Origin of the sequence: Sphingomonas hankookensis, from assembly GCF_022664465.1 — a bacterium.
Lineage (GTDB): Bacteria > Pseudomonadota > Alphaproteobacteria > Sphingomonadales > Sphingomonadaceae > Sphingomonas > Sphingomonas hankookensis.
Genome location: NZ_JAKREV010000010.1, coordinates 1 through 53,963, shown reverse-complemented (window position 1 = coordinate 53,963; position 53,963 = coordinate 1). Strand labels below are relative to the sequence as shown.

The 53,963-nt window shown below is 63.9% G+C and carries 47 protein-coding genes and 7 pseudogenes; 23 read left to right on the top strand and 31 right to left on the bottom strand.

Translation table 11 applies throughout. The features are described from left to right. From MF610_RS17820 to MF610_RS17800, 5 genes and pseudogenes are all read right to left on the bottom strand, one after another. A pseudogene (locus MF610_RS17820) lies at positions 1 to 128 on the bottom strand (IS481 family transposase); the annotation flags it as partial. A gap of 44 nt (positions 129 to 172) precedes the next feature. Further along, a complete protein-coding gene (locus MF610_RS17815) occupies positions 173 to 2,806 on the bottom strand; it encodes an AAA family ATPase (RefSeq protein WP_242201610.1) in 2,634 nt (877 codons plus the stop codon). Continuing rightward, positions 2,803 to 3,918: a metallophosphoesterase family protein gene (locus tag MF610_RS17810; protein ID WP_242201608.1), complete on the bottom strand. Its 1,116-nt coding sequence runs from the start codon at positions 3,916 to 3,918 to the stop codon at positions 2,803 to 2,805. Before MF610_RS17810 ends, MF610_RS17815 begins: the two co-directional genes overlap by 4 nt. 74 nt (positions 3,919 to 3,992) lie before the next feature. Continuing rightward, positions 3,993 to 4,379, bottom strand: a complete 387-nt coding sequence (locus MF610_RS17805; RefSeq protein ID WP_230772694.1) for a type II toxin-antitoxin system VapC family toxin — start codon at positions 4,377 to 4,379, stop codon at positions 3,993 to 3,995. After that, positions 4,376 to 4,621 carry an AbrB/MazE/SpoVT family DNA-binding domain-containing protein gene (locus tag MF610_RS17800; protein WP_242201606.1) on the bottom strand — a complete coding sequence of 82 codons (246 nt, stop codon included), beginning with the start codon at positions 4,619 to 4,621 and terminating at the stop codon, positions 4,376 to 4,378. The genes MF610_RS17805 and MF610_RS17800 overlap by 4 nt, the downstream gene beginning before the upstream one ends. A 680-nt stretch (positions 4,622 to 5,301) precedes the next feature. Here MF610_RS17800 and MF610_RS17795 point away from each other — a divergent pair. Next, a pseudogene (locus MF610_RS17795) lies at positions 5,302 to 5,871 on the top strand (LysR family transcriptional regulator); the annotation flags it as partial. Positions 5,872 to 5,973: 102 nt separating this feature from the next. Here MF610_RS17795 and MF610_RS17790 read toward each other — a convergent pair. Then, a complete protein-coding gene (locus tag MF610_RS17790; RefSeq protein ID WP_037528231.1) occupies positions 5,974 to 6,594 on the bottom strand; it encodes a TetR/AcrR family transcriptional regulator in 621 nt (206 codons plus the stop codon). Between the two features lie 96 nt (positions 6,595 to 6,690). Between MF610_RS17790 and MF610_RS17785 the strand changes: the two genes are divergently transcribed. The 4 genes and pseudogenes from MF610_RS17785 to MF610_RS17770 form a co-directional block, all read left to right on the top strand. Next, entirely contained in the window at positions 6,691 to 7,680 is a 990-nt protein-coding gene (locus MF610_RS17785) for a zinc-dependent alcohol dehydrogenase family protein (protein ID WP_242201604.1), read from the top strand. 284 nt (positions 7,681 to 7,964) lie between these two features. Further along, the gene (locus MF610_RS17780; RefSeq protein WP_084215022.1) at positions 7,965 to 8,255 is read left to right on the top strand and encodes a metal/formaldehyde-sensitive transcriptional repressor; all 291 of its coding nucleotides are present in this window, start codon (positions 7,965 to 7,967) and stop codon (positions 8,253 to 8,255) included. 415 nt (positions 8,256 to 8,670) lie between these two features. Next, positions 8,671 to 9,780: an S-(hydroxymethyl)glutathione dehydrogenase/class III alcohol dehydrogenase gene (locus tag MF610_RS17775; RefSeq protein WP_037528303.1), complete on the top strand. Its 1,110-nt coding sequence runs from the start codon at positions 8,671 to 8,673 to the stop codon at positions 9,778 to 9,780. A gap of 5 nt (positions 9,781 to 9,785) precedes the next feature. Next, positions 9,786 to 10,031, top strand: a pseudogene (locus MF610_RS17770) (integrase core domain-containing protein); the annotation flags it as partial. Between the two features lie 215 nt (positions 10,032 to 10,246). Here MF610_RS17770 and MF610_RS17765 read toward each other — a convergent pair. The 6 genes from MF610_RS17765 to MF610_RS17745 all read right to left on the bottom strand — a co-directional run bounded on the left by MF610_RS17765 (position 10,247) and on the right by MF610_RS17745 (position 13,394). After that, positions 10,247 to 10,540, bottom strand: a complete 294-nt coding sequence (locus MF610_RS17765) for a putative quinol monooxygenase (RefSeq protein ID WP_242201603.1) — start codon at positions 10,538 to 10,540, stop codon at positions 10,247 to 10,249. 10 nt (positions 10,541 to 10,550) lie between these two features. After that, complete coding sequence (locus tag MF610_RS19225; RefSeq protein ID WP_380870679.1) at positions 10,551 to 11,111, bottom strand: cupin domain-containing protein; 561 nt, start codon at positions 11,109 to 11,111, stop codon at positions 10,551 to 10,553. A gap of 171 nt (positions 11,112 to 11,282) precedes the next feature. Continuing rightward, positions 11,283 to 12,023 carry an SDR family oxidoreductase gene (locus tag MF610_RS17760; protein ID WP_242201601.1) on the bottom strand — a complete coding sequence of 247 codons (741 nt, stop codon included), beginning with the start codon at positions 12,021 to 12,023 and terminating at the stop codon, positions 11,283 to 11,285. An 18-nt stretch (positions 12,024 to 12,041) separates the two neighbouring features. Next, the gene (locus MF610_RS17755) at positions 12,042 to 12,221 is read right to left on the bottom strand and encodes a hypothetical protein (RefSeq protein WP_242201600.1); all 180 of its coding nucleotides are present in this window, start codon (positions 12,219 to 12,221) and stop codon (positions 12,042 to 12,044) included. 10 nt (positions 12,222 to 12,231) lie between these two features. Next, positions 12,232 to 12,528: a putative quinol monooxygenase gene (locus tag MF610_RS17750; protein WP_037528217.1), complete on the bottom strand. Its 297-nt coding sequence runs from the start codon at positions 12,526 to 12,528 to the stop codon at positions 12,232 to 12,234. Positions 12,529 to 12,599: 71 nt separating this feature from the next. After that, positions 12,600 to 13,394: a type 1 glutamine amidotransferase domain-containing protein gene (locus MF610_RS17745; RefSeq protein WP_242201598.1), complete on the bottom strand. Its 795-nt coding sequence runs from the start codon at positions 13,392 to 13,394 to the stop codon at positions 12,600 to 12,602. Positions 13,395 to 13,507: 113 nt separating this feature from the next. On the opposite strand from MF610_RS17745, the gene MF610_RS17740 reads away from it, so the two are divergent. Then, entirely contained in the window at positions 13,508 to 14,443 is a 936-nt protein-coding gene (locus MF610_RS17740) for a LysR family transcriptional regulator (RefSeq protein WP_037528216.1), read from the top strand. Positions 14,444 to 14,527: 84 nt separating this feature from the next. Beyond that, on the top strand, positions 14,528 to 15,544 hold the full coding sequence (locus MF610_RS17735) for a zinc-binding alcohol dehydrogenase family protein (RefSeq protein WP_242201596.1): 1,017 nt from the start codon (positions 14,528 to 14,530) through the stop codon (positions 15,542 to 15,544). 218 nt (positions 15,545 to 15,762) lie between these two features. Here the strand turns inward: MF610_RS17735 and MF610_RS17730 are convergent, their stop codons facing one another. After that, a complete protein-coding gene (locus MF610_RS17730; protein ID WP_037528212.1) occupies positions 15,763 to 16,671 on the bottom strand; it encodes a LysR family transcriptional regulator in 909 nt (302 codons plus the stop codon). A 126-nt stretch (positions 16,672 to 16,797) separates the two neighbouring features. Here MF610_RS17730 and MF610_RS17725 point away from each other — a divergent pair, with 126 nt between their 5' ends. The 3 genes and pseudogenes from MF610_RS17725 to MF610_RS17715 form a co-directional block, all read left to right on the top strand. Then, positions 16,798 to 17,598, top strand: a complete 801-nt coding sequence (locus MF610_RS17725) for a DODA-type extradiol aromatic ring-opening family dioxygenase (RefSeq protein ID WP_242201594.1) — start codon at positions 16,798 to 16,800, stop codon at positions 17,596 to 17,598. 29 nt (positions 17,599 to 17,627) lie between these two features. Next, positions 17,628 to 18,482 carry an SDR family oxidoreductase gene (locus MF610_RS17720; RefSeq protein ID WP_037528209.1) on the top strand — a complete coding sequence of 285 codons (855 nt, stop codon included), beginning with the start codon at positions 17,628 to 17,630 and terminating at the stop codon, positions 18,480 to 18,482. Positions 18,483 to 19,106: 624 nt separating this feature from the next. Beyond that, positions 19,107 to 19,389: pseudogene (locus tag MF610_RS17715) on the top strand (IS3 family transposase); the annotation flags it as partial. A gap of 86 nt (positions 19,390 to 19,475) precedes the next feature. On the opposite strand, the gene MF610_RS17710 reads toward MF610_RS17715, so the two are convergent. Then, entirely contained in the window at positions 19,476 to 21,002 is a 1,527-nt protein-coding gene (locus MF610_RS17710) for an alginate export family protein (RefSeq protein ID WP_242201592.1), read from the bottom strand. 282 nt (positions 21,003 to 21,284) lie between these two features. Here MF610_RS17710 and MF610_RS17705 point away from each other — a divergent pair, with 282 nt between their 5' ends. The 7 genes from MF610_RS17705 to MF610_RS17675 are packed head-to-tail and all read left to right on the top strand — an operon-like array spanning position 21,285 to position 29,793. Further along, positions 21,285 to 22,625 carry an MFS transporter gene (locus MF610_RS17705; protein ID WP_242201590.1) on the top strand — a complete coding sequence of 447 codons (1,341 nt, stop codon included), beginning with the start codon at positions 21,285 to 21,287 and terminating at the stop codon, positions 22,623 to 22,625. Continuing rightward, on the top strand, positions 22,622 to 25,606 hold the full coding sequence (locus tag MF610_RS17700) for a xanthine dehydrogenase family protein molybdopterin-binding subunit (protein WP_242201588.1): 2,985 nt from the start codon (positions 22,622 to 22,624) through the stop codon (positions 25,604 to 25,606). Before MF610_RS17705 ends, MF610_RS17700 begins: the two co-directional genes overlap by 4 nt. After that, positions 25,603 to 26,430, top strand: a complete 828-nt coding sequence (locus tag MF610_RS17695; protein WP_242201586.1) for an FAD binding domain-containing protein — start codon at positions 25,603 to 25,605, stop codon at positions 26,428 to 26,430. The genes MF610_RS17700 and MF610_RS17695 overlap by 4 nt, the downstream gene beginning before the upstream one ends. Further along, positions 26,418 to 26,969 carry a (2Fe-2S)-binding protein gene (locus MF610_RS17690; RefSeq protein WP_242201585.1) on the top strand — a complete coding sequence of 184 codons (552 nt, stop codon included), beginning with the start codon at positions 26,418 to 26,420 and terminating at the stop codon, positions 26,967 to 26,969. Before MF610_RS17695 ends, MF610_RS17690 begins: the two co-directional genes overlap by 13 nt. Next, entirely contained in the window at positions 26,962 to 28,509 is a 1,548-nt protein-coding gene (locus MF610_RS17685; RefSeq protein ID WP_242201584.1) for an AMP-binding protein, read from the top strand. Before MF610_RS17690 ends, MF610_RS17685 begins: the two co-directional genes overlap by 8 nt. After that, the gene (locus MF610_RS17680) at positions 28,506 to 29,291 is read left to right on the top strand and encodes an enoyl-CoA hydratase/isomerase family protein (protein ID WP_242201583.1); all 786 of its coding nucleotides are present in this window, start codon (positions 28,506 to 28,508) and stop codon (positions 29,289 to 29,291) included. Before MF610_RS17685 ends, MF610_RS17680 begins: the two co-directional genes overlap by 4 nt. 49 nt (positions 29,292 to 29,340) lie before the next feature. Next, entirely contained in the window at positions 29,341 to 29,793 is a 453-nt protein-coding gene (locus tag MF610_RS17675; protein WP_242201582.1) for a MaoC/PaaZ C-terminal domain-containing protein, read from the top strand. Here the strand turns inward: MF610_RS17675 and MF610_RS17670 are convergent. The 4 genes from MF610_RS17670 to MF610_RS17655 all read right to left on the bottom strand — a co-directional run bounded on the left by MF610_RS17670 (position 29,790) and on the right by MF610_RS17655 (position 33,589). After that, a complete protein-coding gene (locus MF610_RS17670; RefSeq protein ID WP_242201581.1) occupies positions 29,790 to 30,359 on the bottom strand; it encodes a UbiX family flavin prenyltransferase in 570 nt (189 codons plus the stop codon). The two genes, MF610_RS17675 and MF610_RS17670, sit on opposite strands and share 4 nt — an antisense overlap. After that, entirely contained in the window at positions 30,356 to 31,807 is a 1,452-nt protein-coding gene (locus tag MF610_RS17665) for an aldehyde dehydrogenase family protein (RefSeq protein ID WP_242201580.1), read from the bottom strand. The genes MF610_RS17670 and MF610_RS17665 overlap by 4 nt, the downstream gene beginning before the upstream one ends. 11 nt (positions 31,808 to 31,818) lie before the next feature. Beyond that, complete coding sequence (locus MF610_RS17660) at positions 31,819 to 32,577, bottom strand: SDR family NAD(P)-dependent oxidoreductase (RefSeq protein ID WP_242201579.1); 759 nt, start codon at positions 32,575 to 32,577, stop codon at positions 31,819 to 31,821. Positions 32,578 to 32,668: 91 nt separating this feature from the next. Beyond that, a complete protein-coding gene (locus MF610_RS17655) occupies positions 32,669 to 33,589 on the bottom strand; it encodes a LysR family transcriptional regulator (protein ID WP_277924193.1) in 921 nt (306 codons plus the stop codon). Positions 33,590 to 33,718: 129 nt separating this feature from the next. Here MF610_RS17655 and MF610_RS17650 point away from each other — a divergent pair, with 129 nt between their 5' ends. Continuing rightward, entirely contained in the window at positions 33,719 to 35,107 is a 1,389-nt protein-coding gene (locus tag MF610_RS17650) for a UbiD family decarboxylase (protein WP_242201577.1), read from the top strand. Positions 35,108 to 35,184: 77 nt separating this feature from the next. Here MF610_RS17650 and MF610_RS17645 read toward each other — a convergent pair whose 3' ends face one another. Further along, complete coding sequence (locus MF610_RS17645) at positions 35,185 to 36,600, bottom strand: sodium:solute symporter family protein (RefSeq protein ID WP_242201576.1); 1,416 nt, start codon at positions 36,598 to 36,600, stop codon at positions 35,185 to 35,187. A gap of 114 nt (positions 36,601 to 36,714) precedes the next feature. Beyond that, entirely contained in the window at positions 36,715 to 37,554 is an 840-nt protein-coding gene (locus MF610_RS17640; protein WP_242201575.1) for a sterol desaturase family protein, read from the bottom strand. A gap of 202 nt (positions 37,555 to 37,756) precedes the next feature. On the opposite strand from MF610_RS17640, the gene MF610_RS17635 reads away from it, so the two are divergent. The 3 genes and pseudogenes from MF610_RS17635 to MF610_RS17625 form a co-directional block, all read left to right on the top strand. After that, complete coding sequence (locus MF610_RS17635; RefSeq protein ID WP_056397223.1) at positions 37,757 to 38,623, top strand: AraC family transcriptional regulator; 867 nt, start codon at positions 37,757 to 37,759, stop codon at positions 38,621 to 38,623. 149 nt (positions 38,624 to 38,772) lie between these two features. After that, positions 38,773 to 39,257: pseudogene (locus MF610_RS17630) on the top strand (transposase family protein); the annotation flags it as partial. Positions 39,258 to 39,267: 10 nt separating this feature from the next. After that, positions 39,268 to 39,438 (top strand): annotated as a pseudogene (locus MF610_RS17625) (ATPase); the annotation flags it as partial. Here the strand turns inward: MF610_RS17625 and MF610_RS17620 are convergent. The 9 genes and pseudogenes from MF610_RS17620 to MF610_RS17580 all read right to left on the bottom strand — a co-directional run. Beyond that, positions 39,424 to 40,139 (bottom strand): annotated as a pseudogene (locus MF610_RS17620) (IS5 family transposase); the annotation flags it as partial. The pseudogenes MF610_RS17625 and MF610_RS17620 sit on opposite strands and share 15 nt — an antisense overlap. A gap of 118 nt (positions 40,140 to 40,257) precedes the next feature. Beyond that, the gene (locus MF610_RS17615; RefSeq protein ID WP_056397228.1) at positions 40,258 to 41,061 is read right to left on the bottom strand and encodes an SDR family NAD(P)-dependent oxidoreductase; all 804 of its coding nucleotides are present in this window, start codon (positions 41,059 to 41,061) and stop codon (positions 40,258 to 40,260) included. A gap of 11 nt (positions 41,062 to 41,072) precedes the next feature. Further along, the gene (locus tag MF610_RS17610; protein WP_242201574.1) at positions 41,073 to 42,599 is read right to left on the bottom strand and encodes a GMC family oxidoreductase; all 1,527 of its coding nucleotides are present in this window, start codon (positions 42,597 to 42,599) and stop codon (positions 41,073 to 41,075) included. Then, a complete protein-coding gene (locus MF610_RS17605; RefSeq protein ID WP_242201573.1) occupies positions 42,596 to 43,963 on the bottom strand; it encodes an alpha/beta hydrolase in 1,368 nt (455 codons plus the stop codon). The genes MF610_RS17610 and MF610_RS17605 overlap by 4 nt, the downstream gene beginning before the upstream one ends. A 27-nt stretch (positions 43,964 to 43,990) precedes the next feature. Then, the gene (locus MF610_RS17600) at positions 43,991 to 44,884 is read right to left on the bottom strand and encodes an SDR family oxidoreductase (RefSeq protein ID WP_056504435.1); all 894 of its coding nucleotides are present in this window, start codon (positions 44,882 to 44,884) and stop codon (positions 43,991 to 43,993) included. Between the two features lie 49 nt (positions 44,885 to 44,933). Then, the gene (locus tag MF610_RS17595) at positions 44,934 to 46,760 is read right to left on the bottom strand and encodes a glycoside hydrolase family 15 protein (protein ID WP_056625998.1); all 1,827 of its coding nucleotides are present in this window, start codon (positions 46,758 to 46,760) and stop codon (positions 44,934 to 44,936) included. Then, positions 46,757 to 47,764 carry an SDR family oxidoreductase gene (locus tag MF610_RS17590; protein WP_056504458.1) on the bottom strand — a complete coding sequence of 336 codons (1,008 nt, stop codon included), beginning with the start codon at positions 47,762 to 47,764 and terminating at the stop codon, positions 46,757 to 46,759. The genes MF610_RS17595 and MF610_RS17590 overlap by 4 nt, the downstream gene beginning before the upstream one ends. Before the next feature lie 560 nt (positions 47,765 to 48,324). Further along, positions 48,325 to 49,434, bottom strand: a complete 1,110-nt coding sequence (locus MF610_RS17585) for an alkene reductase (protein WP_056397233.1) — start codon at positions 49,432 to 49,434, stop codon at positions 48,325 to 48,327. Between the two features lie 270 nt (positions 49,435 to 49,704). Next, the gene (locus MF610_RS17580) at positions 49,705 to 50,430 is read right to left on the bottom strand and encodes an SDR family oxidoreductase (RefSeq protein WP_056397236.1); all 726 of its coding nucleotides are present in this window, start codon (positions 50,428 to 50,430) and stop codon (positions 49,705 to 49,707) included. A gap of 148 nt (positions 50,431 to 50,578) precedes the next feature. On the opposite strand from MF610_RS17580, the gene MF610_RS17575 reads away from it, so the two are divergent. Continuing rightward, the gene (locus tag MF610_RS17575) at positions 50,579 to 51,475 is read left to right on the top strand and encodes an AraC family transcriptional regulator (RefSeq protein ID WP_056397243.1); all 897 of its coding nucleotides are present in this window, start codon (positions 50,579 to 50,581) and stop codon (positions 51,473 to 51,475) included. A 133-nt stretch (positions 51,476 to 51,608) separates the two neighbouring features. Here the strand turns inward: MF610_RS17575 and MF610_RS17570 are convergent, their stop codons facing one another. After that, the gene (locus MF610_RS17570) at positions 51,609 to 52,475 is read right to left on the bottom strand and encodes an NAD(P)H-binding protein (RefSeq protein WP_242201572.1); all 867 of its coding nucleotides are present in this window, start codon (positions 52,473 to 52,475) and stop codon (positions 51,609 to 51,611) included. An 86-nt stretch (positions 52,476 to 52,561) separates the two neighbouring features. Between MF610_RS17570 and MF610_RS17565 the strand changes: the two genes are divergently transcribed. Then, positions 52,562 to 53,473, top strand: coding sequence for a LysR family transcriptional regulator (locus tag MF610_RS17565; protein WP_242201571.1), 912 nt, complete (start codon positions 52,562 to 52,564; stop codon positions 53,471 to 53,473). A 131-nt stretch (positions 53,474 to 53,604) separates the two neighbouring features. Here MF610_RS17565 and MF610_RS17560 read toward each other — a convergent pair. After that, on the bottom strand, positions 53,605 to 53,963 hold a 359-nt coding region (locus tag MF610_RS17560), incomplete at its 5' end, for an integrase core domain-containing protein (RefSeq protein ID WP_422635948.1).

The following is a 53,963-nucleotide window of genomic DNA, read 5'->3' as shown; positions in this document are numbered from 1 at the left end:
TGACGCTTTGGCTTGCTCCCCTCAATATCCGGCAGGCGGGAGATGCCGTGCCGTTGCAGGCAGCGGTGCAGCGCTGACCGGGTCAGGTGCGGGATCGACGGCTGCAAGGTGTAGAGGCAATCGTCGATCAAACACCTAGATAGGTGACTGTCCTCCAAAATATGAAGTTCCGCTACTTGGCTCCCGTCAGGCTGATCCGGTTGCCAAGGTGACGGAAAGCGCGATCACGACAGGTGAGCAGGATGACCTGCATCCGCGTTGCAGCCTCTGTCAGGATCTCGGTCATGAGATCGAGGCGGGTATCGTCCGAGTAGACGAGCGGATCGTCCAGGATCAAAGAGACCGGCAATCCTTGCTCAAGCAGCATGTCGGCAAAGGCGAGCCGGGTGAGGATCGCCAGCTGCTCCTGTGTGCCCCTGGAGAGATCGCCGCAACTTTCGCCCAATCCGCCCCGCGCGATCGACGCAAGGCCAAGGTCGTCACCAAAGCCGGGATCAGCGCCCGGTAGCAGCCGCTCGATGTGCCGGCGTGCTCGCCGCGCCACTGGCCCAACGAACGTCCGTGATGTCTCGACGCGTGCGTTCTCCAAGGTGTCGCGAAGCAGCTTCAGCGTGTCGGCTTCCTGTATCACACGCGCCAGGTTGGCAGCTGCGGCATCAGCCTCCTCGCGCGCGACTGCGGCGCGGTCGGCCAATCCCTTGCCGCCTTCCGCCTCGATCCGCGCCTCGAGTCCGGCAATCACCTTCTCCAGCTCGGTACGCTGGGCCCGGGCAACCTCAACCCGCTTGTCCAGTAGACCGATCTGCCGCTCGATCGTCGCGACGTCATGCGCGGTCGCCGCGCGCTCGGCATCCTGCAGATTGACGAGCGCTGCAGCTTCCTGCTGACGTGCGTCGCGCAACCCGCCCTCAAGCGAGGCCACTTCAGGCTTAGCTTCCAAGGCAGCGAGCTGTGCTGCGGCATTAAGCGCATCGCGCTCGGCCCCAGCCTCCTGCACCATCAGCGGAGCATTCCGGGCCTCCAGTTCGCGCAACTGATCTGACGCAACCGCATCGACACCTTCCGCCCTTGCCAGCGCCGTGTCAGCCTCACCCGCCGTAATCGTCAACGCCTCAACGTCTGGTTCTTCGCTACTCCCCTCTCCTTCCGCGCCTTCTTGCAATCCGACGATGAAGAGCTTCAGGGCCGGTGCACCCGCCTCGATCCCGAGCACTGCTAATGCAGGCGTGACACCGGCGATCCGCGCCTCGATCGTGCGGAGATTGGCGACCGCCTCTCGGGCCGCCTCGTTGCGAGCGCGAGCCGCAGCGACACTCGCCACCCCGTGCTCAGCCAATCCAGCGTTCAGATCATTAATCACGTTGGTGAGCACCGTCTCTGCACTTTGCAGCCCGACTGGCGGTCGGATGATCAGCTCGGCAGCGCCAAGACGGATGCGCGTCTCGCGAGACAGCATCCGGTCACCAAGCTCGGCCGCAGATCCATCGATCGTCAGGCCGCTGACATCACCGGCAAACTCGATCCGCGTTGCACCGGCATCAATGGCTGCCTGTGCCTTGTCGACGGCTCGTTCGCGTTCTTCCAAGGTCTTGATGACGGTGGCGGGGATCACTGCCGTCGCGAGCTGCCGCGTCGCTTCGTATTCGGCCTCCAAGGCAACCAGTTCGGTATGTCGCCGTCGCGCCTCGCCGATCGCAGCCCGGCGTTCGCGCTCAGCCGCCCGTGCCCGGGCAGCGCCAAGCGCCACATGCGCGGTCCGCCGATTGTCACGGGCATAGGCCAGCAGGTCACGGGCCGTCGTCGCCCGTTCCTGCGCAGCAGCCAACTCACCAACCAGGCTGGATCGACTGTCCCGTGCCTTACTGAGTGCCGTAACCGTGTCGCCGGCAGCTTTACGGGCGGTTGTGAGGCGCGATGCGAGATCCTCGAGTGACCTAACGCGGTCGACAAGGCGACCCTGCTCGGCGCGGCGGGTGTCGAGCAGCTGCGCTGCGGAACGCGCCACGTCGAGTTGAACGACCAGCGCCCGCCGCTGCTCGGCATCGGTGGTGTCGGCAAGATCGCGGTCGAGGATCTTCAGCCTTGCCCGTGCGGCTTCGAGGTCGGAGAAAACTTGCTCCAGTGCGGCAAGCTTGGCCGCCGCCTCGCTCGCGGCGCGCTGCGCGGTGTCATGCTCGTCGCGTGCTGCGGTCTGGCGGCCGGTCGGTCGACCGCTGTTGGTCCAGTATTCGGCGAATTGGCTGTCGATGCGAGGGCGAACCCGCTGGTAGGCGGCGCCGCCCATGATCGTACCGACCTCGGCTTCAAGGGTCGCACGCACGCTGTCACGCACGATCTCACCCGGCGGCGCCACCTCGAGCGCTTGCGCCTGCCCGACCCACAGCAGGCCGAGTGCGCCATGCGCAGCCGCGTCGCCGCCCTGGCTGGTATCGCGTCGCGCACCTAGCAGCGCTTGCAACTGCGCCTCAGCGTCCTCCCCCTGCGCGCGCCCATTCGGTCCGCGGACTTCAACCGAAGCGCTTTTCAAGAAGCGCTTGCTGACCGCCCATTCCTCGCCTTTCGCTTCGAAGCCTATCTCGATCTGCGGGGCGACAGCTTCACCGTAAGGCGCATAGCTGCGCGCAAGCCGGTTCGCGGTGTTGTGTCGGACGAAGAACGCGGCGCGCATTGCTTCCAGCAGCGTAGACTTACCGGTTTCGTTGGGCTCGATGATGACGTTGAGTCCATCGGTCAGCCCGTCTAGCACGAAGGGATCGCGGTATTTGCGGAAGTTGGAAAGCGCGATGCGCCGGATCTTGAGGCTCATGCGGCGTCCTGCCCACGCTGATATTCCACGAACAGACGCTCAAGCGCCCGCCTCGCGATAGGGCCGCCGCTGCCCCCCGCCTCGATCATGCCCATCAGCTTGACTGCGGCCGTGCCGATCATGCCCTCGACCCGCAGGTCTGCGAAATCCTGTTCGCTCGGCCGACCGGCGAGATCGTCGGCGGTGACCGCCAGATGACGGAGGCGATGGCGCAGGTCGTTATCGAGACGGGCGAGGATCGAGATGCGGTCGGACAGGCTGACAATACCGAAGAGCGAAAGCTGCAGGAGGGTCGCCGATGGTTCGACCTGCGCGATCAGCCGGTCACATTCGGCGGCAAAGCCCTCCGCGTCGGCTATCGTCCATTCGCGCATCAGCCACTGGAACCTGCCAGTGCGGATCGGCAACACTGTCGGCTCCGCCCCCGCCTCAAGCGCCACGAGCAACGCATAGCCCGGCTCGTCGCGTTGGAAGCGATCGGTTTCCGGCGTGCCCGAGTACCAGGTGCGCGCGTCGACCCGTAGGCTCCCGTGCCAGTCGCCAAGCGCAAGATAGTCCAGTTCAGAGCGCTGCGCACGATCGGGAGCGATCTGGTTCTGTGCCTCACCACGCGACGAGAAGTCCCGGATCGAGCCGTGCGCCAAGCCGACACGCAAGGTCGCGCCCGGCGTCTCCATCGTGTCGAACAGCGCGGTCGGATCGTCGAGATTATGCCGGTGGGTTAGCGGCGCTGGCAGCAGCCACTGCCTCGGCGCCAGCTCGCACGGCACTGGCTCAGCAAGGATGCGGATATTGTTGGCGCCCTTGGCACGCACGCGATCCCACAAACCGCTGTTGCGGGCGAAGTCGTGGTTGCCGGGCAGCAGCCACCAGGTACAGGCATAGCGCTGCATCCGCGACACCGCTTGCACGATGACGCGGTCTTCGGGTCCTTCGGTATCGAACACATCGCCGGCGACAAGTACGTGCGCGACGTCATGCTCGGCTGCCGCCTTGCCGATCGCGTCGATTGCATCGAACCGTGCTTCGCTAAGGGCAGCACGCACGTCGCTGTCAAAGCGGCCGTATGGCTTGCCGAGTTGCCAGTCGGCGGTGTGGATCAGACGTAGCATGGAGACCTTCTGGCGGTGTGGGCCATGACTGTCGAGCCGGGCTTCCTGCCCCCCTACCCCGCGACAAGGCGAGATCAGCGGATTGCGACAACCTTGACCTGGACGACATCGGCGATCTTCTTCCAGTTCTGATCACTCGTCCACGCAGGCAGCCCATCCCGTCGGGCAAGCGCCAGGCAAAAGCGATCGCCCAGACTGAGCCCCGCTTCGGCTGTTGCCGCCCGCATACGCCCTGCGATTTGTGCGAGCGCCTTGTCGGCCGGCACCACGGTCAGCGGCAATGGATCGAGCATGGCATCGACTTCGCGCTCGGGCATACCGGCATAGACGAAGTGACTGACGACCTCGGCATAGTTGACGCTGCTTACCCGCGCGCCGCCGATTTCTGCTGCGACCTTCGCCGCTCCGCGTTCGCCTTTGAGCATGGCAATAATCGCAGACGCGTCCAGCACCACACTCATTCGCCGCTATCCTCCCGACGCCGGGCGAGGAATGCGTCAACGGATGCGTCGGGGTTACCGGCCGTGTATTGCTTAGCTAGAGCCTGAGCGCGTGCCACGGCTTGGCTTGCGGTCCGCAACACAACACCATCCTCGGTTTCGTCCAGGTACACCGCACCACCACCACTCAGACCAAGTCGCTTCCGGACGTCCGCCGGTAGGCTCATGCGCCCATTAGGCGTGATGTTGATTTGCAAGGTCATACTGGCACAGCTGCCTCTGTTGCATACAATGTCGTAACATAGCCGAACCAGTCACCTACAACAACAGATGAGCTGTCGTGGCACCGTTCCATCTCTATGTCTCAAATGGCACCATGTGGCATACGGCTACGATCGTAGCCAATCGCCTGTTTTAGTAGGTGCCTTTTGGGTATGCTCTAAGTGCACCAGCTCCAGGATGGTCTGTTTAACGTAAGAGAACGACGTTTAGATTTCTGGTCGATTTGCTCGCCTGGTCCGGCTGAGGTCTTAACCAACGAGGACCATACGGAACCCAATCAAACGGCACCGATGAGCCTCCGTGCGGGGTAACGAGGAACGTCTCTGTCTCTGCCTCGAGAACGTCCTGCGAGGCGGTGTCGCGGCGAGAAAAGTCTCCGTGCTGAACCCGGATCTCAACGGCTACGATTGGGGACTTTTCTGCCCGGCAGCTATCGGACACGTGGGGGTCTATAGCTGCCGCTCGCTTTTCCGCCTTTGTCCTGAAAACCATGTTCATTTGGGAGAGCCGAAACGTACGCTGGACGGGCAGGATGCGCGCAACGCGTAGATTGGATCGTTCGCATTCTGCCGCGCTGGCATGAACTCACCCGCTTATCGAATTCTCGAAAAGCACCGGGAATCGAGGTATCGCGGTACCCACCGACGACGGACAGGCGAGCATGACAGATCATTTCAACGGCATCGCCGTCTTTGTCGAGGTCGCCAACGCCGCCAGCTTCACTCGAGCAGACGAACGGCTCGGCCTCACCAAATCCGCCGTAAGCAAGGCCATCACGCGTCTCGAGGAACGGCTTGGCGAAACCCTGTTCACCCGATCAACGCGCAACCTGACGCTCACCGTCAGCGGAGAGGCGTACTTGGCGAGCTGCGTCGCCGCGATCGACATCCTGCGCGACACGGAAGACGCGCTGGGTGGGCATGGCGAAGCCCCTCGCGGCCGCTTGCGGATCGACATGCCTGCCGCGTTCGGGCGCCGTGTGCTGGTTCCCTTGCTAACTGAGATCTGCAAGGCCAACCCCGACCTGCAACTGTCCCTCAGCTTCACCGACCGGGTAATCGACCCGATCGAAGAGGGGGTGGATCTTGTCGTCCGCTTCGGGCGGAGCAGGGATGCGGCCGGGCTGATGGCGAAGACGCTGGTGGAGCAGCCGCAGCATATCTGCGCATCGCCGGCGTATCTGGCGCGGCATGGGACGCCAGCCAGCCTCGACGATCTGGCGCAGCATGTGTGCCTGGTCGGCTTCAGGTCAGTTCGGGCATACGGACTGGATTCGGCTGTAAGTGGACAGATGTTTGTTGCAAGAACACCGAGGACGATCTCGCCTGGACGATCAAACCGCAGCCGGCCATCGATCGAGTGCCATTTCAGCGATGGAGAAAAGTTCGTTGATCGTAGCGCCGTCGCGCGCTTGAACGGACATGCCTTCCATGACCGTATTGATGAATTTGCCTAGGACGGCCGGATCAGTATCGGCCGCAAGCTCGCCCTGCGCGGCGCCCCGATGTAAACGCTCGATCAGGAGGGCCTCCGCCGCGATACGCTTGTCGCGCAGCAGGCATTCGATGGCGGCGGACGCGGGCGACACGGCTGCCGCTGCCGAATACATGAAGCAGCCGGCCGGCGTTTCAGGTTCCGAGAACGATGACGCCGCTCGTTCCAGCAGGCCTTTGACGGCCTCGAAGGTGGACAACGCCGGATCGTTGATGGGTTCATAGAGGTGGACGCTGAACGTCGCGGCGTAGCGCTCGATCACCGCCGCGAACAGCCCCGCCTTGTTGTCAAACGCCGCATAGAGACTGGCGGCGGCGACGCCAGTCTCCGCCACCAGATCGGCCATCGACGTCGCCTCGTAGCCGCGCTGCCAGAACAGCCGTACCGCCTTGTCGAGCGCAGCGTCAGTGTTGAACTCTCGAGGGCGGCCTGCGCCACGACGGGCTTTCGTGTCTGTCATGTCTCGTGCCCGATATGGAATGATCGATAAATAATAGCTTGAACCTTGTCACTGACACCGATACAGAACGGTCGTTCAATAATCAAGGAATGGTCCATGAGCCGCATCGTTCGGATCCACGAATATGGCGACGCCAGCGTCCTCAAGATTGAAGATGTGGCAGTGCGCGCGCCCGCGGCCGACGAGGTGCAGATCGCTGTCAAGGCGATAGGCATAAACCGCGCCGAAGTGATGTTCCGCAACCATGCCTACCTTCAGGAAGCCGAGTTCCCGAGCCGCCTCGGCTACGAGGCTGCCGGTATTGTCGGCACGGTCGGCGCGGACGTGACCGGGTTTGCGGAAGGCGAAGCCGTCAGCCTCATCCCCCCGCTCGATATCGCGCGCTGGGGCACCTATGGCGAGGTCGCCAACGTGCCTGCCCGCCTCGTCGTCAAGCATCCGGCGGCGCTTTCGTTCGAGGAAGCGGCGGCCGTGTGGATGCAGTATGTCACCGCTTGGGGTGCGCTGGTGGAGCAGGCGAAGCTCGGCGAGGGCGATTTCGTCATCGTCACCGCTGCTTCCAGCAGCGTCGGTCTTGCTGCCTTCCAGATTGCGCGGATGGTCGGCGCGACGGTGATCGCGACGACGCGTACCGGCGCCAAGCGCCAGGCCCTGCTTGATGCCGGTGCACATCATGTCGTCGCGACCGGGGAAGAGGATCTGGTAGCAAAGGTGATGGAGATAACCGATGGTGCAGGTGCGCGCGTGGTGCTCGACCCGGTCGGAGGCCCGTCGTTCGAGCCGCTGACCGCGAGCATGGCGCGCGGCGGCATTCTGCTTGAATATGGCGCGCTCAGCGGCGAGCCGACGCCGTTCCCGTTGTTCTCCGTGCTGGGCAAGAGCCTCACGCTCAAGGGTTATCTCTACAGCGAGATCGTCTCGGACGACGCCGCGCTCGATCGCGCCAAGGCGTTCATTGTGGCGGGACTGGAATCGGGCGCGCTCAAGCCGCGGATCGCGCGCACCTTCTCGCTCGACGCCATCCAAGACGCACACCGCTTCCTCGAATCGAATGACCAGATCGGCAAGGTAGTCGTTACGGTCTGACCGGCAAACCTGGGGGAGCGAGCGATGGCTCCCCCTCCCGGACACAGGATCGGACCCTCAGCGCCTATGCCGTCGCTGTGGCGCAGGCTTGAAAGCATGACCGCTCCTCCTCCGCGTACCAGACCTGTCTCAGGGTAACGTGGCGGCTATGCCTGCCCGATCGGAGAGGGCGCATTTTGAAAATGGCCGGGGAACCTCGCTTGATTAAAGAAGCGCCAGTCTCTGGACAGGATTGAAACTCCCCCCCTGTATAGTATGCTGAAGCGATTTCTTGAGAAAGCGCGATGCCACATTCACCAGAGGACAAGAAACGAGCCATCACACGCTTGCGGCGTATCAAGGGCCAGGCGGACGCTTTGGAACGCGCGATCGAAGCCGGGGCCGATTGCACCCCCCTGCTGCAGCAAATTGTAGCCATGCGAGGCGCGACAAATGGACTGATGGCAGAAGTTATGGAGAGTCACCTTAGGGAAACATTCGGTGCCGGTGCAGATCCGGCCGTCAAAAGCGAGAACGGCAATCACGATGACAAGGTGGAGGGCGTAATGAAGATTCTGCGTACATATCTTAAGTAACGACATCAGCGATCTTCTTGCCCCTGCTCTTCCGCAGTTAGAGCGAAAGCCTCGTGTCTTGCTACCCGGTGCCGTTCACCAGAGTGCAGCCTTTTGGCGTTCCGTCCCTCGACTTTGTTGTCGGCGTAGCGAGCGCGAGCGTCTTCTCCGGCGTTTTTCCAGGGCGTCAGGATCGATGGACCCTTCAAGATCGATGGGCGGGTCGCAGGCTGTGGCGACACAGAGGTGGAGGCCTGCGAAGCGAAGCTACCCCTACATGCCTTCTCTGGTTTGACATCCTTACTCGGATACCCCTTGCATACTGGCAGGGAGTATGAAAAATATACTCCCTGCCAGTATGAGAGCGTCGACGAATTTCCAATGGCGCAACGGCCTCGCACCGGCAATCGGTTTCAATCAACGAGGGTATCCCAACATGAAATCTCGCGCCGCTGTAGCCTTCGAGGCGGGCAAGCCACTCGAAATCGTCGAGATTGATGTCGCCCCACCCCGGAAGGGCGAAGTGCTCATCCGGGTGACGCACACCGGCGTGTGCCACACCGATGCGTACACGCTGGCGGGTAATGATCCGGAGGGCGTTTTCCCTGTGGTTCTAGGCCACGAGGGTGCGGGTATCGTTGTCGAGGTCGGTGAGGGCGTCACGAGCGTCAGGCCGGGCGATCACGTGATTCCGCTCTACACCGCCGAATGCGGCAAGTGCGATTTCTGCGTGTCGGGCAAGACCAACCTGTGCGTCGCTGTCCGCGAAACGCAGGGCAAGGGCTTGATGCCCGATGGCACCACCCGCTTTTCGTACAATGGCCAGCCCCTCTATCATTACATGGGCTGTTCAACCTTCAGTGAATATACTGTCGTCGCCGAAGTCTCGCTCGCCAAGATCAATCCTGAGGCAAACCCCGAACATGTCTGCCTGCTCGGCTGCGGCGTCACGACCGGCATCGGCGCAGTCCACAATACCGCCAAGGTCCAGCCCGGAGACTCGGTCGCAGTGTTCGGCCTGGGCGGCATCGGCCTCGCGGCAATTCAGGGTGCGCGCCAGGCGAAGGCGGGACGCATCATCGCCATCGACACTAATCCGTCCAAGTTCGAGCTGGCACGCCAATTCGGTGCGACCGAGTGCATCAACCCCAAGGACCATGACAAGCCCATCCAGCAAGTGCTGATCGAGATGACGGGCTGGGGCATTGATCATACCTTCGAGTGCATCGGCAACGTTCACGTTATGCGCGCCGCGCTTGAATCAGCGCACCGTGGCTGGGGTCAGTCAATCGTGATTGGCGTTGCCGGCGCGGGCGAAGAAATCTCCACCCGTCCGTTCCAGCTCGTTACGGGCCGCGTCTGGAAGGGGTCCGCTTTCGGCGGCGTCAAGGGACGTACACAGCTCCCCGGCATGGTCGAGGACGCCATGAGAGGCGATATCGATCTGGCCCCGTTCGTTACCCACACCATGGGTTTAGAGGAGATCAACGAGGCGTTCGAACTGATGCTCGAAGGAAAGTCGATCCGCACGGTCATCCACTACTGACCCGCCGATCCAAGCCGACCCAGAACGCTTTCGTCGAGAGCTTCAACGGCCGCCTGCGCGACGAATGCCTCGACGATACGCTGTTCACCTCGCTGGCTCACGGCAAAGCCGCGCTGGCTGCCTGGCGGCAGGACTACAACACCGTCAGGTCGGCCTCACAACTCGGCGGGCGTACCCACACCCAGATCGCCGGCCAACTTGGTCCGGCATGTCCCGGACCAAGTTGGTATGTCCTCAACCACCAGCCATGAACCATGTGGACTCTATGTCTGAACGGTAACAACGGTGAGCACGTCATCAGCAGCAGCATCAAACGCAGGATAAAACGCTAGAGACAGGCCATCCACTACAGCGGATGGCCTGTCGTGGTCCTTCTGATTGAGGTCCAAATCCGGCCCGTTCATCCCGAATGGCAGGCGTATCTCACCGTTCAGCCAAGCCCGACGAAACGGTGTCCAGCACTTTGCTATATAGCTGCCAGTAGGGTGAACTTATGGATCTGCGGCGGTTCGGAGAACAGCTCATCGGCCTTGTCCATCAGTGCGGCGGCAACCTTGCCGTCAAGATGCGCCTGCCGATCTTGCTCTGTGTCGAACGTATCGAAGATCGCGTACGCACCGGGGCCTTCCTGGATCGCATACCAAGTCAGGGTACCGGGTTCGGCTTGAACGAGCGGTAGCGCCGAGGTCAAGAAATCCGCGACTTCGCTCTCCTTTCCGGGCTTGGCCTTCAGTGGCACGTACAGCGCAAGTTTGGGCATGACCAACTCCTCAAGATAAATGACTAGGTATTAGTTGTCTGCATAACGAACGAGAGGGTCCAAACGTTGCCCAGCGGGCACGCGCGAAGATCATGTCTCCCTTCGTGGCCTCAAATGGACCGTCTTGCGCCGAGTTCGGCCCCACGACGGTCCAGCGAACGCGACCCTGAAGGACGAAGTTCATCTCCCAAGCGTAGGGGTGACAATGCGGTTCGCGTATGCCGCCAGGCGCTAGGCGAGCGATGTAGCACGCCCCCTGCTGCCCCTTCAGGATTGGCCAATTGTGCTCGTGTCCGCCTCGCAGACCCCCGCCGTCAAATACATTGGCAGGCGCTTCGGCCAGATGAAACAGGTGCGGATGGTCAGCATCCACCCCGCCGGCCGGCTTGTTACCTGCAACCTCTGGCGCTGCTCCCGGATCGCTCCAAGCGGCGCTGCCCACTGCAGGACCCTCGGACGGCGTTGATGGGGAAGGAGCGTCCTTGGCGCTATCATGTCCATGCGGACGCTGGCGGAAGCCAGCGTCCGTATCGGGTTGAGCCGCCCCATCGATAGGGTTCGCGTTCGGCATGAAATGGGCTGCTTTCCGGAAGGCTCGCTGCGCCGACCAAGGACTAATTTGAAGTGTGAGATACACCATCGTCAGCACGTTTGTCGCTACGCCGCAATTTTAGCTGAACGGCGGTGTGATTGACTGACGTAACGAAGGCGGAGCACACACCGCTCCGCCTCCTCTCCATCGTCAGAACTGCTGTGCGGTCGGCCGGATGACGATCGCGTTGATGTCGACGTTATCAGGCTGTTCGACAGCGAACGCGATAGCACGCGCCACCGACGCCGCAGGGATGGCCTGTTTATAGAAGTCGAGTACCGTCTCGGCAGCCGTGCCCGAAGTCGTGAACTTCAAGTCGCTTTCGACGGCTCCGGGCTCGATAGACGTGACACGGACCTTTTCGCCCACCTCTTGGCGAAGACCCTCGCTGATCGCGCTGACGGCGAACTTGGTGCCGGAGTAGACCGTGCCGCCTGGTGCGAAGACCTTGATGCCCGCAACCGAGCTCAGGTTGATGATGTGGCCGCTGCCCTGCTCGAGAAAGCCGGGAAGAGCCGCGGCGATGCCGTAGAGCGTGCCCTTCAGGTTGACGTCGATCATCTGGTCCCACTCCTCGGTGTTGACCTCGGCCATCGGACGGATCGGCATCAGCCCAGCATTGTTGACCAGCACGTCGAGCCGGCCGAAATCGGCAATGATTGCGGCGACCACGGACTCGACCGCCAACTTGTCGGTGACGTCGAGCGCATAGGCGCGTGCCGTTCCGCCGTTCTCGGCGATCTGCGCGACGACCTCGTCGAGCTTGTCCTTGCGCCGGGCGGCGATGGCGACCTTCGCACCGCGTTCAGCGAGAAGCCGCGCGGTTTCCGCGCCGATACCGGTGCTGCCGCCGGTGATGAGAACAACCTTGCCTTCGATACCTTTGGTCATGACTGTGTGTCCTTGATTTCAGATGTTGATTTTCCGCTGGATCGCGGCCCCGCGCCAGCGGTAGCCGCCGCGTGGATAAACGAGGCCCATAAAGCCTAGGCGAAGCGCAGGTGCCAACAGGCCGATCATCCGCAGCTCCTCTACGTAGAACGGTTGTGCCAGCAGCGCCGACCCCACCCATTCTTTAAGCTTGCCCATGGCAGCACCCTCAGGTCGCGGAGACGGGGTTGAGGACGAACGCGCCGCGCTCGGCCAGATCGCCGATCTGAGAGAGGTAGTTCTGGAAGTGGGGCGTCGCGCGGTGGGCGGCAACCGCATCCGCGTCCGCGTACAGCTCGTCGAGGACGAAGCGGTTCGGATCGCTCTGGTCCTGCCAGAGATCGTAGCGCAAATTGCCCGGCTCGGCACGGCTCGGCTTTAACATGGCGTCGAGCAGAGCGTGCAGGCGGTCGACGGTATCCGCACGGGCGGTGAGCACGGCGACGATCTTCACGTTGGCTGTCATGGCACCGTTCCTTGTCATGGTTATATGCGAAGCGGGGCGCATCCTGAGCGCCCCGCCCGTCATCCTGGTACTCACGCAGCGGCGTGATCGAGGGCTTCGATCAAAGCGTCGGCCATGGCCTGGTCCGACGCCGGATTCTGACCCGTGATCAGCTCCCGGTCCACGACGACATTCGAAGCGAAGTTCTTGTCAGTGACCGAGACGTCGCCACCGGCCGACCGCAGCGCCTTTTCCATGTCGAAAAAGAGCTCGCCCTTCAGCACTTGCTCCTCAGCGATCTTCTCCTCATTCGCCGAGAAGACGGTCATGCGGTAGCCTGAGTAGATCCAGTCTCGCGCCAGGTCGGCCGCCCCGGCGTCATCGCCTTCCTCCAGCGCCTTGCGGAAGGCCGGAGCATCGTCGAGCGTAGCGACAACGGCTACCGGTCCGTGGCAGAGGAGCGCGGTCGGCTTGGCCGCCGTGTGAAAGTGACGGAGGATCGTGCCCGCGTCGTGGTCTTGCATCAGGTCGACGACGGGAGCGTGGCCGCCCGGCACGAACACTCCGACGAAGCCGTCCAGGCCGCCCTCGACGACAGAGCGCAAGCTGCGGACGTCGTTCATCGCCGGATGGCTGGCAAAAAAGTCCTTGGCTCGCTGGAATGCCGTCTCATCGCCACCAAAATGATCAACCGAAACGGAGACGGCGTCGATGTGCGGCTTAGCCCCATTGGGCGTGGCGAGAACGATATCATAGCCGGCGTCGAGCAGAGCCAGCGCAGGGACTGCCGTCTCGTTGAGATACTGACCGACCGTCGCGGTACCGCCGCCACGCAGACCGATCTGCGTCGCGTTCGATCCAAGAACGAGAACCTGTCCCTTGCTCATCTGAACCTCCATGTTCGCGGCGCCCGTCGCCGATGGATGGGAAATGGGCGTCGTTGACATATTCCAGAAGTTTATTTTTTTGATTTCAGATATAATGCTAACAGGATGACTGCATGCGCTACGATCTGAACCTGCTGCCGATCTTCGTCGCGTTGATGGAGGAGCGCAGCGTCACGCGGGCCGCCGAGCGCATGGGCATGACACAGCCCGCCCTGTCTAACGCCCTGTCGCGTCTACGACTGATGCTTCAGGACCAACTGTTCGTCCGCGAGCGCTACGGCATCCAGCCGACCCCGATCGCGCTTGAACTCTCGCCGCTGATCGCCGAGGCACTCGCGCAGCTCGACGACGCGATCCTCGGTCAGCAGGCCTTCGATCCCGCACAGGCCGAACGGCTCTTCACCATCGCGCCGAACGGCTATGTCGAGTTCGTCCTGGTCCCCGCTGTCGTGGCGCGCCTGGAGAAGGTCGCGCCTGGCATCAAGCTCCGCCTGACCCCCTACGGCAACGATCTCGTTGAGACGGGCGTCGTGTCGGGCATGACGGCGCTCGTGCTGGGCCGCATCGTCGACCCGCCTGACAACCTCGTCGTCCAGCACCTGATGGACGAAGGGCTCGCCTGCGCCGTCCGCGCCGACCATCCGGACGTCGGCGATGCCATGACGCGCGAGCAGTTCGAGGCAATGAAGCACGTCAACATCGTGCCGCCCGGACGGATGCGCGCCGGGCTGTTCCAGGCGCTGGCGCATCAGCAGCTGAAGCGCAACGTCGCGATCTCGGTGACCAACTTCTTCGCGGTAGCCGAGATGGTGGCGGTGACCGACTACTGCGCCATCCTACCCTCACTCATCTGCAGGCGGCTGATGCACGACCCCCGGCTGAAGATCCTGCCGGCCCCGGTCGACCTCGGCAGCTTTCCCGTTGAGATGGCGTGGCACGTCCGCTATCGGCACGACCCCGCGCATCGCTGGCTGCGGGCACTAATCGGCGAGGTTATCACCGATCTCAAGGGGAAGACGGCAGCGGCAGCCACGCCGTCGCCAGCCTGAGGACGATGTCGAACCGCGACGTCGCTTGTGCGTATCCCGTACGCGACAAAATTCGCTATATAGCCCCTGACAATAGGAATTATCATGCGCGCAATCGGCTACCAGCAGCCCGGAACGATCGATCGCACGGAAGCTCTCGTCGATATCGAACTTCCCGATCCCAACGCTACCGGCCGTGATCTCCTCGTCGAGGTCAAGGCTGTCTCGGTAAACCCGGTTGACACGAAGGTGCGCGCTGGCTCGGGTTCGATCCACGGTGATTGGCGTGTCCTGGGTTGGGATGCCGCCGGTGTCGTTCGCGCTGTTGGCCCTGAAGTGCGCGGCTTCGAACCGGGCGACGAGGTGTTCTACGCGGGCAGCATCGGCCGCGATGGGACCAACGCCGAGTTGCACTTGGTCGACGAGCGCATTGTCGGGAAGAAACCGGCCAGCCTCGATTGGGCAGAGGCAGCGGCGTTGCCGCTGACGGCGATCACCGCGTGGGAGGCCCTCTTCGAGCGATTGTCCGTGCGTACTCCTGTAGCCGGTGCAGCACATGCGCTGTTGATTGTCGGGGGTGCCGGCGGGGTAGGCTCGATGGCAATCCAGCTTGCTCGCCAAGTACCCGAGCTGATCGTCATTGCGACAGCCTCGCGCCCTGAAACGCAGGCCTGGGTGGGCGAGCTCGGTGCGCACCATGTCATCGATCATCGCCAGCCGCTGGCTCGGCAAGTGGCGAATTTGGGCATTGGCGCGCCGGCTTTCGTCTTCTCGACCACGCACACCGACGAGCATATCGAGCAGATCGCCGAGCTGATCGCCCCGCAGGGACGTTTTGCGCTCATCGACGACCCCAAGACGCTCGATGTCGTACCGTTCAAACGCAAGTCGGTGTCGACCCACTGGGAGTTTATGTTCACCAGGTCCATGTTCGAGACCGCTGATATGGAAACGCAGGGTCAGACCCTGTCGGCCATCGCCAGCCTCGTGGACGCCGGGGAGGTGCGCACCACCCTCACCGAACGTTTCTCCCCCATCAACGCCGCGAACCTCAAGCGCGCGCACCAGGCGCTTGAGAGCACTACCGCACGCGGCAAGATCGTCATCGAGGGTTGGCAGTGATGCGGTTCACGCTCACCCGCAACGTCCGCCGCGCCCGCGGCCCCCGCTGCACCAACTGAAAGGGACCAAGCCTCGGCGTTATCGATGCCAGCCATGTGCGGTTGTGGGCGTCGCTTTCGCTGGGTCACTGATATCTACAATCATAAAAGACCATGATGTTTTGAGATAGCAGACGCGGTCCTCGGGTGAAAACTCGGGACGTCTGCTAGCTCGGCCTCTCACCAATCGGTGCCAAGAGCGGGGAGTGCTTCGGCTAAGAAGTCAATCCACGCCCGCGTCTTGGCGGCGGGGCGCCGCGTCGGGTGTGTGATGGCATATGCCGCTCCCAGCATCATAGGCGGCTCGTCCAGCTCAAGCTCGCTCAATTGGCCGGCGCGAAGCGCCTCTGCCGCAATAAAGCGTGGCCCATAAACCAGCCCTTGGCCCGCGATGGCAGCGCGAACCAAGGCCTCGCCATTGTCGGAACACATCGATCCTGAGATCGGCACTTTGATCGTCCCGTCTTTGCCGAACGCCCACGATGTCGTTCCTGCAAGCGACGCGTTGGTGTGGCCGAGGCAATCGTGATCGCCAAGATCGGCCAGGCGGGTGGGCGTTCCGCGCCGCTCCAGGTAGGCGGGGGCGGCACACAGCACGACGCGCATCGCCACGAGCTTGCGGGCAACAAGCGCACTGTCGGCAAGGCGCCCGATCCTCACGGCCACATCCCATCGCTCTTCCAGCAGGTCGACGTAGCGATCGTTGAAGCCCAGTTCGATCGTCACCTCGGAATGACGCGCGGAGAATGTAGGGACGAGCGAGGCAAGGTGCAGGACGCCGAAGGTGGCGGGCGCACTGACGCGCAGCAGTCCCCGCGCGGTGATCGATCGCGACGATGCCTCCGCCTCGGCTTCACCGATCTCCATCAGGATACGTTCGGCCTTCTCGAAATAGTCAGCGCCCGCCTCGGTCAGCGACAGTCGACGCGTCGAGCGCTGGACCAGCGTTGTGCAAAGCCGCGCTTCAAGGGCGTCGAGGTGCTTGGCCGCCATCGCAGGCGACATGTGCAGATCACGGGCGGCAGCAGAGATGCCACCGAGCCTGATCGCCCGCACGAATACGTCCATACCCGTCAACCGATCCGCCATGACTTCCTACCCGTGGTTGAAGCTGATCCTTCTACGCGAGCGATTATCATTGCGCGATAGCGGGCACATATTCCGGCCAACAGATCGATGAACCAGGCCGCCTCCGCGGCGCCTGCACCGGAGTGTATGACCATGAGCGTCCAGCCCACCTACTTCATCCCGCATGGCGGCGGCCCCTGCTTCTTCATGGACGATCCGCGCGGCGTGTGGACCGGTATGGAAGCGTTCCTGCGCAACCTGCCGAACACGCTCGCCGAGAAGCCCAAGGCCATCCTCGTCGTCTCGGGACATTGGGAGACGGACGGCTTCGCCTTCACCGGCGCCGAACGGCCCGAACTGATCTACGACTATTACAACTTCCCGCCCCATACCTATCAGCTGCGCTACGACGTGCCAGGCGCACCCGCGCTCGCCGCTCGTGCCGCGGCCTTGCTCAAGGATGCGGGTATCCCCTCGACTGTCGACGCGAAGCGGGGCCTAGATCACGGCGTGTTCGTCCCCCTCAAAGTGGCTTTTCCGGATGCGGACATTCCGCTGATCGAGATGTCCGTCGAGCGGGGGCTGGACCCGGCCCTCCATGTCGCTGCGGGCCGCGCCCTTGCGCCGCTGCGTGAGGAGGGCGTGCTGATCCTCGGCTCGGGCATGAGCTTTCACAACATGCGCGCCTATGGCGACCCGCGCTCGACGCCCGGCTCGCAAGCGTTCGACCAGTGGCTGGCCGAAAGCATGGAACTCGACGGCCCGCAGCGGGCCGAGCGCCTGGCGCGCTGGGCCGATGCGCCCTCGGCACGGTTCGCCCATCCCCCGGCCAAGGAGGAGCATCTGCTGCCCCTGATGGTCGCAGCCGGTGCGACCGAGGGCGAAGGCGCCCGGGTCTATGCCGAGGAAGTCCTGTCGACCGCCATTTCGGGCTTCCGTTTCAACTAATCTTATCGCGTCACCGAAGGAGAATTGTCATGACTATCGCCGTCACCGGCGCGACCGGCCAGCTTGGCCGCCTCGTCATCGAAAGCCTGAAGCGCAAATCGACCGGCGAGCCGATCGTGGCGCTGGTGCGCTCGCCCGAAAAGGCCAGCGATCTGGGCGTCGAGGCACGCGCTTTCGATTACGCGCAGCCCGAGACGCTCGCTCCGGCGCTGGCCGGGGTCGACACGCTGCTCCTGATCTCATCGAGCGAGGTCGGGCAGCGCGAGCCGCAGCACCGCAACGTCATCGAGGCCGCCAAGCAGGCAGGCATCAAGCGTATCGTCTATACCAGCCTGCTGCATGCCGACCGCTCGCCGATCAGTCTGGGCGAGGAGCATCGCGCGACCGAAGCGCTGCTGGCGTCCTCCGGTATCCCGACGACCCTCCTGCGCAATGGCTGGTACACCGAGAACTACACCGGCTCGATTCCCGCAGCCCTGGAGAATGGTGCGCTCGTCGGCAGCGCTGGCGAGGGACGCCTGTCGCTCGCGACCCGCGCTGATTATGCCCAAGCCGCAGCCATCGTGCTGACCAGCGCCGGCCATGAGGGCAAGACCTATGAGCTGGCCGGTGACGACGCGGTGATGCTCGCCGACCTTGCCGCCGAGATCTCACGCCAGACGGGTTGCGACATCCCGTACCGCGATCTGCCGCAGGCAGATTATGCCGCGATCCTGAGGCAGGTCGGCCTGCCCGACGGCTTTGCTGAAGGGCTTGCCGCGTGGGACGTCGATGCCTCGAAGGGCGCGTTGTTCGATGACGGCCATCAGCTCTCGAAGCTGATCGGGCGTCCGACGACACCGCTGGCCGATGCCGTGCGGGCGCAACTCACCGCGCAGGGCTGACTTTACGAACAAACCCGACCGGCGAAGGTTATCCCTGGAAGGTAGCTCAGAAGACCGACCTTTCCAGCAAGACGGCGCTCGTGACCGGTTCGACCGCCGGGATCGGCTTTGCGCTCGCTAAAATATTGGCGGCAGCCGGGTCAATCGTCGTCTTGAATGGGCGCGCCGAGAGTTGTACCTAAGAGGCTGTCGCCAACCTCAAGCGCGAGGTCGTGCATGTTGATGTACGCAGTGTGGCCGGTAACGTCGGGACCAGCGGTCGACATCCTGGTCAGCAATGCCGGCATCTTCGGCACTCAGGCCTTTTCGAGATCCCCGATGAGGAATGGGAATGCTTGTGCCGATCCATCCTACTTTGTCCGAACTGATCCCGACCGTGCTGCTCGGCCTCCAGCCGGTCGGTAAACACGCATGAGCACTTTTGGCACGCGCGAGCACCAGATGTTTCCGGTCCTCGAGTCGGGGCAACTCGAAATCGCGTCCCGGTTCGCGAGCGGCCCCGCGCAGAAATTTGCTTCCGGCACGGTGGTTTTCGATATCGGCGAGCTGGGAGCGCCGGCGTGGCTGGTGCTCGCCGGGTCGATCGATGTCGTGCGACGCGACGGCTTGAGCCACGAGGCGGTCACTAGCATGGAGTGGGCTGGCTTCATCCGGGCTCACAATCTTGAGCACTCGATGAGCCGACGCGGCAACTGCCATGACAATGCCGTCGCCGAGAGCTTCTTCTCCTTGCTCAAGCGTGAGCGCATCCGGCGCTGCACCAATAAAACCCGTGAGGAAGCCCGGCAGGACGCGTTCGAATACGTCGAGATGTTCTATCAACCCTGTACGCAAGCGGGTCAGGAACGGGATGCTGTCGCCCGTCGCGTTCGAACGGCAGCAGGTTTTAAAGGCGGAAGGCGTCTAGAAAACTAGGGGCTACTCAGGCTGAAGCTTGGTATTCACATCGGAGCATTCGGACTCGGCGTTGACAGACCTTGGATCGATCCGTTTTCAAAAACGGAAGGTCGTCCATACTCCGGTAAACAGCGAGTCCGCATAGCCGGCGCGCGTCAATACATTCCCCGCGCGGAGATATTCTGCCCGAAGCGTGAACGACAGATTCGGCGTGGCAGACCAGACGGCATTTAGTCGGCCCAACTGTGCGACGTCGTGGCCGGCCACGTTCTGCGTGCCCGCATAGGCGTTGCCGACTCCGCTGTAGACCGCATCGTGTTCGTCGTTGCGCCACACGAATGCGAGCTCGGTGAGGACGCGCACGCCCTTCAACGGCGTAAAGCTGACGGTCGGCGCGACGTCCAGATAGTTGGTCGGGCCGACAAAGATGCCGTAGCTGAAATAGGGGGCTGTCCCGAACAACTGGCTGGCATTGTGCAGCGTGCCCGTCCCGAACGCACCGCCCCCCGAGCTAATGTCGGCCCGCCAGCCGATCCGCGTGGCGGTCGGGGTCGGCTTGCCAAGCGCGAAGGTCTGCGCGGCGAAAATTTGATAGGCCGATACGGCACGTCCGTCATAGGTGCCGGACTGATGGTTGGCGCTCACGTCGACATTGATGGGTCCGATATCGCCCCACAGCCGCACCCCCCAGAACCGGCGTTCCTCGCGCGCCACAGTGGCGCCCCAGCGCTGGTTGCGGTTGCGCAGATAATAGAAGAACGGATCGACATAGAGTTTCGAACTGCCGAACGCATTCGTGGGGACGACGACGCTGCCGGTGACGCCCGAGAAGCGCCGGCTCTTGTCGGTCGGATCGTCAAACGCGTCGAGCCCGAGCCGGGTATAGTGCAGGTCGAACACGCCGATGCGCGCCCGCCTGCCCGTCGCATAGGCGCGCACGCCATCGAAGGTGATGCGGATGTTGGGGTTTTCCTGGATGCTGACCAGCTGGATCGGGCCGTCCTGGAAGTCCTGCCGGCCGACGCGGATGCCGGCGTTCATGCCGCCGACATTTCCCTTCACTTCGGCGAAGAGTTGCTGGACGAGCAGGTCGTTGCGCTGGACGGGCGTGACCGCACCAAAATAGCCGCCTTCCTGCACGCCGCTCGCAAGCTCGCCATAGGCGCGGAAGTTCTTGCCGATGTGCAGGTCGGCGCCAACGACGTTGCGCAGCAGGATCGCGTTAGTATCGCGCCCGGCACGCAGGCCCGGACTCGTGATGGTATCGTGGCGCAGACGTTGCTCGTCGCTGAGTGTCAGATAGATGTCGCCACCCTCGTCGAACGGGATGAACTTGAGCGCATCGAAAGGGCCCGTGCGTTTCGACCGGTCGCGCAGGAATGACCAGTCCTCTGCCCAGCGTGCCAGGTAGAATCGTGGTCCGGCCTTGGCGCCATAGCCCAAGGCTGCTTCGGGATAGCTGCCAGCGGGTGCGGCACCGGGGGCCGGAACGATTCCCTGCTGATCGACCGGGGCGGCGGGCGAGACCGGAAGCTGTTGGATGGGCGTGGGCTGGGTCTGCCCCAAGGCGATTCCCGGCATCGTCATGGCCGCGATCGCGACCCCTTTCGGCAGGCGCTTCATCATCGTCTCCAACTGAACGGGCGGTCGTTTCCGGTCTTCGCGCCGGCCGCCTCTTCGCAAGCGCGAGGCTATGGTTCGAAACCGATCACGACAAATAAGCTTATGCGATGCCATCCATCATTTCGGATGATGGGAACGGCACCATGTCGATCACAGGGGATGATGCCGAGCATCATCTGATCTTATTTGTTTTGATAGCGATAAAGCCTGATCATTGCTCGACCCAAGACGTGCGTCGGGCACGGGGGACGGCAATAGCCGCCTTGGCCGAGAGGATCGATGATGGACGCAACCATGACTGTGGAAGAGGGCAAGGCGACGGGTTCGCAGACGAGTATGCGCGCCGTGATCGCATCGTGCTTTGGATGGGGGCTCGACCTGTTCGACCTCTTCATCCTGCTGTACGTCGCGCCGGCGGTGGGCAAGCATTTCTTCCCGTCGCACGAACCCATGCTGTCGCTTGCAGGCGCCTATGCCGCCTTTGCGGTTACGTTGCTGATGCGGCCGCTGGGGTCGGCATTGTTCGGATCCTATGCCGATAGGCATGGACGCAAGGGCGCGATGATCCTCGCGGTCGCCGGCGTAGGCATCGCCACCGCGGCGTTCGGCCTGTTGCCGACGGTCGAGATGATCGGGATCTGGGCGACGATCCTGTTCTTGCTGCTGCGCCTCGTGCAGGGCATCTTCGTCGGGGGCGTCGTCGCCTCTACGCACGTCATCGGCACGGAATCGGTGCCCGAGCGCTGGCGCGGCATGATGAGCGGTACGATCGGCGGTGGCGGCGCGGCGATTGGAACGCTGCTTGCTTCCATCGCGTTCATGGGCGTGTCTTATGTGTTCCCCGGCGACAGCTTCAACGAGACCGGCTGGCGATTCATGTTCTTCTGCGGGCTGATCACCTCGGTTATCGGGCTGATCCTGTTCCGCGGTCTCGTCGAATCGCCGCACTTCCGCGAGGCGCAGGAGGCCAAGGCGGCGAAGGCGCGCGCCGAGAAGGAGATCGTCGGTCCGTCGCCGCTCAAGACGCTGATGGCGAACCCCGACTATCGCAAGCGCTTCCTGGTCAACCTGCTGCTCAGCACCGGCGCGGGAGCGAGCTATTATCTGACTGCTGGTTATCTGCCGACTTATCTGAAGCTGGTGAACGGGCTGTCCGGTCCGGCGGCCTCTTCGATCATGCTGATGGGCAGCGTGGCCGGTGCGATCTCGTCGATCGGGCTCGGCGAACTCAGCCAGCATATCGGGCGCAAGAAGGCGTTCCTGGCCATCGGTGTCGTCTGCCTGCTGGCGCTGCCCTTCCTGATCCTCAACCTCGGCAGCGCGACCGGCGGGGCTGTCACCGCCTATGCGCTGGCGATCAGCTTCCTCGGCTCGGCGGGGTTTGCGCCGCTTATGATCTTCCTCAACGAGCGCTTCCCGACCGAAATCCGCTCGACCGGCACGGGATTGTCGTGGAACGTCGGCTTCGCGATCGGCGGAATCATGCCGACCTTCGTCTCGCTCGCCTCGGCGACGCCCGCCGACATCCCGCAAAGCCTAGCGATTTTCCTGGCCGGTGCCTGCGCGCTCTATCTGGTCGGCGGCCTCGTCGCCCCCGAAACTAAGGGAAGGCTCGCCACGTGAACGTGATCGATCGGCCAAAGACGGATAATTGGGTCGGCAAGTCGCTGCCGCGCGTCGAGGATGCCGCGCTGTTGACGGGGCGAGGACGCTATATCGACGATCTGGGCGTCAAGCCTGGGACCGCGCATGCGGCGATCCTCCGCTCGCCGCACGGGCATGCGAACATCCTCGGGATCGACGCCGCGCGCGCGCGCGCTCTACCGGGCGTGTTCGCGGTGATTACTGCGGAGGAGGTGCAGCGATACGGCTCGAGCCTCGTCGTGGGGCTTAAGATACCGGTCGAATGCTGGCCGCTCGCGATCGACAAAGTGCGCTATTATGGTGAGCCGGTCGCGGTCGTCGTCGCACTCGACCGCTATGTCGCCGAAGACGCGCTCGACCTGATCGCCGTCAGATACGAGACGCTGGCGGCGGTCATCGATCCCGAGGAGGCGCTCGCGGACGATGCGCCGGTGCTGCACGAAGGGCTCAAAGGCAACCTCGCGAACGAGCGGCGCTTCACGTACGGCGATCCTGACGCCGCGTTTGCCGCCGCGCCGCACCGGATCGGCATCGACGTCAAGTTCCCGCGCAGCGCCTGCACGCCGATCGAGACCTATGGCATAGTCGCCGAATATGACCCCGGTGCCGACGCCTATGACGTGCTGGCGAATTTCCAGGGGCCGTTCAGCATCCATGCGGTGATGGCGCGCGCGCTGAACGTGCCGGGTAACCGGCTGCGGCTGCGCACGCCTGGCGACAGCGGCGGCAGCTTCGGCATCAAGCAGGCCATATTTCCCTATGTCGTGCTGATCGGCATCGCCGCGCGTGTCGCCGGGCGTCCGGTGAAGTGGGTCGAGGATCGGCTCGAACATCTGATGGCGTCGACCGTCGCGACGAATCGCGTTACGACCCTGGCGGCGGCGGTCGAGACGGACGGGCGGATCACGGCCTTATCCTGGGACCAGATCGAGGACACTGGGGCGCATCTGCGCGCGCCCGAGCCTGCCACGCTCTATCGCATGCACGGCAACATGACCGGCGCCTATGCGATCCGCAACGTTGCGATCCGCAACCGTGTGGTGTTGACCAACAAGATGCCGACCGGGCTCAATCGCGGGTTTGGCGGACCGCAGGTCTATTATGCGCTCGAACGGCTGATGCAGCGTATCGCGGTCGAACTAGATATCGATCCCGTCGATGTAATCCGGCGGAATTTCATTCCCGCCGGCGAGTTTCCCTACCGGACCGCGTCGGGCGCGCTGTACGACAGCGGCGATTATCAGGCCGCGCTTGCGACGGCGATCGCCCAGGGCGGGCTCGAGGAGTTGAAGGCGAGGCGCGACGCCGCGCGTGCCGAGGGGCGGCTGTACGGCATCGGCTATGCCGCGGTGGTCGAGCCGAGCGTGTCGAACATGGGCTATATCACGGCGGTCCTGACGCCTGACCAGCGCGCGAAGGCGGGCGCGAAGAACGGCGCGCAGGCGACCGCGACGATCAGCCTGGACGCGGTCGGATCGGTGACCATCCATGTCGCATCGGTGCCGCAGGGGCAGGGGCATCGCACGGTCCTGTCGCAGGTGGTCGCCGACGCGTTCGGACTGAAGCCGTCGGACATCGCGGTGGCGACCGAGCTCGACACCGCGAAGGACGCGTGGTCGATCGCATCGGGAAACTATTCGAGCCGCTTCGCGGCTGCAGTCGCAGGGGCGGCGCAGATTGCGGCGATGAGGCTGCGCGCCAAGCTGGCCGCGATCGCCGCCAAGCAGTTGAACGCCGAACTGGAGGACATCGTCTTTGCCGGAGGGCGCGTGCATGCGGGCGATCCCGCCACGTCGCTGGCGTTTGGGCGGGTCGCGTCGGCGAGCCACTGGGCGCCCGCCGATTTGCCGCAGGGCGTCGATCACGCGATCCGCGAGACCGCCTTCTGGACGCCGCCCGAACTGACTGCGCCGACCGGTGACGACCTGATCAATTCGTCGCTCTGCCACGGCTTCATCTTCGACATCTGCGCGGTCGAGATCGATCGCGTCACCTGCGAGGTGAAGATCGACCGCTACGTCACGATGCACGACTGTGGGAAGATCCTGCATCCCGGCATGGTCGAGGGGCAGGTAACGGGCGGTTTCGCGCACGCTCTGGGTGCCGCCCTCTACGAGGAAAGCAGCTATGCCCCCGACGGCGGACTGCTGTCGGGCACCCTGGCCGACTATCTGATCCCGACGATCATGGAAACGCCGGCGCTGCGGATCCTGCATCACGAGAGCCCGTCGCCATTCACGCCGCTGGGCGCCAAGGGCGTGGGCGAGGGCAATTGCATGTCGACGCCGGTGTGCATCGCCAACGCGGTCGCCGATGCGCTGGGGATCGCCGACATCACGCTGCCCATCCTGCCGGCCAAGCTCGCCGAGCATGTCCACGGGATCGAACCGGAGCCGCGCAATCCGCCCGCGCCCAAGGCGAAGTCCACTATGGGCAAGCCGGGCGAACGCATGCTGACCGGACAGGGCAAGGCCGTGGTGGAGGCGCCGCGTCAGAAGATCTGGGACATGCTGCTCGATCCCCAGGCGCTGATGTCGATCATCCCCGGCGCGCACGGCGTCGAGAAGGTATCGGACACCGAATTCCGCGCCGACGTGACGCTCGGCATCGGGCCGGTGAAGGGGCGCTATTCGGCGGCGATCAGTCTCACCGATCTGAATGAGCCCGAATCGGTAACGCTGTCGGGTGGGACCGAGGGCGCGCTCGGATCGGGCCATGGCAGCGGTCGCGTGACGCTGACCGAGGAAGCCGGCAAGACGACCATCACGTATACCTACGAAGCGGCGGTCGGCGGCAAGGTCGCTTCGATCGGCGGGCGCCTGCTCGACGGCGCCGCACGCGTCGTGATCGGCCAGTTCTTCGACGCGCTCGCGCGCAAGGCGGGCGGGAAGACCGGCGGGCGCATTCGCCTGCCAGCGGCGTTCAAGCGGCTGTTCGCGATGCTGGGAGTCGGTGCATGAAGCCTGCAGCATTCGACTATCTGCGCGCAGGCGATGCCGCCGAGGCGCTGGAGGCGCTGCATCAGGAGGGTGGCGATGCGCGCATCCTGGCGGGGGGGCAATCGCTGTTCCCGATGCTCAACATGAGGCTGGCGCGGCCCAAGCTGCTCGTAGACGTGATGCACGTCGCCGAGTTCGGGCGCATCGACGACGACGGCAGGACGATCCGGATCGGGGCTGGCGTGCGCCAGGCGGTGCTCGAGCGGCACGTCGACCTGAAGGCGCGCCAGCCGATGCTCGCCGCCGCGCTTGCCTGGGTCGGCCATGCGCAGACCCGCGCGCGTGGCACGGTGTGCGGGTCGATCGCGCATGCCGATCCATCGGGCGAGCTGCCGCTGGCATTGCTGACGCTCGGCGGCAGCGTGCATCTGCGTAATCGCAAGAAGCGTCGCGTGCTCGCGGCCAATGCCTTCACCACCGGCATGATGGCGACGCAGAAGGGCGACGACGAGCTGATCGAGGCGGTGTCGTTCCCCGTCGCGGTACCAGGCACCGGCTATGCGTTTCGCGAGATCGGGCGCCGGCACGGCGACTTCGCGATCGTCGCCTGCGCCGCCGTTGTCGACGCGGCGAAGACCGTGCTGGGGATCGGTGGCGTCGCCGACATGCCGGTACGCCGCGAATTGCCGCTGCCGGCCGATCCCGCCTTTGCCGACGCGCTCAACCAGTTCGCTTGGGACCTGGACGCGCGCGACGATCTCCATGCCACCGGTCGCTATCGCCGCGATCTCGTTCGCCAGCTGGGACGACAGACCATCGAGGAGGCCGCATCATGCCGCGCCTGAATGCCGATACCCGTCACCGTGTGGCCTTCACGCTCAACGGCAGGCCCGTGTCGGGGCAAGCCGAGCCGCGCATGCTCCTGAGCGATTTCCTGCGCCATGAGATCGGCGCGACCGGCACACATCTCGGTTGCGAGCACGGCGTATGCGGGGCGTGCACGGTGCAGATCGATGGCGGGCTCGCGCGTGCTTGCCTGGCGCTGGCGGTCCAGACCGAAGGTGCCGACGTGCGCACCGTCGAGGGGCTGTCGCCCGATGGGGGTGCGACGCTGTCGATCCTGCAGGAGGCGTTCCGCGAGCATCACGGATTGCAGTGCGGCTTCTGTACGCCGGGGTTCCTCGTCACGCTCGATGCGTTGTTTCGCGACGATCCGCATGCGAGCGAAACGCATATCCGTGAGATGCTGTCGGGCCATCTGTGCCGCTGCACCGGCTACGCACCCATCATCAAGGCAGCGCTCGCCGCCCAGGCGACGCTGCTGGCGCGCGGCGCGGTCGCGCATCCTGACGACACCATGCCCGAAGAGGACGTCCATGCTTGACCTCGGCACAACCTATCTCGCCGCGCTCGAACGCGATCCCGATGCGCTCGCGGTCGTCGATGGCGATGTCCGGCTGAGCTATGCGCGATGGTACGTCCGCATCTCCGCGCTGGTCACCGCGCTCGACGATATCGGGCTGAAGCGGGGCGACCACCTCGTCAGCGTGCTGCGCAACCGGTGGCAGGCGGCGACGCTGCATTGGGCCTGCCAGTTCGCAGGCATCATCCTGACGCCGATCAACTGGCGCGCCAAATCAGACGAGGTGAGCTACACCGTCCACGATTCGGAAGCGCGTGCGATCGTGTACGAGGATTTTCCGGCCAAGGCGGTCGCGGCGGCGGGGCTCGACGGATCGATCATCCGCATCAGCCTTGACGACGCGCGGCCCGGCGAACTGCGGTTCGCCGACCTGCTGGCGGGCGGCGGTGCTCCCGCCAAGCCCAGGGTCGATGCCGAGGCCTGGTCGCTGATGCTCTATACCTCAGGCACGACCTCCAAGCCCAAGGGCGTGCCTCGCCGCCAGCGCGCTGAACGCGCCGCCGCGATCGCGCATGTCGCGCAAAACCTGTACGGCTATGGCGAGCGCACGCTGGGCGTGATGCCGCTCTATCACACGATGGGCGTGCGCTCGCTGCTGGCCTGCGCGATCACCAACGGCACCTTCGTGTGCATGCCAAAATTCGATGCGGGCGAGGCGATCCGGCTGATCGAGCAGGAGCGGATCGAGAACCTCTATCTTGTCCCGACTCTCTATCACGACATCGTCAACCACCCCGATTTCGCGCCCGAGCGTGTGGCGTCTGCGCGTAAGCTGGGGTTCGCGGGTGCGCCGATGACCGACGGCTTGCTCAAGATGATCGACGCCGCGTTCAAGCCTGAACTCTTCGTCAATCACTACGGATCGTCGGAGATCTACACCTGCACGATCGACCAGGATGCGCGCCGCAAGCCGGGGAGCGCTGGCAAGTCGGGGATCAACCAGATGATCCGCGTCGTCGCTCTCGACGGCGAGGATCCCGACCAGATCGTCGGACGCGGTGTCGAAGGTCAGATCATCGCCACGCTGGCGGGTGACGAGGCGTTCGAGGGCTATTGGCGCCGGCCCGAGGCCGACGAACGATCGCTGAAGGACGGCTGGTTCTTCAGTTCGGACACCGGATATTACGACGCTGACGGCGACCTGTTCGTGACCGGGCGCCTCGACGACATGATCATCTCGGGCGGCGAGAACGTGTCCCCGGTCGAGGTCGAGAGCCTGTTGTCGCTCCATCCCGCCGTATCCGAGGTGGCGGTCGTGGGGCTGCCCGACGAGCGATGGGGCAAGGCGATCACAGCCTTCGTCACGCCGTCCGCCCCCGTGACCGCCGAGGAACTCGACGCCTATTGCGCCAACTCGAGCCTTGCCAATTTCAAGCGCCCGCGCGCCTTCGTGTTCGTGCGCGAGATCCCGAAATCGCCCGTCGGTAAGCTGCTGCGGCGCCTGCTCGTGTCCGGCGACTACACCCCCCTCCCATCCCCAATAGAAGGATCTGCAGCATGACCGATGCCTACACCAATCTCGACGGTTTCACCGTCGTCATCGACGCCGAACAGAAACGCGGCGACATCATTCTCGACCGGGATGAGTACAACACGATCAGCATGGCGCAGCGCGACCAGCTGAAGGCGGTGTTCGAAGCGCTCGACGAGGACGACCGCGTCCGCGTGATCGTCGTGCGCGCGATCGGCAAGCATTTCTCGTCGGGCGGCTATATCATGGGCTTCCTGGAAGCGACGCCCGAGCATGTGTCGAAGCTCGCGTGGAACGTCGCCGCGCCCGCGCGTTGCGCGAAGCCGGTGATCGCGGCCAATCGCGGCTATTGCTTCGGCGTCGGGTTCGAGCTGTCGCTCGCTTGCGATTTCCGCCTCGTGACCGAGACCACGCAATATGCGTTGCCGGAGCAGAAGCTGGGGCAGATCCCCGGGTCGGGCGGGTCGGCGCGACTGCAGAAGATCGTCGGCATCACGCGGACCAAGGACATCGTCATGCGCTCGCGCCGCATCAAGGGCCAGCAGGCCTATGACTGGGGCATCGCGACAGAGATCGTCGCCGATGGCGAACTGGAGGCCGCGACCGATGCACTGGTCAAGGAACTCGTCGGCTTCTCACCGCTCGCGCAGCGGACCGCGAAGAAGCTGCTTAACGACACCGAGGATTCGAGCCTCGCGATCGCGATCGAACTCGAGGGGCATTGCTACAGCCGGCTGCGCTCGTCGGAGGATTTTGCCGAAGGGGTGAAGGCGTTCCACGAGAAGCGCGTTCCTGTCTTCAAGGGCCTGTGAGGAGAAGCGGGGTCGGCCAGCCGACCCCGCTTTCACGAAAGACGAGCCGATGCGCGACAACCGCTATCTTGAAGACATCGTGCCGGGCGAGACCTCGGTCGGCACGCCAATCACGATCACCGAAGCTGCGATCATCACCTTCGCCACCGACTACGATCCGCAGCCAATGCATGTCGATCCCGACGCCGCGCATGCGGGACGATTCGGCGGGATCATCGCGAGCGGATGGCATGTCGCCGCGCTGGTGATGCGCGACTTCGTCGACTCCGCGCCGTTCGGGGGTACACCATTGCTCGGCATGCGCACCGATGCGCTGTGCTGGCTGCTGCCTGTCCGCCCGGGGGATACGCTGATCGCGCACCGCAAGGTCCAGGACGTCGTACGGTCGCGCAAGCGCCCCGATCGAGGCCGTATCCTGCTCGCGACGGCGGTCGCGAACCAGACCGGAGCGATCGCGATGACTCTCGAAACGCTGATCCAGATACCCGCGCGTGGCGGTTAGCCGTCGCTCTTCCAGCGGTGCACGAGCCCTGCGTCGACGTCGAACAGGTCGAGCACGCGTCCGATGGTGTGGTCGACCATGTCGTCCAGGCTCTGCGGCCGCGCGTAGAAGGCGGGCACGGGCGGCGCGACGATCGCGCCGATTTCCGACAATTGCGTCATGGTGCGCAGGTGACCGGTGTGCAGCGGCGTCTCGCGGACCATCAGCACCAGTCGGCGGCGCTCCTTCAGCACGACGTCGGCGGCGCGGGTGAGCAGGCTGGAGGTCACCCCGCTCGCGATCTCCGACATCGAGCGCATCGAACATGGCGCAACGACCATGCCGCGCGTGCGGAACGAACCCGACGAGATCGACGCGGCGATATCCTGCTGCGCATGGACATGCGTCGCCAGCGCCTTCACATCGGCGATCTTGCGGTCGGTCTCGTGCGCGATAGTGATCTCGCCAGACCGCGACAGCACCAGATGCGTCTCGATCGCCAGTTCGCGCAGGATCTCCAGCATACGGATGCCGTAGACGACGCCCGACGCCCCCGAGATGCCGATGATAAGCGGCAGGCCCGTCATCCGCGCGCCTCCCCGCGCCCGACCACGCCGGGTGCCTGGTAGATGTGCTTGAGTTCGGTAAAGTCGGCGAGCGCGTCATAACCATGCAGGCGGCCGATCCCGCTCTGCCGATAGCCACCGGTTTCGGCCTCGGCGAACAGCGTGTTGTGCGCGTTGATCCAGACGGTTCCGTTGCGCAGCGCGCGCGCCATGCGCAGGCCCGCTGCGCCGTCGTTCGTCCACACGCTCGCCGACAGGCCGAAAATGGTATCGTTCGCGCGGGCCACCGCTTCGGCTTCGGTCTCGAAGCTTTCGATCGTGACGAACGGGCCGAAGATCTCTTGCTGCATAAAGAACGCGCTTGTATCCTGATGGTGGACGAGGGTCGGTGTCAGGAACGCGCCCGCGCCCTCCAGGCTCCGGCCACGTAACAGGACGTCATCGGCCTCATTGCAGGCGCGATCGATCATCGCCGCGACGCGATCACGTGACGTGGGGTCGATCAGCGGCCCGATCCGACTGGCGGCGTCTAAGCCGTTGCCGACCGTCAGCGCCTGGAGCGCCCGCGTCAGGGCGCGCTTCATCGCGTCCAGCTTTGACCGATGCACCAGCACGCGTCGCGCGGCGGTGCATTGCTGACCCGTGATGATCGTCGCGGCCGCGGCGAGCTTGGGTGCGACCGCGTCGATATCGGCATCCGCGAGGACGATCGCACACGACTTGCCGCCGAGTTCGAGCGACAGCTTCTTCATCGTATCGGCGGCGCTGCGCATGATGTCCTTGCCGACCGCGGTCGATCCGGTGAAGCAGATCATGTCGATGTCCGGCGAGGACGCGAGCAGCCGCGCTCCGTCATGCCCGGTTTCGGCAAAGACGTTGACAACGCCCGCCGGCAAGCGCGGATCGTGCAGCAGCGGGTCAAGGAATGCCGCGTTGAACAGAACCGTCTGCGCGGCGGGCTTTATCACGGTCGTGCAACCCGCAGCCAGCGCCGGGCCGATGCCGCGCGCGAGCAGCACCGCCGGCGCATTCCAGGGCACGATAATCGCGGCGACGCCGATGGGCTCGCGCAGGACGGTCGACAGCACGCCGGGTTCTGGCTCGAGTACATGGCCCGGGATATGTCGCGCGAGCCCGGCATAATATTCGATCTCCGAAATCGCGCCTAGCACCTCGCCGCGCGCCTGCGCGATGACCTTGCCGTTCTCGCGCGTCAGCAACTCGGCGAGGCTGTCGACGCGCGGGGCGAGCGCCGCCGCCCAGTCGAGCATGATGCGCTGGCGCAGGCGCGGTGCCATCGGCCAGTCGCTGGTATCGAACGCGCCACGGGCAGCGGCGATAGCGGCCTTTGCCTCGGGCGCGCCGCCGTTCGCGAATGCGCCCGTGATCGCGCCGGTCGCGGGGTCGAGGCTGTCGGCGGGCGCGGTGTAGACGGCGGCGCCGTCGATCCAGTGGGGGGTGACGTTCATGGTGGCGGTCCTCAATGCGTCACCGAGCCGCCATCGACGACGATGGTCTGGCCGGTCATGAAATCGCTGTCGCCGCTTGCGAGGAAGATCAGCGTGCCGGTCAGATCCTCGGGCACCGCCTCGCGCTTGAGGCAGCGGCTGGCGATGTTGGCCTCGGAGATCCGGCCGGCCCAGTCGCCGTTCGCGGCGACGTTGGCGCTCATCGTCAGGCCCGGCGCCAGGCAGTTGCAGCGGATGCCGGCGTCGCCTGCCTCGCGCGCGATCGAGCGCGTCATCGCGACGATCGCGCCCTTGGACGACACATAATGGAGCATCATCGGCGCGCCCTTGAACACCGTGCCCGACGCGATGTTGACGATCTTGCCGTAACCCTGGCGGCGCATGACGGGCATCACCGCCTTCACGCATTCGAACGATCCGCGCACGTTGACGCTCATCACGCGGTCCCATTCGTCCGACGTGATCTGCTCCAAGGGCTTGAGCGCGAGATTGCCGAACAGTGCGGCGTTGTTGACGAGTATCTGGATGCCGCCATAGGTCGCCTCGACATCGGCGACGAAGCGCGCAACCGCCCGTGCATCGGTGACGTCGCAGGCTGCGGCGAACACCTCTCCGCCCGCCGCGCGGATCGCGTCGGCGGTGTCGTTGGGGCTGGCGATGTCGCAGATCGCGAGGCGCGCGCCTTCCTTGGCCAGAGCCATCGCGTAGATCGCGCCGATCCCTTGCGCCGCGCCGGTCACGATGATGCTGCGTCCTGTCAGTCGGGTCATGCGCTCTCCTGTCCACCGCAATGCGGCCTGATCTTTGCGCAGATACTAAGGACGGGCCAGGGATCACGTCGAATAATAACGGCTTATCGGTTCAATCAGGCGCAGTGATCCAGCCGTCGCCCGCCATCGCGACCAGAGCCTGGCGGAGATGATCGATAAAGGCGTGACTGGCCGGGCTCAGCGGATGGCGCGGATGGTGGATGACGGCGAGGCGGCGGACCATCATCGGTTCGATCGCGCGTATGTGTACGCGTCGCGGTGCGAGATGACGGCGGATGGCGAGGCTCGGCAGGATCGTCGCCCAGTCGCTGCCTGCGACAAGTTCGACGATTCCCTCGATCGCATCCAGCTCGAGCCGCGGTTCGAGCGTGACGTTGCGGTTTGCCAGATGCCGCTCCAACTCGGTGCGCAGGCCGTGTCGGCGCGTCGGCAGAACCAGCTTGTAGTCAGTCAGCCGTTTGATCGAAACCGCACCTTCGTCCTCGCCCTCATCGTCAGCTGCGCCGGTGACGAGCACCATCTGCTCTTCGACCAGCGGATCGACGATCAGTCCCAGCTTGCGCGACGGGCGGTTGATGACCGCGAAGTCGAGCTGTCCTTCGTTCACCAGATCGATGAAAGTCGAGCTGTAGCCGTCGACGACCGCGACCTCTATCTCGGGATAATCGTCGGCGAACCCTGTCAGCATACCCGGTATCAGACTGGTCGCGAGCGACGCGAGCATGCCCATCGTGACCCTGCCCGACACGACGCCTGACAGCCGCGCCATATGCTCGTGCGCGAGCGAAAGGTTGCGCACGACTGGCAGCACGAGGCGATGGAGCGTACGACCGGCAGCGGTCGGGACCATCGATTTCGGTGTGCGGTCGAACAGTTTCTGACCCAGTTCGCGCTCCATCCGAGCGATCTGCATCGAGACCGCGGGCTGGACGACATGGAGTCGTTGTGCGGCGCGCGTCACACTGCCTTCCTCGAACAAGGCGATGAAATAATTGATCTGGCGAAGGTCCATGATCCGAACTCCGAGGCTGCCGCTGTTCAGGTCTGCTGATACGAGGGATCAGTAGGAATTATTTCTGTTTATGCGCGCGGTGTCTAGGTTAGTCGAGCAGCGCCGGGAAATGGCGTGAGGGAGAGATCGATGACGACCGACATCAACCACGCCTTGTCCTTGCGGGAATGGCTGACGCGGCTTCAGGATACGGGCCGTCTGTCAGTCGCCAAACCTGGACTCGATTTGCGCCATCAGGTCGCGGCGGTGGCGCAGGCGCTGGACGGCAGGCGCGCGACGCTGTTCCCCGAACCGTCCGAGCACCCGGTGAGCGTGATATCCGGCATCGTTTCGGACCGGGGTTGGATGGCCGAGTCGCTGGGCGTCGCACCCGCCGACCTTCTCGAACATGTCCAGCGTGCCGCCGCCGAACCGCTGCCATGGAACGAAGTGCAGAGCGAGACCGCACCGACACACGAGGTGGTGCACCGCGATGTCGACATCCTTCGCCAATTGCCGGTGCCTACGCACAACGAGCATGACAGCGGCGCTTATATTACCGCCGGCATCCTCGTCTCGCGCGATCCCGAGACGGGAATCCAGAACGTCGCGATCCATCGTTGCCAGATCAGCGGCCCGGATCGGATCGGCATCCTGCTGCTGCCGCGGCATACCGACCATTATTATCGCAAGGCGGAAAAGCTCGGACGGCCACTAGAGATCGCGATCGCGATCGGGGTGTCGCCGGCATGTCTGCTCGCGAGCCAGGCGATCGTGCCGATCGACCATGACGAGCTGGAGATCGCCGGCGCGCTGGGCGGCTCGCCGCTCGACGTCGTCAAGTGCCTGACCAATGACGTCCGCGTGCCCGCCGATTCCGAGATCGTGATCGAAGGGCGCATTCTCCCCAAGACGCGTGAGCTCGAAGGGCCGTTCGGCGAGTTCCCGCAATATTATGGCGAGCGCGGCGAGCGCCACGTCATCCACGTTGATGCGATCACGCATCGCCGCGACCCGTTATTCCACACGATCGTCGGCGGCGGGTACGAGCATCTGTTGCTCGGCGCGATCCCGCGAGAGGCGACGATCCTCTCGACCTTGCAGCGCAGCTTTCCAGGCGTGGTCGACGTCCACCTCGCTATGGGAGGCGTCGGGCGCTATCATCTATACGTGAAGCTGCGCAAGACGCAGGAGGGGGAGGGTAAGAACGTTCTGCTCGGCGCCTTCGCGGCGCATTACGACATCAAGCACGCAGTCGTCGTCGACACCGATGTCGACATCCACGATCCGCGCGAAGTCGAATGGGCGGTCTCGACGCGGTTCCAGGCCGACAGGGACTTGGTCGTCATCGCTGACAGCCAGGGTTCTAAGCTCGATCCGTCCACCCGCGACGGGCTCGGCGCAAAGATGGGACTGGATGCGACGATACCGGTCGATGCGCCCGAGATGCAGTTCAAGCGGATCCGCGTGCCGGGATCGGAAGACCTCGACCTCGACGCGGTGCTGGCGCCCGACGCGCGGTGGAGTGACGCCGGCTGAACGGTCTTCGCGCCGAAGTGAAAAAGGCGGCGCCACCACGCGGTGACGCCGCCTTTTTCATGTCCGGACTATGCGCGTCAGGAGGCGACCGACGCCGGACCGGTATCGGCGCCGCGGAACAGATGGCTGAACCCCATCACCAGGATCGGGATGGCAACCGCGACATAGGCGTTGTCGATCCCGAACGGGTTGCCTGCCATGAACCACAGAATCGTCGCGACCAGCGACGCCTCGATGCTGACGAACGCACCGCGTCGCGTGCCGAATGTCGGCGCGTAGAAGGCCAGCAAGACAAGGAGCGCGAGCGATGCGCGCAGCGATTTTGCCAGGAACGTCACGCTGAGGACCTCGGTCGACAGGATCGCGAGGGGGATGGGCAGCAGGCCGGCCGCGATCGTCGCCCAGCGGATGAAGCGCAACGACCCCGTGCTCTCGCCGTCGTGCCCGGTGAGCGGCAGATAGAAGTCCTTGTAGACCAGAGTCGCCGCGCCGATGCTGAGCGCGGAAATCGTCCCGAACAACGACGCCGCGAGCCCGGCCACGACGATCGTCGCGGGCAGCTGGCTCATGTCGGCGACCAGCGTCGGAAAGGCCGCGGTCGCGGTGATGCCGGGATAGAGGACCTGGCAGACCATGCCGATCATCGCGGCGAGGATGCCGAACGGGATCAGCAGCATCGCCGAATAGAAGCTCGCACGCCGCGCGGTCGCACCGTCCTCGACCGTGTTGATTGCCTGCACGACATATTGCGTCGCGAACACAGCGCCGATGCCTGCGACCAGCCAAGCGCAGATCTGCGGCCAGCCGACCGCGGTCGCGTCGAACATCGCCGCAGGCAGGCGCGTCCGCAACGTTCCCACGCCGCCGACCTGAGACAGGCCGATTGCGAGCGCGATGACGATGCCCAGATACTTCACCATCGCATGGATGACGTTGGTATAGATGACCGAGCTCATGCCGCCGAGCCCGACATACAAGACGCCCGCTAGTCCGGTCGCGACGATCGCTGCGGACCGGTCGATACCGAACAGTGGCGAGATGATCGCACCTCCGCTGGTGTAGGTCGAAATGGCGACGATCTGCAACGCGAAGATCATGATGATCGACGTCGCGACCTTCACCGGCTGGCCATAGGTGCGCGCGAGGACACCCGAGATGGTATTCTCGCCGGTGTCCTTGAACTTGCGCGCCAGGAAGAGCGAGTAAAAGACGAACCCTATGCCGAGTGCGGCGACGTTCCACGCCGCCGATATTCCGACCTTGTAGCCCGCCTCCGCGGTGCCGACGCTGGCCGAGGTGCCGATGAACTCGGACATCAGCAGGAAGCCGATGAGCACGCCCGGGTAATGCACCCCGCCCGACGCGAAGCTCTTGGCCGTGCGTGCGTTCTTGCGCGCAGTGAAGCTGACGAAGGCGAGCGCGATCATATAGCCGATCGTGCCGGTCAGGATGATCGCGTCACGTCCCATGTCGGGCGCTCCGACCATCTTCATAATGGTTATGATGATGGCATGAGGCGTTCCAGTGCATATCGCATCCGCTCTTAGTCCGGCAGCGTCTTTCGGCTGCTTGGCTTAATCTGCCCGATTGGTGGTCGAACCGGCAAATCAGCGATGGTTATAGAGGGTATCAGATACATTCTGCCCTCTGGATTTGGCGGTCGGCCCATCATCAGAATGATCGCCATTAAACCGAAGCTCCTGAAGCATATGACGGTCGCCCGGTCCGTTGAACAAGGTGCCGATCAGGCCGCGATCGAGGTCGCTGGTCTTGAACAGGGCGTCGCAGATCGGAAAGGTCAGGTTGAAGTTCCGGGTCTGCATGAATCCCAGGACATGATGCTTTGCGTGCATGCGTCGCACGGTATTGATCAGCGGTATTCTACGCAGCCACGGATAATCCTTGTCCTCGAGATGAGAGAGCGTGTGAAGGCCTTCATACAGGAGGTAATAGGACGCCATCGACACCATGATGATGAACCCCGCGTTCTTCGAGATCAGCCAGCCCGCGAGAAGCGCGAAGGGTAACGCGGCGACGAGGAAGGCGATCGAAGCGAGCGGCGGGAATAAGAGCGCACGCCATTCCTTATGACCCTTGTAGGACAGGTCATGATGGGTGAAGAACTGGTGGTGGACGGTTACGTGGCGCTTGTAGACCGCTTCGAGTCCCGGGATCGGCCGATGCATGATGTAGCGGTGCGCGGCCCATTCTATCCAGTTTCCCAGCAGAAGGATCGGCACGATCATCGTCCATTCCAGGACGGTCGGGGGGACCATTCGGGACAGGCAGAAGGCGATCGTCCCAACCGTCACGACGAGCGTCTTGAGCAGGTGGATTTCGCCACGGTAGCCATGCGGCGTTTCGTCGACGAACTGTTTTCGAATGTATTTCTGGCGCTGTCTTTCGCGTGCATCGCGCTCGCGCGACTGAAACTGAACTTCGATCATGAGCATCTCTCCTTCGACCTACCCGCGCGTTCGACGCGCTGGGATTTTCGAAGAACAGCAGATCGGTCGCGGGAATGCTCGCTCCCCAAAGATTGCGATTTATCGGATCGGATGATTTTTTGGGATTGCTGCTGGCTCGGGCGCGTGGCGGATGCCAGAAGATCATCATGACAATGGGCCCTGATCCGCCTCGGGAGGCAGCATGACATCCGCCCTCGCGATCGCGCAGGGTGTGTTCGGACGCGTGGCGTTGCTCGACATGAATACGGCGCTAGTCGGACATGCGCATCCGCATTGCCACATCCTCTTCAAAGCGAGCGGCGCAGACCAGGTTTTCGTCGTGGGCTCGACGCGCGTACCGATGACCGAAGACACCGCGGTGCTTGTGAATGCGTGGCAGCCGCATCGGTACACGCCGCTTGATACCAACGCGCACACGATCTTTCTCGCCCTTTACCTGAAGCCAGCGTGGCTTGCGAGTCTCGAACGGGCGTTCATGACGTGCAACCGCCCGGGCTTCTTTCCGCGGCCGGGCATCGTCATCGGCCCGACGATACGGCGACGTGTCCGGGACCTTATCGAGATGCTACGGGCGGAGCATCACGATCCGTCCCTTATCAGTGAAACTATATTCACGCTTGCGGCGGAAGTCATGCAGGGCACCGCAGCGACGGGGCTGGTTCGCGACACGGCTTCGCAATACGGGTTCAGCGATTATCGCATTCGGCGTGCCATCCGTATGATGCACGGCATCGATGCACCGCTGGGGCTGGAGCAGATCGCGCAGCGCGCAGGGTTATCGCGGCCGCACTTCAACCAGTTGTTCCGCGCTTGCACAGGCGTCAGTCCCGGTATCTACCACGCCTCGTTACGGCTTGAGTTCGCTGTCAACGATCTCGGCATCGCACGCCGGCCAATCAATCTGGTGTCTGACGCACTCGGGTTCAGTGCTCAAAGCAATTTTACCCGCTTCTTTCAGCAGCACGTGGGCGTCGTGCCGAGCGAGTTTCGTCGAGTTGCGGAAGCTTTGAGAAACGATGGGCAACAGCCGGAATTCCATGCAGGGTGATCCTTCCATCGTTTAAAGTATGGCCCTGCGCCTACTGACCAGACCGAACGAAACCGGCGCCTGAGAGGTGCGCTCGGAAAATTTGCACAGCGGGGATAAGTGGATTGCTGATCTGACAGCGGCGATACTGGCCGTGAGCAGGAGGCAAGATGAGCAAGCGACCGCGCCGGAACCACAGCCCGGCGTTCAAGGCGAAGGTGGCACTGGCTGCCGTGAAGGGCGAAAAGACACTGGCCGAATTGGTACAGCAGTATGACGTGCATCCGAATCTCATCAACCAGTGGCGGGCGCGACTGCTGGGGGGCGCGGCGGACGTGTTCGGCGCGGAACCCATCGCAGCCGAGCCTGCAGTGGACATTACGGTGCTGCACGCGAAGATCGGCGAACTGACGCTGGCGAACGATTTTTTGGCTGGTGCGCTCGGGAAGGCCGGTCTGTTGCCGAGCGCAAGGCGATGATCGACCGGGGTCATGCGCTGCCGCTGATTGTCTAGGCGCGGCAGCTCGGGATCAGGCGCGGCAGCATCTACTATATGCCGCGCCCTGTACCGGAGGTCGACCTGGCCATCATGCGACGGATCGACGAGTTGCACCTAATCTACCCGTTCTCGGGCAGCCGGATGTTGCGCGATCTGCACCGGCAGGACCACCGCCCTGAAACGCAAGCGTACGACGATGGAGATCCTGACCGACCTGCTGCGTGCCGAGGCAACCCACCGCCATGCAGCGTCGGTCCGCTACCGAATGTCGGCCGCCAGGCTGCCCGCGGTGAAAGACCTCGACGCCTTCGTCTTCGACGGCATAGTCTTTGACGAGGCGTCGGAAGCGTGTTGCCCAGGCGAATGACCGTTCGACGACCCAGCGGCGCGGCAGGAGGACGAACCCGCGTTTGGCCTCGGGCAGTTTGACGATTCCCAGCGCGATGCCATGGGCGGCTGCGGCCTTCACGGCACGTTCGCCCGTATAGCCCTGATCGACATACGCGATGTCGCCGGTATCGCCCGTGACGGCCTGCACGGTGCGTGCGAGGCGTTCTACTTCGCCGCGATCCTCGGCACTGGCTGGCGTCACATGCAGCGCGAGCAGATGCCCCAGCGTATCGACGGCCATGTGGATCTTCGACCCTTTCTTGCGCTTGCCCCCGTCATAGCCTGCGCGCTCGCCACTCTCGGGCGTGGAGCGTAACGTCCGGCTGTCGATGATCGCGGCAGTCGGCTCGGCTTTGCGGCCCGCCGCCAGGCGCAGTACCGAGCGCAGGTCATCCACCAGCGCCTCGAAACACCCCGCCACCAGCCAGCGTTGCGTCTGCTGGTACACCGCCGCCCAAGGCGGCAGATCATTGGGCATCCACCGCCACGGCGCGCCCGTCTTCACGATGTAGCGCAGGCCGTTGAATACTTCGCGCAGATCATGCTCCCGCTGCCCGGCATCCTCGCGCTGAACAGCAGGTATGGCGCGATCAGCGACCATTCCTCATCGCTGACATCGGACGGATATGGCTTGCAGCAAATGCTCATCCAATACCGGATGAATCAGACACACCTCCAAGTCCATAACAGCCTCTAGGTGTCCTTGCCATGGGTTAGGTTTGGCTTGTCTGGCAGCTATGCATGCCGCAGCCTGTGTTCCAACTGGTCACCCAGCGATGGTGAACACTGAGCCGGAGTCGACACGGATACCAGCGCCATTTATAAAACTGGCGCGTTCGGAGACGAGGAACGCGACCGCCGCTGCCACCTCTTCCGGCTTGCCCCGCCGCTTCAGCACCATGCCTGGCCGTTCTTCGTTGAGGAAGCTGGAGATCGCCTCGTCGAAGGTGGTACCCTTCTCCTCGGCGCGCTTGCGCATCATCGCATCGGTCATCGGTGTTGCGATGAACGCCGGCGACACGGTGTTGACCAGCACGTTATCGCAGCCGTAGGCTTTGGAAAGTCCCTTTGCGAGGCTGAGGATACCTGCCTTCGACGCACAATAGGCGAGTTCGTCAACGTACGGCTGCACTGCATCCTCGGACGCGAACAGCACGATCCGTCCCCAGCCCTTCGTCCGCATCGCCGGTATCGCCTCGCGGCACATCCGCACCGCCCCCATCAGATTGATGTTCAGCGTCTCGAGCCAACCGGCATCGTTGACATCGAGGAAGTCGCCGGTCGCGCCGGTGACGCCGGCAGCGTTGACGTAGATATCGGGTTCTCCCAGCTTCTCGCGGACCTGCTGCCAGATCGCTTCGACCTCGTCGAGCTTGGTGACGTCCCCGGTCACCGCGACGATCTCGCCAAGCGGCGACAGTTCGTCGACCGCCTCATCCAGCGTGCCGTCCGGCTTGTCAGTGATCGCGACGCGGACTCCTGCCTCAAGCAATAGCCGAGCAGTTTCCTTTCCCATGCCAGAGTCTGCTCCACTGATCAACGCGATGCGGCCTTTGATACCCAGATCCATGTCTCTCTCCTTCAACCTCGCGTCGCGAGGAAACGGTCGGCGGTGCGCAGCGACAGTGCCATGATCGTCAACGCCGGATTAGCAGCAAGCGCGCTCGGGAAGACCGAATTGTCGCAGATGAACAGGTTGTCGATATCGAAGCTGCGTCCGTCGGCGTCGACCACGGCACGGTCGCCGTCTTGGCCCATCCGGCACGTGCCGATCGTGTGCGCCGAGCGGTCGACCGCGAAGATGTCGCGCGCGCCCGCCGCTTCCCAGATCGCGGTCATCGTCTTTCGCGCATGAGCGTCGATCGCGCGTTCGTTCGGCCCGTAGCTGAAGTCGATCCGCGCCTTGCGCAATCCATAGGCGTCGGTCTCGTCCGCCAGCGTCAGCCGGTTGTCGTCGGACGGCAGGCATTCGCCATTGATGCCGATTCCACCCAACCGGTTGTAATCGTCGAGAAGGTCGACCAACGCCCGCCCCCACAACCCGGCACCGCGCGCTAAATTGGTGGCGAGCGTCACCGGCATCACGCCTAGGCTTTGGATCAAATAGCCGCCGGCATGGTCGGCGTCGCCGGCCCGCATCATGTCCTCTGTGATCAGCGACGAGGGGTAGCCGCGGTTCATCCGCATGTCGGCATCGAACCGACCCCACACCTGCGTCGCGACATGCGCCATGAAGTTGCGCCCGACCTGACCGCTTGAATTGGCGAGATCGAGGTTGAGTAGTAATCGCGGCGTCTCGACCCCGCCGGCGCACAGAAACAGCGCGCGACAGGATAGGCGTCGACGCTCGCCGCGACAAACATAGACTACCCCGGTCACCCGGCCGTTGCCGTCGCGTTCGATGTCGACGACGCGGCACTCCGCCCGCACCTCGGCACCATGTGCGACGGCGAGAGGCAACCAGCTCGTGTCGGTCGTCGCCTTGGCGGCAGTGCGACAGCCCTGGTGGCAGGTGCCGCAGTTGATGCACGCCTTGCGCTCGCCCCAATGCGGCTGCTCGCGGTCGCGCGAAACCAGAGCAGCGGGAGCGTCGGTCGCAGTGATGTTGAGTGCGGTGCAACCGCGTGCCATCGCATTGGCGGGCGCATTGCGCGCGACCGGAGGCAATTCGTAGCGCCGCCCCACGTCCCAGGGATAGCGCGCGGGGCCGGACACGCCGATGAAGCGCTCGACCGCGTCGATATAACCGATCAATTCATCGTGGGCGATCGGCCAGTCCTCGCCCCGCCCGCTCTCGCTGCGCAACCGCAGGTCGCGCGCGTCGGGCCGCGGGCAGAAGGCACCCCAGTGCAACGTCGAACCACCGACACCCATGCCTGAATTGTTGGCGCCGAAGGCGGTGGCGTCGGCGCCGCCGCTCAGCCGCTCTTCCATCCAATAGATGTCGGCGGCGAGTTCGTCGGCGACATGATCGTCGGGCCGAAAGGCGCGCCCCGCCTCCAGCACGATGACCGAGACGCCCGCTTGTGAGAGCCGCGCGGCGAGCGGCGCGCCGCCCGCGCCGCTGCCGACGATGACGACGTCAGTCACGTCCGCTGCCGCGCTCATGCCTGCACCTCCAACTGCTGCCAGTCTTCGATCATGTCGGCCGCGGTCAGCCGATATCCCTGCTTGTGCGGTCCGTCGCCGCCGACGGCGAAACCGTCATAGCCGATCCGCGCCATGGTCGCCGGCAGCGCCATCCATTGACGCGCGATCTCGGAGCGCGCCTCGGCGAACCATAATCGCATCTGGCGCGGATCGAAGGCACCGCCCTCCGTGTCGGCGGTCTCGTCGGCGATCGACTGCAGGCATTGCTCGCGATCCGCTGGCGAAGCGTCGGCAAAGCTGCTGGAGAGGTGATCTAGCGTGTCCAGGCCCGACGTCCAACCCTCAGCGTCGGCGGGCAGTTCGGCGCTGCGCCAGCCGTCGCCGATCCCGCTTGTCAGCATCGCATCGATCCGGGCGGCGAGATCGACTGGATCGGCGGCACCTGGCAGCACCGTCTCGATCAAGGCGGCGAGCACCGCCCGCTGCTGCGGCGACAGCACCTTGCCTCGCGGCGGTGCGGCGTGCCGCTCGGTCATTACCGCGCGTGTTCCGCGGCTGACCCGATCGGAGGCAAGGAGCGCAACGAACGGCGCGGGCAATGCTCGTCCGAAGGCCTGAGTGATGTGATCCCGGATCAAGGTCGCGACCGCAGCGGGCTGTTCATAGGGCAACAAATGCGCGGCGCCGGCCACCACTTCGACGCGCGCGTTGCGATAGTGCGGCAGGTTAAGCCGCCGCTGCGCGTCCTCGCCCAGATCCCCGTCCTCACCACCGGCGACGATCAGCGCCGGCACCGCAAGCGTCCCCGCAGCCTCCCTCCAATCCTCGCGGCTGTCGCGCTTCAGCCAGCCGGTCCAGGCAAGGCGTCGGGAACGCTCCACGTCGGCGATTGCCTGCGTGCGTAGCGGTTCGGGTAAGCGCTGTGCGGTGTTGGCATCGACGAACGTCGCCGCTTCGTCCGGACCAATCCGACCGTTGGCGAACCAGTCGATCATCTCGGCGCGACGCTCCTCGGCCATCGGCTCGGAGGCGGGAGGAGACGCGGCCAGCAGCACTACTGCGGCAAGGCCTGCGAAGGCAGGGTCGCCATCGCGAGCGCGCGCGGCGGCCAACGTGGCAATCTTGCCACCCATGCTGTGCCCGACCACTGCCCAGCTCTGTGGCTGATGCGCAGCCACCTGTTCGGAGAACCAGTCGACTAGCCCCGCGACATCAAGGTCGGCATCCGGGCTGCCGCCGAAACCGGGTAGGCAGAGCGGGACGCAAGCGCCGACATCGCCGAGGTCGGCGATTACCTGATCCCACTCGCGTGCGCTCGCGCCCAGTGCATGAAGGAAATATACCCGGTTCATACGCCCTCCGGCTTTCACGAGCGGCAGCACCAGTGCACCGGTGCTGCCGCACCAATCCTACGCCACGCCTGCCCCGCCGGTGACGCCGTAAACCTCACCGCTGATGAAGCTTGCCTCCTGACTGGCGAGGAGCACATACACTGCGGACAACTCGACAGGCTGACCGGGACGGCCGTACTGGCTCTCCGAACCGAACTTCTCGACCGCCTCCGGGGGCTGGCCGCCCGACGCCTGCAACGCGGTCCAGAAGGGGCCCGGTGCGACCACGTTGGCGCGTATGCCCTTCTCGAGCAGCTGTTTGGCCAGCGCCTTTGTGTAAGCGACGATCCCCGCCTTGGTGGTCGCATAGTCGAGCAGGATCGCCGACGGCTCGTAAGCTTGGATCGAGGCGGTGGTGATGACGCTCGCGCCGGTCGGCAGGTGCGGCACCGCAGCCTGAGTGATCCAATGCATGGCGTACAGGTTGGTCTTCATTGTCCTGTCGAAATCGTCCGAGCTAACCTTAGAGATGTCCTCGCGGTTCTGCTGGCGCCCCGCATTGATGACGAGAATGTCGATGCCCCCCAGCGCCTCATTGGCCTTGCTGACGAGCTCGCGGCACCATGCCTCGTCGGTGATATCGCCGGGCAGCGCGACGGCTGTGCGACCCTCCGCCTCGATCAGCTTGATGACCTCATCGGCATCCGACTGCTCGGTCTCAAGGTAGGAGATCGCGACGTCGGCTCCTTCGCGCGCATAGGCAATTGCCGCGGCGCGACCGACCCCACTATCACCGCCCGTAATAAGCGCCTTGCGGCCCTTGAGTTTGCCGGCACCGACATAGCTCGTTTCGCCGTGATCGGGCTTCGGATCCATGTCGGATGCAAGGCCGGGGACTGGCTGCGGCTGCCGAGGGAAAGGGGGCTGGGGATATTGCGTACGCGGGTCCTGGATGGTCAGACGATCGGTCATGTAATTGCTCCAGCTTGGGTGTGACGTGGTGGGAAAGTGTCGAAGGCCGTCAGCAATCATCCTCGGCCGCGAGCACATCGAGCGCCATGACGTGCGCTAGATGCGACAGGCCCTGCGGAAGGTTGCCAAGGAACGTGCCGGTGCGCGGATCGGCCATCTCAGTCATTATGCCGACCCCGCGGTCGAGAGCGGTGGTGATGGCGTCGAACACCTGCTCGGCGCGCTCACGCTGACCGAGCAGCGCGCGTGCCTCCACCATCCAGAAGGTGCATGCGAGGAAGCAGCCTTCCTCGGCGGAGACGTCAGTGTAGCGATAATGATAGGGCCCAGCGCCGAGCTCGGCGTCGATCGCATCGAGGGTTTTTACAAGCCGCTCACGGCCGTCGAAGCCGAAGCGCACCATCAGCGCAAGGGAGGCGTCGAGCTTCTCACTGCCGGGATAGAAAACGAACGCCTGCTTGGTTTCTGACCAGCAGTTCTCCTCGATCCATCCGGCAATCCGGTCGCGCTCACGCGACCAACGTTCGCGACACGTAGTGGGCAGCTGACCCTCGTCGGCGAGTTCGACGGCACGCGCCAGCGCCTGCCAGCAACTGACCTTCGACATAGTATAATGCTGGGACTCCTCCAGCTCCCAGATGCCGGCATCCTTCTTGCGCCACACGTCAGCGCACTCATCGGCAAGGTGTGAAAGAAGTTCGGCGCTGGATGCATCAAGTATGTTGCCGCACTCGACGAAGCGCGAGGCCGTCTCGAAGATGTCCCCATAGATGCCATGCTGGTGCTGGTCGGTCGCCGCGTTGCCGATCTGGACGGGTGTGGACCGCCGATAGCCTGGCACTTCGATCTCGCTCAAGCTTGGTACGATGGCGCCATCGAGCGAGTAGCAGACCCGCGCGCCATGCTCTTCCAATCGCTTCAGCAGCCAGCTGAACGCCGCCTTGGCCTCCGCCTGCGCACCTGCTGCCAGGAAGGCCTTGATGGTGTAGCCAGCGTCGCGGATCCACGCGTAGCGATAGTCGTAGTTCTTTTTGCCGCCGATACCCTCCGGCAGCGATGTCGTGGCGGCCGCGGCGATTGCGCCCGACGGCGAGAACAGCAGCAGCTTGAGTGCGAGCACGCTGCGGATGAATTCCGGTCGCCGGTCGCCGTCATATTCGATCTGCTCGGACCACACTCGCCACTCCGCATCGGATGTATCGATGCGCTCGTCGATCTTATCGATTTTAGGCACGATCAGCGGTTCGTCCTCGCCGGCGACGATCGCTACGATCTCCCGCTGCCCCTGCACGACCGTGAACTCAGCCGTCACTGCCTCGTCGGAGCGTTCGACCGTGATGCCTTCACTATGGAGCAGCAGCCCAAGCACCGTGCCGACATGGAAGACGGCGTGCTTGCCGATCGTCGACTGATAGGGACTGGCGCCGTTTGCGCGACGCCCCGGACGCATATTCAGCTGGAACCTGACAGAGCCGTCGAGCCCTTCGATGCGACGACCAAGTTCGGCCCAAGGCAGTCGCCCTGCCGTGCCGCTGTTCATCGATTCCGTCAGCTTGGCGCGACCTGACGCTGTCGTGAAGATCGTCTCAAGCACGTTGCTGTCGGGCAGGTAGCGCCGCTCCACCTCGAAGCTCTCGACCGGCGCGATGACGAAGCGGCCACCCTCCTCCGGATCAAGTAATCGGTCGAACAGTGGCGGAGAGTCGAGGTTGGGAACGCACCACCAGTCGATCGAACCGTCGGCCCCCGACAGCGCTACCGAGCGACCGTCACCCAGCGCGCCGTAATCCTCCAGTGCAAGATAGCCATCGACCCTGGTGCCGCCTGCCACAGGCGCGGCGATCTTGCCGCGGACGACGTCGAGCAGACCGTTCATGGGCGAAGTCGCGGCAGGAGCCGGCTTAGGCTAAAGCCTGCTGCTGCACCTGTGCTGAGCAGGGCACCCGCTGCCGCGACCTTAAGCAGGTCCCGTTGTCGGCTAGAGAAGATCTCACGGCGGCTCGATTTTACACGGTCGGGCGACGGCCCATCGATGGCAGCTGGCCCTTCGCCCGGTTCGTCGAGGTTGCCGACGCGGTCCGGTGCGGGGTCACCGGTCATGGCGTCGATCTGCTTGGCCGCCTGCTGATCGGCGAACTCAGGCGCAAGTGACTGCCCAAGCGCCATCATGGCGGTCGAGCGTCCGACCCAGAATTCGCGCTGTGGCCGCTCCACCGCCTCTTGCACCGCCTTGGCGCATAGCCGCGGATCAAACAGCGGATCAGGCAGCACTTGTTCGCGACCGCTATGATTGCGGGCCCAGGTCGGCTGCGGTGTGTTCACCGCCGGCAGGTAGACGACGGATAAGGTGATCCTACTTTTATCGGCGATCAGCTCAGCGCGCAGCGAGTCCGTGAACCCGGTTACGGCGGCCTTGGCGGCGCAATACGCCGCCTGGAGTGGTGCGGGTCGAAGCGCGAGGCCTGAGGATACCTGGATGATGGCGCCCTTGTCGCGCGTCTTCATATAACGGAGAGCGGCGAGAGTCCCATGCACCTGGCTCAGATAGGTCGTGGCCGTAACACGGGCGTATTCGGCGGCGGTAATGTGATCCGCACGCGCGACGACGGTGGACATAGCGTTGTTGACCCAGGCATCGATCGGCCCAAGCTCATCCTCTATTCGCGCTGCGGCGGCGTCGACCGCGTCTGCGTCCACGACGTCGACACTGATCGCCAGGACTTTTGAGGCGCCTGCCAACAAAAGCATCGCCTGCGCTTGCTCGAGCCGAGCCCGGTGGCGCCCCAAGATGCCTAGCTGCCAACCGGCAATCGCAAACTTCTCGGCAATGGCAAGTCCGATGCCTGCACTGCCGCCCGTCACCACTATGGTCTTCGCCATATCAGCCTCGCAAAACATTGTGATAATGCCCCGAGGTAGAATGACCGGCGCACGATGCGCCTGGGGATCAAGACGGGAACGTCTTCGGCCCGCATCATATCCGCAGCTCGGTCATTATATCTATTCGAATACGATCCATCGGATCGCGGCATACTAGCCTAGGACCGCTCATGGATTGGTCTTCGGATCGTTACGCTCGTAGGCTCTGACCCTCTTGAAGGGTAGAATTGTTCTCATCCTCGTGTTGAGCGGCTTCGACCCAATCCCGGACATTCAGTTGTCATCTTCCAAAGCTCCAACTTCGGACCCCCATTAATGTCGGAAGCGGGGACTGCGTCATAGGCGCTTTCCCCGCCGAACCGCACGGCAGCTTCCCGAGGAAAAATTTAGAGAAGCAGCGCCAATGGCAGCACTGTCGGCGCGGCGGCTGGACTTGCGATCGCCCCTGCGCCGACGGTGGCCACAACCCCAACCTCGCTCACCGACACCCGGAGGCCTCGTCGCGATTAACCTGCGGTATGAGCTCGATCCTACGGCTGGCTCTGATGTGAGGGGCTGGGTCAGCTGCGATCTGGATTCCCGCGCATCGTCGGCCAGTCGGAATAGCCGACCGACCCGCCGCCATACCAATACTCTTTTGGCGCCTCTGCAAGCGGCGCACCTGTGCGCAGGCGATCAACGAGATCGGGGTTGGCAATGAACGGCCGCCCCATGCTGAACAGGTCGGCATCGCCACGCTCAAGAACCTCTTCGGCCAGCTTGAGCGTGTACTGGTTGTTCGCGATATAAGCCCCTTTGAAGCGCTTGCGCAGCGCAGCAAAGTCGACGCCATCTGCGTCACGTGTCTGCTGCGTCACGCCCTCGATGTCGTGGACATAGAGCAGGCCGCGCTGAGACAGCGCATCAACATAAATGCCGAAGGTTTCCATCACGGTGCTGTCGAGCGGCGTCTCGCCGGGCATTGTCGTTGCTGGCGACAACCGGATGCCGACACGCCCTGCGCCCCAAACGCCGACGACCGCGTCGACGACCTCGAGGGGGAAGCGCAGACGGTTTTCGATTGACCCGCCATAGGGGTCGGTTCGCCGGTTGGTGCTGTCGCGTACGAACTGTTCAAGCAGATAGTTGTTCGCCGAATGGACTTCGACCCCATCGAACCCTGCCGCCTTGGCGTTGGTGGCGGCGCGACGATAATCCTCGACGATGCCAGGGATCTCGTCCGTTTCCAGGGCTCGCGGCGTTACGTGGTCCTTCATCCCATCCTTGGTGAATGCCTGTCCAACCGGCTTGATGGCCGACGGCGCAACCGGCGGTTTTCCGCCCTGTAGGTCCGGATGCGAGATACGCCCAGTATGCCACAACTGAAGAAATATGACGCCGCCACGATCATGGACAGCCTGCACGATCGGGCGCCACGCCTCGATTTGCTGTTCGTTCCAGATACCCGGTGTTAACGCATAGCCGACCGCCTGGGGAGATACGTTGGTCGCTTCGCTTATGATGATCCCGGCGTCAGCGCGCTGTGAGTAATAGTCTGCGGCGAAAGCGGGCGGGATCCCGTCGTCGTTCGAACGGCTGCGCGTCAACGGCGCCATGACGATGCGGTTGCGCAGCGACAGGTCGCCGATCTGGACGGGCTGCAATATGGGCGATGCGGAATGGTCGGGCATGGTCGGCGATATCCATCAAGCAGTGCAAGATCAGGAACGCTGAACGGACAAGCTGCCGTTATGGTCCGGCGTTCGGCCACATTCATGGTCGGTTGAACCGATCTGGAAGAGATGCTGGTGGCGCGTTGACGGCCGCAATGGCCTCCTATGCGATCATGACCGAACCCCAGTCGTTTCGATCCCCTCCTGGCTAACTGATCTCAGCGCTCGTCAATGTGTATGAACTCGTCGTTTGGGCGTCCCCGCTTCGGCACCGGCACGCCCAAGCATTTACATGTCCGCTGCGGTCGGGCGAACGATCACCTCATTGATGTCGACACCCTCCGGCTGCTCGATGGCATAGCGAACGGCTCGCGCGATCGCGTCCGGCGTCAGCGACTTCTTTCGCCATCCGGTCAGGGCCGCAGCAACCTCAGGATCGGTGATGTCATGGCCCAGCTCGGTGGCGACCACGCCCGGCGAGATCAACGTCGAACGGACCTCGTCATGCTCCTGCCGCAGCCCTTCAGTGATGGCGCGTACGGCATGTTTGGTGGCGCAATAAACCGCGGCGGTCGGCATCACCATGTGTGCGGCGACCGAGGCGACATTGACGACATGCCCCCTTCGCTGAGCCACGAACCGCGGCAGGACCGCGGCGATGCCGTTGAGGACGCCGTGGATGTTGACGTCGACCATCCGCTTCCACTCGTCGCGCTTGAGCGCAGCGAGCGGTGAGAGGGGCATCACACCCGCATTGTTGACCAGCACGTCGACACGTCCGAAGCGCGCTTCAGCGGCCTCCACGAACGCATCGAAATCGGCGCCGTAGGTGACGTCGAGTTCGCGCCAGGCGACGGTCTCGCCCAGTTCCTCCGCCAGTGCCTTCAGGCGCTCTCCGCGACGCGCGCCGATGAACAGCCGGGTGCCGGTCGCAGCCATTTCTCGCGCAGTTGCCTCGCCGATCCCACTCGACGCGCCTGTGATGAGGACGACCTTGTCAATATTTCCTGCCATGATGCAGTCCTTCCGTTGTGGTGACGGGACGCAGATGGGCCATCGTCCATGTCGCACGGTAGAGTGATTGCCCTAATGGCTTGCACGATCCTCTAGAATTAACGCCAGATGTTTGCCCACAGCTCGCAATTGGAGAAGGATCGTCGGCATGGACCGGATCGCCGAACTCTCTGCCCTCATCCATCGACACGTCGTGGGTACAGGCATTTGCAGCACGGCGATGCCGCATGTTTCGCTGATCCGGGCCGACGCACCGAGCACCCCCACGCCTGCCGTCTACGAGGCCTCCCTTTGCATAATAGCCCAGGGGTCTAAGCGGGTGTCGATCGGCGAGCACAGCGTGGTTTATGATGCGGCCCATTACCTCTTGGTCTCGGTCGACTTGCCGCTGGTCGGTCATGTGCTCGATGCGAGCCCCGAGCGACCCTATCTCTGCTGCAAGATCGATCTCGATGCCTCGATCCTGGCCGATCTCATGGCGATCGAAGGCGGCGGGCTGGTCCGAACAGACTTGCCGGTGCTTGGCGTCTACCCCGGCGATCCCGACCTGATCGACGCGGCATGCCGGCTGGTCGGCCTGCTCGACCGACCCGACACGATCCGCGCGCTGGCGCCGCTGATCGAGCGCGAGATCCTCTATCGTCTGCTCACCGGACCGCATGGTCCGATGCTTCGTCACGTCGCAACCGCTGGCAGCCATCTCAATCAGGTCAGCCGCGCCATCGCCGCCATCCGCCGGCGTTTCGACGCGCCGATCCGCATCGACGATGTCGCAGCCGAGGCCGGCATGAGCTCCTCCTCGCTCCACGTACACTTCAAGGCGATTACCCGCATGACGCCGCTGGAGTATCAAAAACAGCTGCGGTTGCAGGAGGCTAGACGCCTGATGCTGACGGAGGGCGCCACGGCGAGCACGGCAGGCTTTGCCGTCGGCTATGAGAGCCCATCGCAATTCAGCCGCGAATACAGGCGACTGTTCGGCGCGCCTCCACGTGCCGACATCGAACGACTCCACGCTGCGCCAGCAGCCGCCATGGCGCTGTGACAATGGCTCGGGTCGCGACCGGTGCTTCAAAATGCTGTGATCAGCTGATGCTGGGACGCAGACCTAATAGCGGTCACTGACAGTCAGCTTGCCTATTCCCAGAACCGGACGCTCGTTCATGTGAGGCTCGCAATCACCGTGGCAGGTGATGTTGGAGGAATGCGTTTATCGGAACTGGCGCACGGCCGAGAATGTGGGCGAGTGTCGGATCGACCCTTGCGAACTCACCCGCTTCCGCGGCTTGAAAATAGCCCAGCATGATCGCCCGAGTGCTTACAGGAACACCGTTCTGGCGGGCTCGGGCATCAAGATCCTCCAAGCTGATCATAGCGCGTGAGATTGCCTTCCCCGTCACTTCACCCGCCACTCGGGTGATGCCGGACAGGTCCAGGGCTTCGGACCCGGTCAGTGGCGGAGTTGGCCCGTCGATGACCTGGTCGCCCGCCAGCAGTGCCGCGTCGGCTGCAGCGAGGTCGTCGTGGCTCGTCCATGCAACCGGGCCGTCGACAGGTGCTGTGATCGTGCCGCTCGCAAAGCCTTGCGCCTGCATCGCCAGCAGGCTTTGCGCATAAAACCCATGACGAAGCGCCGTCCATGCAATTCCAGAACGTGCCAGCAGCTCTTCGGTGGCTGCATGGTCGCGTCCGGGCGGGAATAGCGAGGTCGGTGAGGCGGAGACCTGGCTGGTGTAAAAGATGCGTGAAACGCCGAGTTCTTTGGCGATGGCGATTGCGTTGACATGCTGGGCGATAGGATCCCCGCCGCTAGCTGCCGCGTTGGACGAAACCAGCAACAGTTGCTCCGCCCCCTCCCATGCATGCCGTAGGCTTTCCGGCCGATCATAATCGCCTTGGCGGACCCGAACGCCGCGGGCGGCAAGATCGCTGGCCTTCTCTGGCGAGCGGACACTGACGCTGACCCGCTCAGGAGGCACGCGCTCGAGCAGTTCAACGACGATCCGCCTGCCAAGCTGTCCTGTCGCTCCGGTAACGATGATCATGATTGTCTCCGGCTGATGATGTGGTCAGGAGATGATCGATCTTCGGGCCAACGATAAGCGGCGTAAATTGGAACAAGGCGTTCGCGATGCAGAACAATATCAGCGCTGACGATCTCCTCGTCTTCCTCGCCGTACTTCGCGAAGGTGGCTTTCGCGCCGCAGCACAGCGCCTGGGTATGGCGGCGTCCAAGGTCAGCACCACCGTGTCGCGGCTAGAGCGGGAGCTTGGCACGCCTCTTATGCTCCGGACCACCCGCAGCATCAGGGCAACCGAGCAAGGCGAAGCACTCGCTGAGCGGATCATTCCGCTTTTCGCAAAGATCGACCAAGCCTGTGCGGACGCGACCGGCAGCACCAATCACGTTCGCGGGCGGCTGAAGCTGAACGTGCCAGGCGCGATCGTGCCGGACATCCTTCCGCCCCTGCTGGCCGCCTACCGGGAACGGCACCCGGACGTCGTGGTCGAAGTCCACGTCGAGAATGATCTCGTCGACATCGTTGCCGATGGCTGCGATGCCGGCGTCCGCTACGGCGATGCGCTGCAAGATGGCATGGTCTCGGTGCCGATCGGCCCGCGGCGACAAGAGGTCGGGTTGGCAGCTTCGCCTGCTTATCTCGAACGTAGGGGCATGCCGGACTCGCTGGAGGAACTGACCGGGCATGATGCGATTCGCTACCGACTCCCGAATGGCTCCATAATCCCGTGGCGGTTACGACAGGGCGATCAAGCCGTCGAAGTGACGCCTCTTACGAAGCTAGTGCTTGGCGTGAACGCCCTCAATTCTGGATTGGCCTATGCTCGAGCAGGCTTGGGTATAATCGGCATGTTCCGGAACTGGATGGACGAGGATTTGGCGCTCGGAACGCTTGTCGCTGTGTTGCCCGAACTCTGGCCGCAATTCGACGGACCGCGGCTTTACTACCCCAACAGACTGGCATCGCCGCCATTACGTGCCTTCATCGCGATGTGCGGCGAGCCGAAAATAGACGCACGCTAAGCCATCAGACAGTCTTTCGGTAACGGTCCGGCCAGCGATCCGTTTCGCTCTGACCCAATATCCGCCATTCCTGGCTCCTATTCGCCTCCCCAAGTTCCGACGTTCATTCAGATTGACGTGACCCCCGCCTTTCATCCAGCGGCAACCAGAGACCGACCGTTGTTGTCGCGCAGGAGCGCGGGTGAAGCAACGGTCGGGTTTAAACCCCACCGTTGCTTTTCGAGTTCGGCGGCAAAGGCGGCCGGTGTGGCGTAGCCGAGCGACGAGTGTGGCCGCTCGGTGTTGTAGTCCTCGACCCAGCGGGCGAGGATCGCCCGCGCCTGGCGGACCGTGAAAAACAGCGTCTCGTTGAGCAGTTCGTCGCGCATGCGACCGTTAAAGCTTTCGACGAACCCGTTCTGCGTCGGTTTGCCCGGAGCGATATAGTGCCACTCGACGCCGGCATCGCCCGACCACGCCAGCACCGCGTTTGAGGTCAGCTCGGTGCCAT

Excerpts from the sequence above, each read along its gene's own strand:
- MF610_RS19225 (WP_380870679.1), bottom strand. The coding sequence starts at position 11,111 with ATGCCGAACGCGAACCCTATCGATGGGGCGGCTCAACCCGATACGGAC.
- MF610_RS17675 (WP_242201582.1), top strand. The coding sequence starts at position 29,341 with ATGCGCGACAACCGCTATCTTGAAGACATCGTGCCGGGCGAGACCTCG.
- MF610_RS17750 (WP_037528217.1), bottom strand. The coding sequence starts at position 12,528 with ATGACAGCCAACGTGAAGATCGTCGCCGTGCTCACCGCCCGTGCGGAT.
- MF610_RS17680 (WP_242201583.1), top strand. The coding sequence starts at position 28,506 with ATGACCGATGCCTACACCAATCTCGACGGTTTCACCGTCGTCATCGAC.
- MF610_RS17610 (WP_242201574.1), bottom strand. The coding sequence starts at position 42,599 with ATGAGCGCGGCAGCGGACGTGACTGACGTCGTCATCGTCGGCAGCGGC.
- MF610_RS17805 (WP_230772694.1), bottom strand. The coding sequence starts at position 4,379 with ATGAGTGTGGTGCTGGACGCGTCTGCGATTATTGCCATGCTCAAAGGC.
- MF610_RS17785 (WP_242201604.1), top strand. The coding sequence starts at position 6,691 with ATGAGCCGCATCGTTCGGATCCACGAATATGGCGACGCCAGCGTCCTC.
- MF610_RS17710 (WP_242201592.1), bottom strand. The coding sequence starts at position 21,002 with ATGAAGCGCCTGCCGAAAGGGGTCGCGATCGCGGCCATGACGATGCCG.
- MF610_RS17765 (WP_242201603.1), bottom strand. The coding sequence starts at position 10,540 with ATGCCCAAACTTGCGCTGTACGTGCCACTGAAGGCCAAGCCCGGAAAG.
- MF610_RS17695 (WP_242201586.1), top strand. The coding sequence starts at position 25,603 with ATGAAGCCTGCAGCATTCGACTATCTGCGCGCAGGCGATGCCGCCGAG.
- MF610_RS17735 (WP_242201596.1), top strand. The coding sequence starts at position 14,528 with ATGCGCGCAATCGGCTACCAGCAGCCCGGAACGATCGATCGCACGGAA.
- MF610_RS17790 (WP_037528231.1), bottom strand. The coding sequence starts at position 6,594 with ATGACAGACACGAAAGCCCGTCGTGGCGCAGGCCGCCCTCGAGAGTTC.
- MF610_RS17730 (WP_037528212.1), bottom strand. The coding sequence starts at position 16,671 with ATGGCGGATCGGTTGACGGGTATGGACGTATTCGTGCGGGCGATCAGG.
- MF610_RS17780 (WP_084215022.1), top strand. The coding sequence starts at position 7,965 with ATGCCACATTCACCAGAGGACAAGAAACGAGCCATCACACGCTTGCGG.
- MF610_RS17570 (WP_242201572.1), bottom strand. The coding sequence starts at position 52,475 with ATGATCATCGTTACCGGAGCGACAGGACAGCTTGGCAGGCGGATCGTC.
- MF610_RS17705 (WP_242201590.1), top strand. The coding sequence starts at position 21,285 with ATGGACGCAACCATGACTGTGGAAGAGGGCAAGGCGACGGGTTCGCAG.
- MF610_RS17725 (WP_242201594.1), top strand. The coding sequence starts at position 16,798 with ATGACCATGAGCGTCCAGCCCACCTACTTCATCCCGCATGGCGGCGGC.
- MF610_RS17595 (WP_056625998.1), bottom strand. The coding sequence starts at position 46,760 with ATGAACGGTCTGCTCGACGTCGTCCGCGGCAAGATCGCCGCGCCTGTG.
- MF610_RS17815 (WP_242201610.1), bottom strand. The coding sequence starts at position 2,806 with ATGAGCCTCAAGATCCGGCGCATCGCGCTTTCCAACTTCCGCAAATAC.
- MF610_RS17590 (WP_056504458.1), bottom strand. The coding sequence starts at position 47,764 with ATGGCGAAGACCATAGTGGTGACGGGCGGCAGTGCAGGCATCGGACTT.
- MF610_RS17650 (WP_242201577.1), top strand. The coding sequence starts at position 33,719 with ATGACGACCGACATCAACCACGCCTTGTCCTTGCGGGAATGGCTGACG.
- MF610_RS17580 (WP_056397236.1), bottom strand. The coding sequence starts at position 50,430 with ATGGCAGGAAATATTGACAAGGTCGTCCTCATCACAGGCGCGTCGAGT.
- MF610_RS17635 (WP_056397223.1), top strand. The coding sequence starts at position 37,757 with ATGACATCCGCCCTCGCGATCGCGCAGGGTGTGTTCGGACGCGTGGCG.
- MF610_RS17645 (WP_242201576.1), bottom strand. The coding sequence starts at position 36,600 with ATGAAGATGGTCGGAGCGCCCGACATGGGACGTGACGCGATCATCCTG.
- MF610_RS17775 (WP_037528303.1), top strand. The coding sequence starts at position 8,671 with ATGAAATCTCGCGCCGCTGTAGCCTTCGAGGCGGGCAAGCCACTCGAA.
- MF610_RS17585 (WP_056397233.1), bottom strand. The coding sequence starts at position 49,434 with ATGCCCGACCATTCCGCATCGCCCATATTGCAGCCCGTCCAGATCGGC.
- MF610_RS17745 (WP_242201598.1), bottom strand. The coding sequence starts at position 13,394 with ATGAGCAAGGGACAGGTTCTCGTTCTTGGATCGAACGCGACGCAGATC.
- MF610_RS17665 (WP_242201580.1), bottom strand. The coding sequence starts at position 31,807 with ATGAACGTCACCCCCCACTGGATCGACGGCGCCGCCGTCTACACCGCG.
- MF610_RS17810 (WP_242201608.1), bottom strand. The coding sequence starts at position 3,918 with ATGCTACGTCTGATCCACACCGCCGACTGGCAACTCGGCAAGCCATAC.
- MF610_RS17660 (WP_242201579.1), bottom strand. The coding sequence starts at position 32,577 with ATGACCCGACTGACAGGACGCAGCATCATCGTGACCGGCGCGGCGCAA.
- MF610_RS17740 (WP_037528216.1), top strand. The coding sequence starts at position 13,508 with ATGCGCTACGATCTGAACCTGCTGCCGATCTTCGTCGCGTTGATGGAG.
- MF610_RS17800 (WP_242201606.1), bottom strand. The coding sequence starts at position 4,621 with ATGACCTTGCAAATCAACATCACGCCTAATGGGCGCATGAGCCTACCG.
- MF610_RS17690 (WP_242201585.1), top strand. The coding sequence starts at position 26,418 with ATGCCGCGCCTGAATGCCGATACCCGTCACCGTGTGGCCTTCACGCTC.
- MF610_RS17640 (WP_242201575.1), bottom strand. The coding sequence starts at position 37,554 with ATGATCGAAGTTCAGTTTCAGTCGCGCGAGCGCGATGCACGCGAAAGA.
- MF610_RS17655 (WP_277924193.1), bottom strand. The coding sequence starts at position 33,589 with ATGGACCTTCGCCAGATCAATTATTTCATCGCCTTGTTCGAGGAAGGC.
- MF610_RS17720 (WP_037528209.1), top strand. The coding sequence starts at position 17,628 with ATGACTATCGCCGTCACCGGCGCGACCGGCCAGCTTGGCCGCCTCGTC.
- MF610_RS17670 (WP_242201581.1), bottom strand. The coding sequence starts at position 30,359 with ATGACGGGCCTGCCGCTTATCATCGGCATCTCGGGGGCGTCGGGCGTC.
- MF610_RS17565 (WP_242201571.1), top strand. The coding sequence starts at position 52,562 with ATGCAGAACAATATCAGCGCTGACGATCTCCTCGTCTTCCTCGCCGTA.
- MF610_RS17755 (WP_242201600.1), bottom strand. The coding sequence starts at position 12,221 with ATGGGCAAGCTTAAAGAATGGGTGGGGTCGGCGCTGCTGGCACAACCG.
- MF610_RS17600 (WP_056504435.1), bottom strand. The coding sequence starts at position 44,884 with ATGACCGATCGTCTGACCATCCAGGACCCGCGTACGCAATATCCCCAG.
- MF610_RS17615 (WP_056397228.1), bottom strand. The coding sequence starts at position 41,061 with ATGGATCTGGGTATCAAAGGCCGCATCGCGTTGATCAGTGGAGCAGAC.
- MF610_RS17685 (WP_242201584.1), top strand. The coding sequence starts at position 26,962 with ATGCTTGACCTCGGCACAACCTATCTCGCCGCGCTCGAACGCGATCCC.
- MF610_RS17760 (WP_242201601.1), bottom strand. The coding sequence starts at position 12,023 with ATGACCAAAGGTATCGAAGGCAAGGTTGTTCTCATCACCGGCGGCAGC.
- MF610_RS17575 (WP_056397243.1), top strand. The coding sequence starts at position 50,579 with ATGGACCGGATCGCCGAACTCTCTGCCCTCATCCATCGACACGTCGTG.